We start from the raw sequence: 56,244 nt of genomic DNA on the forward strand, positions 1-56,244 counted from the left end.
CGTCGAGACTCGCGACTTCGTCGCATGCGCTTCGACGACTCGGACGCGAGACGGGCCGCGAACGGTCGCTCGTAAGACTCGCTCCGTTGTGGTCGCGGATGGCGGGTTGTTCGGCACCTGATGTACGCGTGTCGGCACTCGAGTCTTGTCAGTCGCGTGCGCTTCGATGACTTGGCCATGAGACGGGCCGCGAATGGTCGCTCGTAAGACTCGTTCTGTGGTGGTCGCTGGTGGCGGGTTGTTCGGCACGTGAGGTATGGGTGTCGGCACTCGAGTCTTGTCGCGTGCGCTTCGACGGCACGGACGCGAGACGGGCCGCGAACTCCTCGTTCGTGAGACTCGCTCCGTGGTGGTTGCGGGGGTGGTGAGGTCCTACATCAACCAGGCGACCGCGCCCGCGGCGGCGAGTACGGCGAGCACGACGAGGGCGATGGCGAGTGGGCGGGCGGTCTTCCAGGTGGAGTAGGCACCGCCCAGGAGGAATCCGGCCAGCGCGAACAGGATGACGGACGACATTCAGTCATTCTGCTGTATCTGATTTGCCGCGCCTGCGGCGCGGCGGGTTCGCGGCCCCCTGTTGTTTCGCGGCTGACCCTTTCGCGCGACCTGCAAGCAGTCGCCTGCAAGCAGTCGCTGGCGGCGCCGTCGAGACTTGCGACTTCGTCGCATGCGGTTAGACGACTCGGACGCGAGACGGGCCGCGAACGTCGCTCGTGAGACTCGCTCAGTGGTTGTTGCCTGGTAATGGCGGTGTCTGTGCAATTAACAATCACGCGTGCTTGCTTTTTTCTGGATCGGGTGTGATGCTGGACCTCGGAACGCGGACTCCACCGATGGCGCATGCGGCGGCATCGGGACGGTTCGCCGCACAGGAGGGCCTTCCAGCTGATGAGTTTGCTGGCCGCCGATCCGGAGCTGATCCGGATCGGCAACTGTTCCGGGTTCTACGGTGATCGGCTCAGCGCCATGCGGGAGATGCTCGAGGGTGGGCAGCTCGATGTGCTCACCGGGGACTATCTTGCCGAGTTGACCATGCTGATCCTCGGTCGCGACCGGATGAAGGACCCCAGCCTCGGCTATGCCAAGACTTTCGTCCGGCAGATCGAGGACTGCCTCGGGCTGGCGCTGGAACGCAATGTGCAGATCGTCACCAATGCGGGCGGACTCAACCCGGCCGGGCTCGCGGAGAAGCTGCGCAAGGTTGCGGCGGATCTCGGGCTCGATGCCAAGGTCGCGCATGTCGAGGGTGACGACTTGCTGAGCCGGGCCGGCGAACTCGGCCTCGGGGCGCCGCTGACCGCCAATGCTTATCTCGGTGCCTGGGGCATCGTCGAATGTTTGAATGCCGGCGCGGATATCGTGGTCACGGGTCGGGTCACCGACGCTTCGGTGATCGTCGGCCCGGCCGCCGCCCATTTCGGTTGGGGGCGAACCGATTACGATCAGCTGGCCGGTGCGGTCGTGGCCGGACATGTGATCGAGTGCAGTACGCAGGCCACCGGCGGTAATTTCGCGTTCTTCACTGAGCTGGCCGATCTGGGACGGCCCGGCTTTCCCATCGCCGAAGTGCGCAGAGACGGCAGCAGTGTCATTACGAAGCATTCGGGCACCGGCGGTGCGGTCACGGTGGATACCGTTGCGGCACAGCTGATGTACGAAATCCAGGGGGCGCGCTACGCGGGGCCGGATGTCACCACGCGGCTGGACAGCATCGAGCTGAGTCCGGAAGGTCCCGATCGGGTGCTGATCAGCGGTGTGACCGGCGAAGCACCGCCGCCGCAGCTCAAGGTGTCGCTCAATACCCTCGGCGGTTTCCGCAATGAGATGGAGTTCGTGCTCACCGGACTCGATATCGAGGCGAAAGCCGCACTGGCACAACGACAGCTGGAGTCCTGGCTGCCCGTGCGACCCGCGGAGCTGACCTGGACCCTGGCACGACTCGACCGGCCGGATGCCGAAACCGAGGAGCAGGCAAGCGCTTTGCTGCGCTGCGTGGTGCGCGATCCGGATCCGAACAAGGTCGGCCGCGCCTTCGCCAATGTCGCGGTCGAGCTGGCCTTGGCCAGTTACCCGGGTACCAACTTCACCGGCCTGCCCGGCAATGGTTCGCCGTACGGCGTGTATACACCCGGATTCGTCGATGCCGCCGAGGTGCCGCATGCTGCGGTGCTGCCGCAGGGCACGCGCGTCGATATCGCACCCGCGTCGGACACGCTGGAATTGGCGGAGGTGGCCGAACCGGAACTGCCGGAGCCACTGCCTGCCGACGAAACTCGCCGAGCACCACTGGGCACGATCGCGCTGGCCCGCAGCGGCGACAAGGGGGGCAATGCCAATATCGGGGTGTGGGTGCGCACCGACGAGCAATGGCGCTGGCTAGTGCATACGCTGACGGTGCAGCGCCTCGAGGAACTGCTGCCCGAGGTCGCGGCGCTGACAGTCACCCGGCATGTGCTACCGAATCTGCGTGCCGTGAACTTCATTATCGAGGGGCTGCTCGGACAGGGAGTGGCTTATCAGGCCCGCTTCGATCCGCAGGCCAAGGGGCTCGGCGAATGGCTGCGCTCGCGTCATGTTGATATCCCATTGGAGTTGCTATGAGTCCGTGGAATACGCCGGAAAGGCGCGAATTGCGCGCCACCGTAAGGCGTTTCGCCGAGCGCGACGTGCTCCCGTACCTCGATGACTGGGAGCGTGACGGCGAGATCCCGCGTGAACTGCACAAGAAGGCCGGAGCGCTCGGCCTGCTCGGCATCCAATTCCCGGAATCCGCGGGCGGTTCCGGCGGTGACGGTATCGACGCCATGATCGTCTGCGAGGAGATGCATCAGGCCGGTTGCTCCGGCGGCCTGTTCGCCTCGCTGTTCACCTGCGGTATCGCGCTGCCGCACATTATCGCCTCGAACAATGAAGATCTGATCGAGCGCTTCGCACGCCCGACCCTGGCCGGGGAGAAGATCGGCTCACTCGCCATTACCGAACCAGGTGGCGGCTCTGATGTCGGCCACCTCACCACCACCGCGCGCCGTGATGGCGACCATTACATCGTCAATGGCGCCAAGACCTACATCACCTCGGGTGTGCGCGCCGATTTCGTGGTGACCGCCGTGCGCACCGGTAGTCCGGGCTCCGGCGGGATTTCGCTGCTGGTGGTGGAGAAGGGCACGCCGGGCTTCACGGTCAGCCGCAAGCTCGACAAGATGGGTTGGTTGGCCTCCGATACCGCCGAACTGTCCTATGTGGATGTGCGGGTGCCGGTAGAGAATTTGGTCGGCCCGGAGAATTCCGGTTTCTCTCAGATCGCCGGTGCGTTCGTCAGCGAGCGGGTCGCCCTTGCGGCGCAGGCGTATTCACAGGCTCAGCGCTGTCTGGACCTGACCCTGGACTGGGTGCGCAACCGAGAGACCTTCGGCCGCCCGCTGATCAGCAGGCAGGCCGTGCAGAACACGGTGACCGAAATGGCCCGCCGCATCGATGTGGCCCGCGTTTATACCCGAAATGTGGCGCAGCGCAGCGCCGAAGGCGAAACCGATTTGATCGCCGAGGTGTGCTTCGCCAAGAACACCGCCGTGGAGGCGGGCGAATGGGTGGCAAATCAGGCCGTGCAGCTGTTCGGCGGGCTCGGTTATATGCGCGAATCCGAGGTCGAGCGGCAGTATCGCGATATCCGCATTCTCGGCATCGGCGGTGGCACTACGGAAATTCTGACCGGACTGGCGGCGAAACGATTGGGGTACCAGTCTTGACGACACTACGCACTACACTCGACACCGCGTCGCCGGAGTACACGGCCGCGGTCGAGGCCATGACCAGCAAACTCGCCGAGGTGGAGGCCGAATTCGCCAAGGCCATCGCGGGTGGAGGCCCGGATAAGCTGGCCCGGCATCGCAAGCGTGGCAAGTTGACCGCGCGCGAGCGCATCGAACTGCTCATCGACGAGGATTCGCCATTCCTGGAGCTGTGCCCACTTGCCGCGTGGGGCAGCGACTTCCACGTCGGTGCGAGCGTGGTGTGCGGTATCGGCATCGTCGAAGGCGTCGAATGCATGATCGTCGCACCGGATCCCACGGTGCGCGGCGGCACCTCGAATCCGTGGACGTTGCGCAAGAACCTGCGCATGAACGACATCGTCATGCAGAACCGGCTGCCGGTAATCGGACTCGTCGAATCCGGCGGCGCCGATCTGCCGACGCAGAAGGAAGTCTTCGTCCCCGGCGGACGAATGTTCCGCGATCTCACCAGGGCATCGGCAGCTGGAATCCCAACCATCGCGTTGGTTTTCGGCAATTCCACTGCGGGTGGCGCCTATGTCCCCGGCATGTCCGATTACACGGTGATGATCAAGGAGCGCTCCAAGGTATTCCTCGGCGGACCGCCGCTGGTCAAGATGGCGACGGGTGAGGAATCCGATGACGAATCGCTCGGTGGCGCGGATATGCACGCGCGCGTCTCGGGTCTGGCCGATTACCTGGCGGTCGATGAGCAGGACGCGATCCGCATCGGTCGCTCCATTATCAAGCGGCTGAACTGGAAGAAGCAGGGGCCGGCACCGCGCGCCGAGGTCATCGAACCGCGCTACGACCAGGAAGATCTGCTCGGCATCGTCCCGTCGGATCTGAAGATCCCGTTCGATCCGCGCGAGGTGATCGCGCGCGTGGTCGACGGTTCCGATTTCGACGAATTCAAACCGCTCTACGGCAGCAGTCTGGTGACCGGCTGGGCGGAATTGCACGGTTATCCGGTCGGGATTCTCGCCAATGCGCGGGGCGTGCTGTTCTCGGAGGAATCGCAGAAGGCGACCCAGTTCATCCAGCTGGCGAACCAGTCGAATACGCCACTGCTGTTCCTGCACAACACCACCGGCTACATGGTCGGCAAGGAGTTCGAACAGAAGGGCATCATCAAGCACGGCGCGATGATGATCAACGCGGTATCCAACTCGAAGGTGCCACATATTTCGCTGCTGATGGGCGCGTCCTACGGTGCGGGCCATTACGGCATGTGCGGTCGCGCCTACGACCCGCGCTTCGTCTTCGCTTGGCCCAGTGCGAAATCCGCTGTCATGGGCGGTGCCCAGCTGGCCGGGGTGATCTCGATCGTGGGCCGGGCGGCCGCGGAGGCCAGGGGCCTGCCCTTCGACGAGGAGGCCGACGCCGGAATGCGCGCCATGGTGGAGGCGCAGATCGAGGCCGAATCGCTGCCCATGTTCATGTCGGGGCGGTTGTACGACGACGGCGTGATCGATCCCCGTGATACCCGCACGGTATTGGGAATGGCGTTGTCGGCCATTCACAATGCCCCAGTCAAGGGCGCCGATGGCTTCGGCGTCTTCCGGATGTGAGGCTTTCATGACCTTCGCTACTGTTCTGGTTGCCAATCGGGGTGAGATCGCTCGTCGGGTATTCGCCACCTGCCGTCGCATGGGGATCGGCACGGTCGCGGTCTACTCCGATGCGGATGCCGCGGCACCGCATGTCGCCGAAGCCGATGCAGCGGTACGTCTTCCGGGCAATACTCCGGCAGAGACCTATCTGCGCGGCGAGCTGATCATCGAGGCGGCCCTGGCCACCGGTGCTGACGCCATTCATCCCGGTTACGGATTCCTTTCCGAGAATGCGGAATTCGCGCGCGCCGTGCTGGCGGCCGGACTGGTGTGGGTCGGCCCGCCGGTCGAGGCCATCGAGCAGATGGGTTCGAAGGTCGCGTCCAAGAAGATGATGGATGCGGCCGGAGTCCCGGTGCTCGCCGAACTCGATCCCGCCGAGGTCACCGCGGCACAGCTGCCGGTGCTGATCAAAGCCTCCGCCGGTGGTGGTGGGCGTGGTATGCGTGTGGTGCGCGAACTCGCCGACCTGGAACCGCAGATCGCCGCCGCGCGCCGGGAGGCCGAATCGGCATTCGGCGATCCGACGGTGTTCTGCGAGCGGTACCTGGAGACCGGCAGACATATCGAGGTCCAGGTCATGGCCGATGCCCACGGCACCATCTGGGCGGTCGGCGAGCGGGAATGCTCCATTCAGCGCCGCCACCAGAAGGTGATCGAGGAGGCGCCGTCACCGCTGGTCGAACGGGTCGACGCCATGCGCGCGCACGCGGGCATGGCCGATGGACCGAGCATGCGCGAGCGGCTGTTCGAGGCGGCCAGGCTGGCGGCCGGTGCGATCGGCTACACCGGTGCCGGGACCGTGGAATTCCTGGCCGACGAGGCGGGCGAGTTCTTCTTCCTGGAGATGAATACCCGGCTACAGGTGGAACATCCGGTCACCGAATGCACCACCGGACTGGATCTGGTGCGGACTCAGCTGGAGGTCGCGGCCGGCGGCGAATTGGCCGCCGCACCGCCGCCGCTGCGTGGGCATTCGATCGAGGTGCGGCTGTATGCCGAGGACCCGGCACACGATTGGCAGCCGCAGAGCGGGACGGTCCATCGGCTCGATATCCCTTCGGCGGTGACCGAATTCGACGTTCTCGACCGGCCGGGCATACGCCTGGATACCGGTGTGGTGAACGGTTCGGTTGTCGGTGTGCACTACGACCCGATGCTCGCGAAGGTCATCTCTTATGCCGCGACCCGTGGCGAAGCGGCGCGGCTATTGGCAACGGCATTGCAGCGGACCAAGATTCACGGCCTGGTGACCAACCGCGATCTACTGGTGCGGGTGCTGCGCCACCCGGCGTTCTTGGCCGGAGACACCGATACCGCATTCTTCGAAACGCACGGATTGGACTCGCTCTCCGCACCTTTGGTGTCCGAAAGCGATGAGGCACTGTCCATCGTCGCCGCCGCGCTCGCGGACGCCGCGGCGAATCGGAAGGCGGCCAGGGTCGGCGGCGGGCTGCCCGCGGGCTGGCGGAATCTGCCGTCGCAATCGCAGCGCAAGTCGTACGAAAGTCGCATCAGCGGAACACATGACATCGGTTACCGCTTCACCCGCACCGGCGTCGCGGTGGATGGCCACAATGGCCTGGAATTGGTGCAAGCGGGTCCCGAACGCGTGGTCCTCGCGGTTCCTGGTGAACGCGGACCGGTGCGTAGGCAATTCGATATCGCCCGCTACGGCGAGCTGGTCTGCGTGGACTCCCCGCTCGGACCGGTATCGGTGCGCAGACTGCCGCGCTTCAGCGATCCGGCCGATCAGGTCGCACACGGTTCCCTACTCGCGCCCATGCCGGGCAGCGTGATTCGCATCGGCGCCGAGGTCGGCAGCGCCGTCGAACAGGGTCAGCCGATTCTGTGGCTGGAGGCCATGAAGATGGAGCACACCATCTCCGCGCCCGCCGCGGGCGTGCTCAGCGCCCTCAATGTCACCGTCGGCCAACAGGTCGATGTCGGCACCGTGCTCGCCGTCGTCGATCCCACCGAATCCCAGGAGAACTGATGAGTTTCATCGAAACCGAAGAGCAGAAGGCACTACGGGCGGCGGTCGCCGCGCTCGCCGCCAAGTACAGCTTCCGCGATTACGTGCTGCCGAAGGCGCGCAAGAACGAACCGCTCACCGAATTATGGGATGAGGCAGGCAAACTCGGCTTTCTCGGCGTGAATCTGCCGGAGGAGTACGGCGGCGGTGGCGCGGGCATGTACGAGCTCGCGCTGGTCATGGAGGAGCTGTCCGCGCAGGGCGCGGGACTGCTGCTGATGGTGGTCTCACCGGCCATCTGCGGCACCATCATCACCAAATACGGCACCGATGAGCAGAAGCAGCAGTGGCTGCCCAAACTCTCCGACGGCACCGCCAAGATGGTATTCGGCATTACCGAACCCGACGCCGGTTCGAACTCGCACCAGATCACCACGACTGCGCGGCGCGACGGTGACGACTGGATCCTCAACGGCCGCAAGATCTTCATCTCCGGCGTGGACCAGGCCGAGGCCGTGCTCATCGTCTCGCGTACCGAGGACCACAAGACCGGCAAGCTCAAGCCCGCGCTGTTCATCGTGCCCACCGATGCCCCCGGCTTCATCAAGACGCCGCAGGAGATGGACATTATCGAGCCGGACCACCAGTTCACGCTGTTCCTCGATGACGTGCGCCTGCCGTCGGATGCCTTGGTCGGCAAGGAAGACGCCGCGCTGATGCAGCTGTTCGCCGGCCTCAACCCGGAGCGCATCATGGGCGCGGCCATGGCCGTCGGCATGGGACGCTACGCCATCGACCGTGCCGTCGAATACGCCAAGCAACGCACGGTGTGGAAGACGCCGATCGGTGCGCACCAGGGCATTTCGCATCCGCTCGCCGCGGTGAAGGTCGAGGTCGAGCTGGCCAAGTTGATGATGCAGAAGGCCGCGACCTGCTACGACGCTGGCGATGAGATGGCTGCCGCCGAGGCCGCGAATATGGCGAAATACGCTGCGGCGGAAGCCAGTATCAAGGCACTCGATCAGGCCATCCAGACCCACGGCGGCGCGGGACTCACCAAGGAGTACGGCCTGGCCGCGATGCTCGCCGCGGCCCGCATCGGCCGCATCGCGCCGGTCAGCCGGGAGATGATCCTGAATTTCGTCGCCCAGTACTCGCTGGGCTTGCCGAAGTCCTACTGACACCCGGATGCCGCTATAGGAGGGTCGATGACCGAGATACCCACCGCACCATATGTGCGTTACGAGGTCAGCAATGGATTCGCGACGCTCACGCTCGACTCGCCACACAACCGCAACGCACTGTCGTCGCGGTTGGTCGCCGAGTTGCTCGAGGGCCTCGACAATGCCGCGGCCGATCCCGCCGTCCGCGGTATTGTGCTCGCGCACACCGGCAATACCTTCTGTGCGGGCGCGGACCTGTCCGAGGCCAGCACTACCGACCCGGCGGCGGCCGCCGACGAGCGCACCCGCGTGATGATCGGCGTACTGCGCCGGCTCATCGCAACACCCAAGCCGATCATTGCCCGGATCGATGGCAATGTGCGCGCCGGCGGTATGGGCATCGTCGCGGCCTGCGACATCGTGGTGGCCGGTCCCGGCAGCAGTTTCGCACTCACCGAGGTGCGAATCGGCTTGGCGCCCTTCATGATTTCGCTGACCCTGCTGCCGCGGCTCAGCTCGCGCGCGGCCAGCCGCTACTACCTCACCGGCGAGAAATTCGGTGCGGATATCGCCGAGCAGATCGGCTTGGTCACCATCACCGCCGCCGACCCGGTGGCCGAGGTGGCTCGGCTGTGCGCCGAACTGCGCAAGGGTTCCCCGCAGGGCCTGGCCGAGGCCAAGCGACTGGTCAATGCGGGCATCCTAGCGGAATTCGACAGCTCCGCCGAGGAACTGGCGAAGCGTTCCGCGAGCTTCTTCGGCACCCCGGAGGTACAGGAGGGCATGTTGGCCTTCTTGCAGCGCCGTCCACCGACCTGGGCAGAATAGCGCCGTGACAACGCCGACGACCGAAGCCGCCATGGCCGCGAGCCTGTTCGGAGTGAACCGATGGTGACTCCCCACGAACCCAAGCAGGACCGCAGCCGGGCCACCCGGCAGCGTCTGCTCGAGGCGACCATCGACTGCCTGGCCGAAACGGGCTGGGCAGCCGCCACGGTCTCGGTTGTCGCGGAACGGGCCGGGGTATCGCGGGGTGCGGCCCAGCATCACTTCCCGACCAGGGAAGACCTGATCACCGCCGCACTCGAGTACATGTTCGACAGCCGCACACAGCAGGCCAAGGGTGAGGCGAAGGCGGTGTCCGCGCTGGCCGAGGGGGTCGAGCGGACCGAGGCGGTGGTGGCCGGGCTGGTCGAGTCCTACACCAGCCCGCTGTTCAAGGCGGCGCTGCAGGTGTGGACGCATGCGGCGGCCGATCCGGCGCTCCGGGAGCGAATTGTGCCGCTGGAGGCCAAATTCGGGCGCATATCGCATCGGCGGGCGGTGGAGGCGCTGGGGGTGGACGACGGTGATCCGGTCGCCCATCACCTCGTTCAGGCCACACTCGATATGGCGCGCGGGCTCGGGCTGGCCGATGTCCTGACCGATGACTCCGCGCGCCGCAAACAGATCGTCTCGCAATGGGCGGCAACACTGCACACCGCATTGCACAGCCCACGGTCCTGACGCCGCTGGGGCGCATCCCGCCGGGTCGAGCCGCTACTCCTCGGTCGGCCCCTTGGCCGGTGACACATGCTGGAACCAGGCGGCCGTTTCCGCTGCGGTGAGCACCCGCTCCAGCGTCAGGTCGCCGACCATATTCGGGACGAAGCGTCCCGCTGGCCAGGTGCGTGGGTACGGCGGCGGATCCAGCACCAGCAGGCGGGTGCCGTCGACGACCGGAATATCGGAAGGCGTGCCCTCGTTCCAGATCCAGCTGCCGTCCGGCGCGACCAGATTGAACGATCCGGTGGTGTGCGCCATGCCGGGCATATCGCGGCACATGGCGACCGCCTCCGCCGCCGGTGCCGCACCTGGAATGTGTCCGCCGCCGATGAGGGCATCGGCGAGCAGGGTGTGCAATTGGAAGTTGTCGCCGATGCCGGTCATGCGCATGGCATAGCCGGTGCCGGTCTCACGGTGCAGCACGATGACCGGATCGTCGTCCAGCACGCTAACACGTTGCCGGGCACTGGCTTTCGTGACTAGCACAAGCCTTGCTGCTGGAGGTGTCCTTCATCGACCGCGTAGGAGGTGGAACCGACGAGGACGCCGAGGAGTCCGCCGATGACCAATCCCGGAATCGCGCCGGCCAAGAAAATGGGCAGGCCCGCAATGCCACCGATGGCCGCGCCGAGCAGTCCGCCGACCAGCGTCCTGACCTCGATGGTGTCGCCGGGCGGCAGCGGGCATCCGCTGATGGGGGTGGCCTGCGGGGTCGGTTCGGCTGCGGCTGCGATCGGCTCGGTCGCGACCGGCGCGGTCGGGTCCGGCGATCCGCCCGGCGTCGCCGATGCGGTCGAGGCGAAGCCGACGGTGAGCGCGATCGCGACGAGCGCGCCGATGACGGTTAGGACGAATCTCGAAATGCTTCTCACGGTTTTCCTGATGGTTCGACAGTTGGCACTTGACCTGATGGTCGACCCCGGCCGGAGTCGTCCCGCGCTGGACCATCATTCCCGGAGTTCGCGGTGCGCGAAAGGGTTTCGAATGAATGCCACATCAAGAGGATTTCGAGGAAGCAGGTAAGGGATCTCGAGGAACGGTTCCGAACGGCGTGTGGGCTGCTCCCGGATGGCACGCCGAGCTGGCCGGGGCCGGCGTTCGCCGCGTTGGTCGCAGCCACGTACGCCTGAACCACAACGCGATTCGCCCGGTACGTGCGCACCGGGCGAATCGCAGGTGGATCAGTGGGCGGCAGTCAGGTCGTAGAGGGTGATGCCGTCTACTTCGGTTGCCCTGAAGTGCTCTTGCACCCACTTGCTGATCTCGCTGCTGGTGCCGGAGCGGCCGAAACCGCTACCGCCATCCGCACCGCCGCGGTTGCCATTGCCGATGAAGTAGTGGATCTTTCCATCGGCGACATACTGTTCGAACTGATCCAACGTCGGCGAGGGATCGCTGCCGTTGAAGCCGCCGATCGGCATGACCGGCAGTTCGGTGGCCAGCTGGAATCCGGCGGCACTGTTGGAGCCGATGGCCGCGGCGGCCCAGGTGTATTCGGCCCCATTGCTTTCCAACATCGCGATAACCTTCGCGCTCGGCCTGCTCGCGCCGAGCAGACCACCGGCGGGCCCGCCCATCATCGGACTGTCTCCGGCCTCGATGGTGGCTTGCCTATCGGTTTCGCCGGGTTGTCTACCCCCCATGCCATCGGATCCGGCGCCATTGCGACCGTCGGCATTTCGCGCACCGGATATACCGCCGCCGGGAACGCCGAAGCCGCCCTCGCCCCCAGGGGGAGGTCCGAACATCCCGAATTTCCCGACATTAGGTCCGGCCGACACGATCCCGCCCTCATGACCGGTCGAAATGGTTTGCGCGGAATACGCGACGGGCCCGGCCAATCCGGTGAATGCGGCCGCGAATGCCGCGACCAGCGCCAGCTTGCGCGGTGCGGGGAGCAGCACCGCGATGGTCGCGAGCACTCCGACCACCAATACCGACCAGCGCAACCACGGCACGAAGCTCGAGCTGCGCGACAACAGCATCCACGCCGTCGCGGTGGTCAGGCCGACGGCCAGCCCGGTGCACAACCGGACCCACAGCCGATGCCGATCCCGCCACAGCGCAACCGCGCCGATCCCGACCAACGCGGCGACCGCGGGAGCCAGCGCCACCGTGTAGTACTGGTGGAAGATGCCTGCCATGAAGCTGAAAGTCAGCCCGGTCACCAGCAGCCAGCCACCCCACAGGATCAGCGCCGCGCGCCGCCGATCGGTGCGAGCAGCCTTGCCGCGCAACAGAATTCCGACGACCAAGGCGACCAAAGCGGCGGGGATCAGCCAAGCGATCTGACCGCCCTGTGCCGGTTCGAACATCCGGGTGATCCCGGTACTGCCCCACATGTCGCCGCGACCGCCGGGCGGCATATCGCCGCCGGGGGTGACGCTGCCGTGTTCGTTGCCGTTCAATCGGCCGAGCCCGTTGTAGCCCAATGTGAGTTCGACGATCGAATTATGTTGCGACCCACCGATCCACGGCCGCGACGAGGCAGGCCACAGTTCCACCGTGACCAGCCACCAGCCAGCCGTGGCGATCATCGACAAGCCCGCGGCGAGCAACTGCGGGATCCGCTTGCCGAGTGCGGGCGGCCCGGCGAACAGATAGGTCAGTGCCAGTGCGGGCACCACCAGCAGTACCTGCAATTGCTTGGTGAGGAAGCCGAATCCGATGCAGACACCGGTGAGCACCAGCCAGCGGGTGCGCCCATCCTCGACCGCCCTGGTCATCGCCCAGGTCGCCGCGATCATGAGGAAGACCAGCAGCGCATCCGGGTTGTTGAACCGGAACATCAGCGCGGCAACAGGAGTCACCGCGAGTACCAGTCCGGCGATGAGTCCGGCCGCCGGGCCGAAGGGCCTGCGCACCGTCGCCCACATCAGTGCCACGGACGCGACGCCGAGCAGCACCTCCGGAACGAGAATGCTCCAGGAATTCAGTCCGAACATCCGCACCGACAATTCCATCAACCACAGCGAGGCCGGTGGCTTGTCGACGGTGATCGAGTTGCCCGCATCCGAGGAACCGAAGAAGAAGGCCGCCCAGGATTTCGAACCCGCCTGTACCGCCGCGGAATAGAAGGAATTCGCCCACCCGCTGGCACTGAGGTTGCACAGGTAGGCAATTCCGGTGCCGAGCAGTAGGACGGCCAAGGCCGGGTATTCCCAACGGATCTCGCGCGCGGGGCGTGGTTGTGGTCGTACCGCTGTTGACGGTGGTGTGAGTGTGACCGTCACTGCTGTCCGCCCTCGCAGACCAGCGGGGTGTGGGTGGCCCTCGGATTCCGGAAGACCCAGCGCAGGCCGACGAATCGGATCAGCGTGGCAATGAGATTGGCAACCACGAGTACGAACAATTCCAGATGAACCGCGGCGTCGGGAGCCCATCGGTGCAAGGCGAACAACGAGCCGCTGGTGACCGATAAGCCGAAGCCGAATATCAGCAGACCTTGGAATTGGTGTGACACAACGCCATTCGATCCGCGCACCCCGAAGGTGAAGGCACGGTTGGCGGCGGTATTGCCGATCGCGGTGATCAGCAGCGCGGCGAAGTTCGCGACCTGCGAACCGGTCATGGGCTGCAACACCAGATACAACAGCATGTAGGCGAGTGTGGAGAAAACGCCGACTATCGCGAACCGCACCACCTGTCCGACCATCCCCAGTGGCACACCGGGCACCAGTGGTTCACGTCCGACCGAGCGGCGCAGCTCATCCAAAGCCAGCGCACCGGTCGTCAGTCCGCGCAGCAGTCGCCATACGCCCAGCAGGTCCTTGCGCGCGGTATCGATAATGTCGACCCGGCTGTCCGGATCGTCGATCCAGTCGACCGGCACCTCGTGGATGCGCAGCCCGGCGTGCTCGGCGAGCACCAGGAGTTCGGTATCGAAGAACCATTCACCGTCCTCGACCAGCGGCAGCAGCCGCTGCGCCACCTCGGTGCGCATTGCCTTGAAACCGCACTGCGCATCCGAAAAATGGGCCTGCAGTGAGGCTTTCAGGATCAGGTTGTAGCAGCGCGAGATGAGTTCGCGCTTGGGTCCGCGCACCACCCTCGATGCCGCGTCGAGTCGGGTGCCGATGGCCAGATCCGAGTGGCCGGAGATCAGCGGCGCTACCAAGGGCAGCAACGCATTCAGGTCGGTGGACAGATCCACATCCATGTAGGCGACGACCTGGGCGTCGGAGCGCTCCCACGCCGCACGCAGTGCGCGGCCGCGGCCTTTGGCGTCGAGATGCACCACCCGCACGTCATCGAGTTCGTTCGCGAGCAGCTGCGCGACCTGCATGGTGTCATCGGTGCTCGCATTGTCGGCAACGGTGATCCGCGCCGGGAACGGGAACCCGTCGCGCAGGTACGCACGCAGCCGCCGCACGCAGACGCCCAGGTCGGCCTCTTCGTTGTAGACGGGGATCACGACGTCCAGCACGGGCGTGATCGCCGTTTCGGTCATTTCCGCCCGGTGCGCGGCGGTCGTCGATTCGGTCATGGTGACCACCCTCGCCAACCGCGCTGGACCCTGGCTGGGCCCTAGCTGTGAGGTTCCTGGGGGCCGCGCCTATCGCACGCGACGAATCCGCAATACGGTATCGGTACGCAGCCCCACCTGTCCCTCCGGCCACGTGACTTCCCGCTCGACCGCATCCCTGGTCTCGACGCTCCAGTCCGCCCCGAGAGCCAGGTCCGCCAGCACTTCATCCATTGTCGGAAAGTGCACGTCATGGCGATGTTCGACAAATGACGGCCACCCCGCATGCCCCGCAATCAACAAAACCCCGCCGCTCTGCACCGCCTCCGCGGCCCGCCGCAGCACCTTCGCCCGCTCCTGCTCCTGCGCCACCGGCGAATGAAAGAACTGCGCCGAAACCAGATCGAACATCCCCTCCGGAAACGATTGCGCCAGATCATGTTCGGCAAACGTGATGTGCTCCCCGAGGCCCGCCTCGTCGGCATGCGCCGCCGCGCGCCGCAGCGCTGTCACGGATACATCGACCGCGGTGACCCGCCAGCCGCGCCCGGCAAGCCACACAGCATCCGCACCCTCACCACACCCGAGGTCCAATGCGGTCCCCGGCTCGAGCCCCGCGGCCTCACGCACGAGCAATGGATTGGGATTCCCGGTCCATACCTGATCCCGATCCTGATAAAACCCCTCCCAGAACTCCTGGGTGTTGCCGGTGGCGGTGCCCTCACTCATGCGTCGCTCTCCCATCGAAATCGCGTATCTCGGTCCATCGACCCTGTTCGCATGATGTGCGCGGGTCCACGACAACGCCAATTTTCTTGCCGGTTCAGCAAAAGCCCGCGTGCCTCGGTTTCGGTTCCGACCGAGGTCGGTGCCGGGGTTGGTACGGTCGGATTCGTGATGCGGAGCGGGCGGGGAGTCGATGCGGGGGCGCCCAAGCGGGTCGATGCTCGGACAGAGCGGTGGCGGGAGCATCGGGTGAAGGTGCGGGGGCAGTTCGTGGATGCGGCGTTTCGGGCGCTGGACAAGTTCGGGCCCGAGGTGAGTATGGGGGATATCGCGAAGGAAGCCGGGGCGGCCAAGCCGAAACTTTACCGGCACTTCGAGGACAAGACGGATCTGTACAACGCGATTGTCGACCGGGTTGGCGACATGCTGTGGGAGCGGATCGTTTCCAGTGCCGATATGACGAATGATTCGGCGCGGGAATTGATTCGGCGGGGTGCGGCCGCGTATGTGCTCGTGGTGTCCGAGCATCCCAATGTTTTCCGGTTCATGCTGCACAGCCACTTCACCCGGCGGACCGATGAATCCGAGCGGGCGCTGCAATCGGCTCGGCAATCGGCCAAGCGGGCCGCGGATCTGTTCACCGGACTGCTCGCCGACGAGTCCGTCGAGGTAGCCAGCGTTGAACTCGTCAACTATTCGGTATTCGGCGCGGTGGCCTCGGCCACCGACTGGTGGCTCGGCGCGAACCGGTTACAGGTACCCGCCATGCCGATCGAGAAGTTCGTCGCCTACCTGGCCGAGATCATCTCCGCACTGGCCGATGCCAATGCGCGGCTGAACGGCATCCGCTTCCACGCGGAGCTACCGCTGCACCGCGCGTTCTCCAACGACTGATGTGCACCACCGGTGGTGCCGACCGCGGGCGCGCCCTGGGCGGTCGGCTTCCGCAGCCACTTCGAACCACTATGTTCTCGTCAACCGCATCATCGAGGCCGACGGTGTCTGCGATGCCCTAAGTATGTACCCACCCACCGACAAGTTTCGGCACCCGAACCCGATGGCCCCGGCGATCAAGAACGGGAGAGCCGCCAGAGCGGAGAAACAGGCCCGTGACCTGCGCCGAGATCATATGACGCGACCAAACTGCGGTAGGTCCAATCCTTGGCGAACTCGACCGCATCCGGCACCGAGTACCCGTTGGCGAGCGCGCACGCGATAGCCGCGGCGAATGTGTCACCACCGCCGTGGTCATTGCCGGTGGTGATCCGCGGCGCGGTGAACTCCAGGAATCGATCGCCATCGAAGAGCAGATCGGTACTGACCGCCGAGGAGCGCAGGTGCCCGCCCTTGACGATCGCCCATTGCGCCCCGAACTTGTGCAGCGCCTCCGCCGCCCGCCGCGCCGAGGCATCATCGATGACCTCGATCCCGGTGATCAGCCGCACCTCGTCCAGATTCGGTGTCACCACTGTGGCCAGCGGAATCAGCGTATGCCGCACCGCATCCAGTGCCTCCTCGTGCAGCAGCGGATCGCCGTGCATGGATGCCGCCACCGGATCGACCACCAATGGCGTCCGATCCCGCCCGATCCCCACCTCCTGGCACACCGCCGCGACCGACTCGATGATCGCCGTCGAGGCCAACATTCCGGTCTTGGCCGCCCCGACCCCGATATCCCCGACCACCGCGCGCACCTGATCGGCCACGACCTGTGGCGGAATCTCATGGAACCCGCTCACCCCGACCGAATTCTGTACCGTCACCGCGGCCACCGCCACACACGCGTGCACCCCGCACAGCGCCATGGTCCGCGAATCGGCCTGAATGCCCGCGCCGCCGCCGGAGTCGGTCCCGGCGATAGTGAGGACGCGAACCGGGGTCTGCCCATCGGGCACAAGCGGCAGGAATTTCACAAAACAGACCCTACCCAGCATGGACCCGACCGAAGAGGGCCGGATTCCGATCTGCCCGATTGCTTAGTTCTAAATGAAAACCATTATCATTAAAGCGTGACCACTTCATCGACCTCTGACCTGCTGCCCGTCACCGTGCTCTCCGGCTTCCTCGGCGCGGGCAAGACGACCCTGCTCAACCACATCCTGGCCAATCGGGACGGTCGCCGCGTCGCGGTGATCGTCAATGACATGAGCGAGGTCAATATCGATGCCGCGCTCGTCGCCGGGCAGGGGCACCTCGACCGCACCGAGGAGAAGCTGGTCGAACTGACCAATGGCTGCATCTGCTGCACGCTGCGCGAGGATTTGATCGAGGCGGTCGGCAAACTCGCGCGGGCGGGCCGCTTCGATCAGTTGGTCATCGAATCCACCGGAATCTCCGAACCGATGCCGGTCGCCGCGACCTTCGACTGGGAATTCGACGACGGCTTCAAACTCGGCGATATCGCTCGCCTGGACACCATGGTCACCGTGGTGGACGCCTCCACCTTCCTCGCCGAGATCGCTCGCGGGCAAGCGCTCGCCGAGCGGAATCTCGAGGCGGGCGAAGGTGATACGCGTACCATCGCCGACTTGCTTGTCGATCAGGTCGAATTCGCCGATGTCGTGCTGATAAACAAGACCGACTTGGTCAGCGCCAATGCCGTCGGAACCGTGGAAGCCACTGTGCGACGGCTCAATCCACGCGCCCATGTGTTGCGCACCGAGAAAGGAGCGGTAGATCTCGCGGAAGTCCTCGCGACCGGTCGTTACAACCCCGTCGTCGCCGCCGAATCCGAGGGCTGGGACGAGGAACTCGCGGGCGGCCACACTCCGGAAACCGAGGAATACGGCATCCGCAGCCTCACCTACACCGCCGATCGTCCCTTCCATCCCGAACGCCTCGCCGAAGCCCTGGCCCAACTTCGAGGCATGTTGCGCAGCAAAGGCTTCTGCTGGCTCGCCACCCGCCCCGACCTCGCCGCAATCTGGTCGCAAGCCGGTCCGAACCTCACCTTCGAACCCGCCGCCTGGTGGGCCGCCCTGGAAGTTCCCGCGGGCCAAGAAATCGTCTTCATCGGCATCGAACTCGATACCGCCCACATCCGCGCACTCCTCGACGCCGCCCTGCTCACCGAGGACGAATTCAACGCGGGCCGCAGCGCCTGGGCCACCTATCCGGACCCATTCCCCACCTGGGGCGCTCTCCATCAGCACTGAACTGAAACCATGCGGGCCAATCGCCGCGAGGACCCGCCGCCAATACATGCTCGATCACTAGTTGGAGATGCCGGGGGCCAGGTGGGTGTAGGTGGGGTCGGTGAGTTGCGTGAGCATGAAGGCGGCGATATCGGCGCGCGCGATTTTGAGGGATAGGCCCTTGGTGTCGGCCCGAAAGCCGTGGCGGTAGGCGTCGGTGCGTGGGCCGTCGGTGAAGGCGCTCGGGCGGACGATGGTCCAGTCGAGGTTGCTGCCGCGTACGTATTCTTCCTGCTTTTCGTGGTCGGCGTAGGCCTCGCGCAGCAGCATTTCGAACATGACGTACTTCCACAGGAAGTTCAGATTGCCGCGGCTGTCGCCGACGCCGAGAGTGGTCTGGCAGATCAGGCGCTTGACGCCGGTCCGGTCCATCGCCTCGAGCACCGCGCGGGTGCCTTCGGCCCGGACGACGCCCTTGCGGCCCGCACCCAGCGAGATCAGCACCGCGTCCTGCCCGGCCACGGCCCGCTCCACCGAATGCGTATCGAGCACATTGCCCTCGACGACGTGCAGCCGCTCGTGTCGCTGCTGCACACTCGCCGCATTGCGCGTGAAGGCGGTGACCTCGTGCCCCTGCTCGAGTGCCTGCTCGACGACCAGCCGACCGACGGTGCTGGTGGCTCCGAAGACTGCGATGCGCATGATGTTCTCCTTGTGTTGAATGTGCGGTGCTCCCGAGCCCTACGTGGTTACGCAGGCTGCCGTCTCCGGGCCTGACGCTCGCACCGCGGGGTGTTGAAAGCTGTTGAGCTGTTGGTGAATCCAGTACATCAACAGAGAACGAGACGAACCATGGCCATGCGTCTCGAAACCATACGAGGGGGTCTACGCCGGAAAGCGCAAGGGCCCGCGTCCGGAGAAAGGATGCGAGCCCTTGCGCAGCGTGCAACTCAGCCGAGCTTGGCGAAGAACTGCCGGATATCGGCGACGATCAGCTGCGGTGCCTCATGTGCGGCGTAGTGTCCGGCCGCATCGTTCGGGCCGCCTTCTGCGGAGCCGGCGTCGTAGGAATTCCAGCTGACGATATTGCTGTGATCGCGCTCGGCGAACCGGCGGATCGACTGGAAATCACCCTTGAACATCGCCAATCCGGTCGGCACCGTGGTCGGTCCGCTCGGCTGCTGCGCGGTGTGCGCATTCTCGTAGTAGAACCGCAGCGACGACCCGGCAGTACCGGTCAGCCAGTAGATGGCCACATTGCCGATCACGAACTCCTCGTCGAGGCTCTCGCCGAACAACTGCGCATTCCAGCCGAGCAATCCGATCGGCGAATCGGCCAGCGCGAACGCCAGCGTCTGCGGCTGCTGGCTAGCCAAGGTGTTGAAGGCCATCTTGTTCTCGTGGAACCACTGCAGATGCCGCAGCGCCGCCATATCGTCCTCGGACAGCCCCTCGAACTCCGATGGATCACCGGATGGGAACGAAAACAGCTGCGTCACATGCACTCCGACGACGTGATCGGAATCCAGCCGCCCGATCTCCGGTGAGACCATCGAGCCACCGTCGTTGCCGATGGCGCCATAGCGCTCGTAGCCGAGTCGGCTCATCAGCTCCGCCCAGGCCGCGGCGGTGCGGACGGTGCCCCATCCGGTGCTGTGGGTCGGCCCGGAGAACCCGAATCCCGGCAGCGACGGGATGACCAGATGGAAGGCGGGCTCATCGGCCGATTCCGGCTCGGTCAGCGGCGCGATGACATCGAGGTATTCGAGCACCGAACCCGGCCAGCCGTGGGTGAGGACCACCGGCAGCGCATCCGGCCGAGCGGACCTGATGTGCAGGAAATGAATATTCTCGCCGTCGATCTCGGTGGTGAACTGCGGGTAGGAGTTCAGCTTCGCCTCCAGCGCGCGCCAGTCGAAGCGTTCCAGCCAGTACGTGGCCAGACCCCGCACCCGCTGGTTCGGCACCCCGTAGCCGTCGCCGACGCCGGGCAACTCATTCGGGTAGATGGCCCGGGACAGCCGGTCGGCCAGATCGTCGAGCTGAGCCTGCGGGATGTCGATGCGGAAGGGGGTGATGGCGGTCATCTCTACTCCTTTTGAAACGGAATGCTTCGTTCTGTTTGAACCGTATCAGAACGGATCATTCCGTTTCAAGTGCTAATCTGAATCCATGCCGAAGACATCCAACGCCCCAGTTGAGAAGGGGTTGCCCGGTCGCAAGGCCCAGGCCGCACGCAATGACGGGCTCATCCTCGAAGCTGCCCGCGCGGTCTTCCTGGCCGATGCCAACGCGCCGATCGCCGCCGTCGCCGAACGGGCCGGAGTGGGGATCAGTGCCCTCTACCGCCGCTATCCGAGCAAGGAGGTGCTGTTGCGCACCCTCTGTTACGAGGGCCTACGCCGCTATAACGCCGAAGCCGATGCCGCGCTGGCGGATTCGGATGGCTGGCGCGGTCTGGTGGGATTCCTGGAACGGGTGGTCGACGCCGATGTGCATTCGCTGTCCGTACATCTGGCGGGCACCTTCACCCCGGATGAGTCGATACTCCCGGATATCACGCATTCGGGTGCGGTCACCGAGGAACTGGTGCGGCGGGCGCACGCTTCCGGTCGGCTACGTGCGGATGTCAATGCCAACGACCTCGGTCTCGTCCTGGAATCATGCGCGGCCATCGCCATGCCAGACCAGGCGCGAACCGCCGAACTGCGCCAGCGCGTGCTGGCCATCCTGATCGCGGGGCTCTCTGGTGAAGGTGAATTGCCCGGTCCACCACCGGAAGTGGGCGAATTCGCGTGGCGCTGGCAACCGCGTAACCAGCGACAATGAGTTCGGCGCAGCGCGCGGAATTGCTGGGCCGTCCAACAAATTTCTCCGCGCCCTAGGTGTGGTGTCTCAGGACGTTGGTACCGCGGTCGCGAGGTCGAAGGGCGAGTTGCTCAGGTCCGGTGCACAGTCTGGCGGGGACGGCGCTGCCGGTGTCCGTGCGGACATAATGACGCCTGCCCGGAGTAAGGTCGAGTTCATGAGCAGTGGCGCCGTGCCGACCGCAGCGGTGGCGGGCTCGGACCTGTGGGCCCGCACGTTTGCGGCGCTCTATGACCCGCTGCTGTGGGTGGGCGAGCGGGCGGGAATGGGCGCTCGTCGGCGTGATTTGCTCGGCCGTGCAAGGGGACGGACTGTCGAGCTCGGCAGCGGCACCGGTCTTAACCTCGGGTACTACCCGCACGGCCTCGACGAGCTGATCTTGACCGAACCGGAGGCCGCGATGCGTACGCGGTTGACGCGAAGGCTGCGTCGCGGTCGACACCGGGCGCGTGTGCTCGACGCATCAGCGGAACGACTGCCGTTCACGGATGAAACCGTGGATACGGTCGTCTCAACGCTCGTGTTGTGCACCGTCGACGACCCTGATCCGGTGTTGCGGGAGATCGAGCGCGTGTTGCGTCCCCGCGGCCAGTTGCTGTTTATCGAGCACGTACGTTCCCAGTCGCCGCGACTTGCCTTATGGCAAGACCGCCTCGCCGAGCCGTGGCGCCGGTTCGCGGAGGGCTGCCACTGCAACCGTGCCACCCTCGAGCTGATCCGGGCGTGTGGGCTGGAACTCGACGACGTACAGGAAACGTCGTGGCGGAGAATGCCCCCGATTGTTCGACCGCTGATCATGGGTGCGGCCACCAAAAGCGATACCTGACTGAAACTGCACTCGTCCGCGCACCGACGAGCTTGGTGCCGCACGAGACAGCACACCCCTCCGCGTCGGCGATCACTTCGGCGAACCGGCTCGTGATCGGGACGTCAGATGCGGCCGTTGTCGGTGGATGTTCAGGGTGCGTCGGGCAGTGTGAGTGGTTGGATCGCACGGCCGTCCACCCATGCGGTCCAGCCGTTGTCGCAGGCGATATGCGCCCAATCGCCGGCGCGGCCGAGGATCTGGAGTTCGACGCCGGCAGCGATGCTGGTGATCGGGTCGAGGCTCGGATCGGGCGCGGCCCATGCGTCCAGTCCGCCCTCGGGGACCAGGTGGGTCGGGTACCACGCGCCAGCGAGGGGTTCGATGGCGCGCCCATCGATCCATGCGGTCCAGCCGTTGTTGCAGGCGATATGCGCCCAGTCCCCGGACCACTCGAGGATCTGGAGTTCGACGCGCGGGTCGATGCGGGCGATGGGCGGCCGGGTCGGGTCGGGAGTGGCCCAAGCGAGCATGCCGTTGCCGGGCACCTGGTGGGTCGGATGCCATGCCGGTGCGCTGCCGCGCTCGACCAGCTCCGGCACGACCTCCGTGGGTACGGCAGACGCGTCGAATGCCGGTATGGTGTCGGCGAACGGCTTGACCACGACAGGGTCCAGCACATCACGCACCAGACGGAGCGCGACTTGCGCTGTGGTCTCGAACAATTCCGCACGCGGGTTGCGTGCCGCCAGCTCGCGCCAGAATGCGAACCGGGTCGTGAACGTCGAACGGAATACCGTGAAATGGGCGAGTGCGTCCTGTTTCGTTGCCGCACTGGTCAATACGGCAATGCTCCCGGTCGTCACCAGCTGACTGAACGACCGCGCCACCGCGGTCCCGGCATCGGTGAATCGGTAGCTACCGAGCGCCTCCAGTCGGACCAGGTCCAGCAACGCCAGCCGGGCCAGTCCCTCCGTCATCCGACCGGCCGCCGCGGCGAGCGATACCGGTACGGCGCCCTTGGCGGCGGATAGGGCCCAACGGGTGTCGCCGCTGGCCAGCCCCTTGGCGAGTTGCTCCTCCAGCTCGAGCGCCCGCAGTTCGAGCGGTTCGGGCGCGACGTTTCGACGTAGGACCGCGGCCAGACGGGCCTCTTGTGCCGTGTCGGCGGCGGCGAGCAGCGCGGCGAACGCGATGAGATCGAGGTCGATCGGTGGTGACGCGGATCCGGGGCCGCAGGAGGTGAGATCGAGCAGTTCGTCCACGAGCACGGTGGCCTCGCCGAGTGTGGGCACGACGGCGAAGTCGAAGCCGTTGTCGCCGGTTCCGGCCTGCATGACATAGGTGTCGTCTTCGTCCCCGCGCAGTAGCAGCGCCGCCATCCAGGTGTCCTGCCCCGCGCGGTTGGCGGTGATCGCGGTGGTGTGGGCGGGATCGGCGGCGATCCGTAGTGCGTTCGTCGCCGGTCTGGAGAGTCGGTCGTCAGCTTCGAGCAGTCCGGTGTCTCGCAGCGCCGCCGCCGGGTCGTGCGGCGGGGTCCGCGGCGGCAGCGCGGACCGCGGCCCCGGCGCCAGCCCGGCGATGGCCAAGGCCGCGGCGAGTTGGTCCGGGGTCAGCCGGAAGCGAATCGGATTCGACATCGTCGACTCCTTCCCGCGTCGGCCAGCAGTGGCGCGACCGGAAGCAGCCCGAGCAGGGCACATAATCCAGCAAGACCCGGACCGGAAACCATTGCGCGAGTGGTATCGGTCGCCGGGCCCGGTGTCCGCGATGCGCGGTTTGCTGCCGGGTATCCAGTCATCAGAGTTCTCGGGTCGACCGAATCACATTTATGGTTTCACATGCGGCGATTGCTCAGCAACCGGCCGACCGGCGGTCCCAACCTGCGAAGTCCGGATCGCTCACCGCTTTGATCCGGTCGGCCGGTCAACCCGATCCGACGGCGCACACCAAGTGTCCGCGCGGGGCCGCACTCTTCGACCGCGCAGGATGCACCCGAGCTAGCGCGGTCCCAGGAACAACGTTTGAGTGCTGCGGCCGAGCGGGCCCTTTTCGTCGAAGAGCGCCGACTCCGCCAGGCCGACGCCGTACGGTTGCGGGTAGGTCGCGGCATCCAGGCAGACCCATTCGCCGGCCGGCTGTCGGTGCAGGGTGACCGTGAGATCGGTATTGATGAACAGGTAGCGGGACCAATCCAGTACCGAGCTGACGCCATTGCCTGAATCCGCCGCCGCGAGTGTGCGTTCCAGTGGGCTCGGGGTGGTACCCGCGACGATCGGATACTTCAGCCGGATCCAGCAGATCGCCGGGCCGGGTTCGCCGAAGGATCCGGTGACGAAGCGGTAGTCGATGCCGGTGTGAAAACCGATCGACTGGTCCGACGGGAACGGCGACGACACCCCCTGGTCCGGACCGGGCCGGGCGCCGGACGGCAGGAACTGCTCGGGCAGTTCGAGTTCCGGCTCAGCGAGTTTGAAGCGCCAGGCATTCGCCCGCAGCACCGGTCCGCGATCGGTGGACAGGGTCGCCTCGATCAGCTCCACACTGCGGCCGGGGCGGGCCACCCGCGTCGCCACCGTCAGCGGCTCCAGCGGAACCGGGCCGAGAATCTCCACCGCGACCCGCCCGACCTGGAATCCGGCCCGCGGCTCACAACGCTCGATCGCGTACCCGAGCAGCGCGGAGGGCGGTCCGGCGTGCTGGGCGTCCGGTGACCACGGACCGCGGGTCAGTTCGGTCGAGACGAACCGATTCGGGTTCGCCGGATCTGGGGTGTAGAAGGCTTCCGCCACGTCGTTGTCCCGTTCCGCTGGATTGTTCGTACGGTTAACGATTCTGCTATGACGCTACTCCGCGGCGATAGGCCGCCAGCGCTACGCCCGCCCGAACGCCAGGGCGACATTGTGGCCGCCGAAACCGAAGGAGTTATTGAGCGCGAAATCAATGCGCTGCTCACGGGGTGCGCCCGCCACGATATCGAGGTCGATCTCCAGGTCCTGATTGTCGAGATTCAAGGTGGGCGGGACGATTTGGTCGCGCAGTGTCAGTATGGTGAGGATGGATTCGAGCGCACCGACCGCGCCGATCGAATGGCCCAGAGCGGATTTGGGCGCGTACACCGATGCCTCCGGCGTGACCGCGGTAATGGCATTGGCTTCCGACGCGTCGCCGATCGAGGTGGACGTGGCGTGCGCATTGACGTGCTGAATATCCGAAACCTGTAATCCGGCAGTGCATATCGCTTTGCGCATGGCGCGCGCGGCGCCGATGCCCTCCGGTTCCGATGCGACGATGTGATAGGCGTCGGAGGTGATCCCCGCGCCGAGTACGCGTCCGTGCATCTGCGCGCCGCGCGCCCGCGCGTGCCGCTCGGATTCCAACACCAGGAGTGCGCCCGCCTCGCCGAAGACGAATCCGTCGCGGTCCCGGTCGAAAGGTCGCGATGCCCGCTCCGGTTCGTCATTGCGGGTGCTCATCGCCCGCATCATGGCGAAACTCGCGATCGGCACCGCATCGATATGCCCCTCGACGCCACCGGCCACCACCACATCCGCCTCGCCGGTGGTGATCAGCCGCCAGGCGTGCGCGATCGCCTCCGAACCGGAGGAGCAGGCCGAGACCGGCGCGAAAACCCCTGCCTTGGCGCCGATTTCGAGTCCGACCGTCGCGGCCGGACCGTTCGGCATGACCATCGGCACCGACATCGGCGACACCTTCCGGTAGCCACCGTCGCGCATCGAATCGACCGCATTGATCAGCGCATCGCCGCCGCCGAGTCCGGTGCCGATGACGACCGCGAGCCGCTCACCCTCGACCTCGGGTGCGCCCGCATTGCGCCAGACCTGGCGGCCCAGCACCAGGGCCAGCTGCTCGACATAGGAGTGACGGCGCTGTTCGATGCGGGTGAGCTGATCACCCGGCCGTGTCTTCAACTTGCCGCCGATGCGGACCGGCAGTTCGTATTCGGCCACGAAATCGTCGTCGAGCATGCCGATGCCGCTGCGCCCGGCGAGCAGTCCGGACCAGGTCGCATCAATGTCATCGGCGAGCGCTGTGGTCGCGGCGACCGCGGTGACCACGACGGCCGGGCGAGTTTCTGAAGCGATTGTTACAGTCACGGTGTCATGAATACCTGTATCAATCGCTACAGTCAACTCATGGCCCGCCCCATCGACCATGCGAAACGCGCCGACCTGCTGGCCGGTGTCGTCGAATACATTGCCGCCCACGGTCTCGGCGACCTGTCGCTACGCCCGCTCGCCGCCGAACTCGGCACCAGTTCGCGCATGCTGATCCACTACTTCAACACCAAGGAAGAACTGCTGGTCCAGGCGCTTACTACGCAGCGTCCGGATATCCCCGCGGTCTTCGCGGGGGTCTCCGACGCGGCTTCGCTGCGCGCGCGGCTCGGCGAATTCTGTGCGGTGAATATCGCGGGGGAGGCCACGACGAGTGTGCGGGTGCTGCTGCAGGTGCTGGGGGCGGCGTGTGCGCCGGGCAGTCCCTATGGCGAATACGCGAATGCCGCGATCACGACCTTCATCGGGACGCTCACCGATGCGCTGCGTCGAATCGAATCCATCGATGACCCGGAAGCTGTTGCCACGCTATTGGTTTCGGGATTGCGCGGCATCATTCAGGATCGGTTGATCACCGGCGATGTGGAGCGCACCGATCGGGCCGCGCGCCGGTTGATCGATCAGATCATCCGTTAGATACGAAAGACTCTGTGTCGGCTGCCTAAGCCGACACGGTGTCGGATGTGGTGCCTCAGCGAGGGCGATGGTGGCGCAGAGTGCGGCGACGGCGATGAATCGCAGGGCCGCTCGGCCGGACCGCGATCAAGATCAGGTGGAACCTATCGCGGCATCGCCCGAGAAACGACTGCCCGCATTGCCACCTGATCTTGATCCACGCCCAATGGCCATGTGGAGCTGAAATGGGGCGAGCGCCAATCACTCCGGCACGGTGCCGGGGTGGGTGTGTTGGAAGAGGCGAAGCATCATGTTCGATAGGGCAATTCGTTCTTGCTGGCTGAGGGGGGCCAGAATCTCGTCGCGTACCTGCCGTGCCTCCTTGTCGAGGGCGCGCAGTGCGGTCCGGCCGGTCCTGGTGATCCGCACCGACATGCGACGACGATCGGCGGGATCGCGAGTGCGTTCGACCTGACCGGCGTCGGCCAATTCGTCGACGATCTTCGCCACATCGCTCGGATGGATATCGAGCCGAATGCCCAGATCGCGCTGCGCGTGCGGTCCGAAATCGGCGAGCGCGGTGAGTATGGCCATGTGCCACAGCCGAAGTCCATGCGCCGCAAGGCGATCGGCGAACCGGCCGCGCGCGGTCTTGCCCACCCGTGACAACAGGTAGGTCTCGAGCCCGAGCAGGCTCGGCGGCAGGGTACGCGCGGAATCCATGCGACAAATTATAGGGCTGAGCCTACGATAGGTTCACACCTACTAATAAGGAGACGCGCCATGGACGCCCTGCACACGAGACTGCTAGTCACCGACTTCGCCGCATGCTTCGACTTCTATGCCGCCGTCCTACCGGAGCTCATCGGCGCGAAGCTGATCAAAGGCACCGCCGCGGGTCCCTATGCGAACTGGGATGTCGACGACCAAGCGGTGCTGGCGCTCTTCGACCGCAACGCGATGTCCGAGGTCGTCGGCAGCACCGACCTGCCCGTCACCGCCGCACCCGCGCAGGATGCCGTGATGTTCGTCTGCCGAGTACCCGACGTCGACGCGGGCCTCGACTTGTGCCTGCGTCATGGCGCGACCCTGGCCGCCGCCGCGGCCGATCGTCCGCACTGGGGCCCGAATCTGCGCACAGCGCACCTGCGCGACCCGGCGGGCACCCTGATCGAACTCCAGTCCTACTGACCGGGCGATGAATTCCGCCCGCTCGCGCCGTCGGCACTGATACAAGCACACCGATCGGGAGGACCACCATGCAGAAAATCGTCACGAACCTCTGGTACGACACTCAGGCCGAGGAGGCCGCCGAGTTCTACTGTTCGCTGTTCGACGATTCGAAGATCACCAATGTCGTGCCCTACTCCGAGGCGGGTCCGCGGGAAGCCGGGCTCACCATGCTCGTCGATTTCGAACTCAACGGCCAGAAGTTCTCCGCCATCAACGGCGGCGGCGACTACCACTACACCCATGCCATGTCACTGCTGGTCAATTGCGACAGCCAGGACGAGGTCGACCGACTCTGGACGGCGTTGCTCGCCGACGGCGGTCAGCCGATCGAATGCGGTTGGCTCAACGACAAATACGGTGTGCCCTGGCAGATCTGGCCCGTCGAAGCCGACACCCTGCTGGCCAGTGCCGATCGCGCGGCCGCGAACCGCGCCATGCAGGCGATGCTCGGGATGCAGAAGATCGACCTGCAGGGCATGCGAGACGCCTACGCGGGCAAGATCAGCTGATCTGCGGAATCTACCGGCGCCCGGTCGGGCCTCGGGCGCTTCGCTGGATTTTCCTCCGATCGCCCGGCGGGGCACGGACATGGAAAGGTATGGTCGAGCGGGAAAATTTCACACACCAACGGGGGCTCGCACCAGCGGGCTGAGAGGACGGCTAGCCCAATTCGGGCGTTCAGGGCCGTCGACCGTATGAACCTGACCGGGTAATGCCGGCGTAGGGAGGATATTCATGAGCACACCTGTCGACTCCGTGACCACCGGTCCGATCGAGGGCAGCGTCAAGCACTATCAAGAGGTCGATGACCTGCGTATTCCGGTGCGTCGGATCAATCTGACCAATGGCGAGCACTTCGACGTCTACGACACCTCGGGCCCGTACACCGACGATACGGCGTCCATCGATCTGGAGGCCGGTCTGCCGAAGTTGCGCGACGGCTGGGCCAAGCCCGAGGTCGACGGTCCGCCGACCCAGCTGGCCTGGGCCCGGCAGGGCATCATCACCCCCGAGATGCGCTTCATCGCCGCGCGCGAGGGCGTTACGCCGGAGCTGGTCCGCGACGAGGTCGCCGCGGGTCGCGCGGTCATCCCGGCCAACCACAAGCATCCAGAGCTGGAGCCGACCATTATCGGCAAGAAGTTCCTGGTGAAGATCAATGCCAATATCGGCAATTCGGCCGTGTCCTCCTCGATCGCGGAGGAGGTGGAGAAGATGGTGTGGGCCACCCGCTGGGGCGCCGACACCATCATGGATCTGTCCACCGGCAAGAACATTCACGAGACACGCGAATGGATCCTGCGCAATTCGCCGGTCCCGGTCGGCACCGTGCCGATCTATCAGGCGCTGGAGCGGGTGAACGGCGATCCCACCGCGCTCACCTGGGAGATCTACCGCGACACCGTCATCGAGCAGTGCGAGCAGGGCGTCGACTATATGACCGTGCACGCCGGTGTGCTGCTGCGCTACGTCCCGCTGACAGCCAAGCGGGTCACCGGCATCGTCTCGCGCGGCGGATCCATCATGGCGGCATGGTGTCTGGCGCATCATCAGGAGTCGTTCCTGTACACCAACTTCGCCGAACTCTGCGAGATCCTGGCGAAATACGACGTAACGTTCTCCCTCGGTGACGGACTGCGTCCCGGCTCCATCGCCGATGCCAATGACGAGGCCCAGTTCGCCGAGCTGCGCACCCTCGGCGAACTGACCAAGATCGCGAAATCACATGGCGTGCAGGTCATGATCGAGGGTCCGGGGCACGTGCCGATGCACAAGATCGTGGAGAACGTGCGGCTGGAGGAGGAACTGTGCGAGGAGGCGCCGTTCTACACCCTCGGCCCGCTCGCCACCGATATCGCACCCGCCTACGACCACATCACCTCGGCCATCGGCGCGGCAATCATCGCGCAGGCGGGCACCGCGATGCTGTGCTACGTCACCCCCAAGGAGCACCTGGGTCTGCCCAATCGTGACGATGTCAAGGTCGGCGTGATCACCTACAAGATCGCTGCGCACGCCGCCGACCTGGCCAAGGGCCATCCGCACGCTCAGGACCGCGATAACGAATTGTCCAAGGCGCGGTTCGAATTCCGCTGGCGCGACCAGTTCGCCCTCGCCCTCGATCCGGACACCGCCCGCGAATACCACGACGAAACCCTCCCCGCCGAACCCGCCAAGACCGCCCACTTCTGCTCCATGTGCGGTCCGAAGTTCTGCTCGATGCGCATCTCCGCCGACGTGCGGGAATACGCCGCGCGCCAGGGGCTTTCGGAGATCGAGGCGATCGAAGCCGGGATGGCGGAGAAGTCCGCGGAATTCGCCGACCATGGCGCACAGGTATATCTGCCGGTGGTGTCGTAGGTAGGCCCCGGCGGCCACTGAATGGCGATAGCCCCGGACCAAGTGAGGTCCGGGGCTTCTCTCAGCAAGCTACACGAACAATCCGCCGCTCAGGAGTGGATTCGGGAAAATTGCTGCCGAGCGGTTTGCGCGGTCAACCGTACGTTGAGCGCATCTCTCGATCACGCGCATGCCAGATATGTCCGCGGACCTCGCCGAGGCCGATGCGCGGCGCATGCGAACCCGGGGCCGATTGCGCACTGCATGCCACCGACGTGGCCCCGCCGCCATGAACGGATTGAGACTCGGCGCGGCGAATACGGATCCTCCAGTGCCGCAGCGAGATCGATGACCTGCTCGCCGATTCGCGTGCCGACCCGGAAGTCCTGGCCTTCCGGTGCGAAGACGCCATAGGGGAGATTGTCCGGACCGAGGAGGGTGCTGTCCGGAACTCTTCATGCGGGCCCACGGCGCTGGTTCGCGTGCGGGCGTTGATTCGGTTGCCGATGCGCGTCGGATTGCGGTCCGCGCCCGGACCAGGTCCACGCGTATCCGGGATCCTCGCAGGCCAATGCGCCTTCGCCGAGTTCGAGGGGGCGGAAGGTATCGACCATGACCGCGAGTTCGTCGAAGAAATCGATGCCGATACTGCGCTCATATGCGCCCGGCTGCGGACCGTGCGCATAACCGCCGGGATGTACCGATACCGAACCCGGCCCGATACCGGAACCCCTACGCGCCTCGTAATTTCCACCGCAGTAGAACATGATCTCGTCGCTGTCGACATTGGAGTGGTAGTACGGCACCGGAATCGACAGCGGGTGGTAGTCGACCTTGCGCGGAACGAAATTGCACACCACGAAATTGATCCCCTCGAATGCTTGATGGGCGGGCGGCGGCTGATGCACCCGGCCGGTGAGCGGTTCGAAATCGGCGATATTGAAGGTGAGCGGATACAGGCAGCCGTCCCAGCCGACCACATCGAATGGATGCGTCGCGTAGATCATCCGCGTGCCGACCACCTGACCGCCTGGACGGTGCTTCACCAGCACCTCGATATCGGTTCCGGTGGCGATCAACGGTTCTGCTGGCCCGTGCAGATCCCGCTCGCAGTACGGCGAATGTTCCAGCAGCTGACCGAATTTCGAGAGATAGCGCTTCGGCAGGGTGAGGTGGCTCGAGGCTTCGATCACATAGGCGCGCAGCGGTTCCGGGCCGCTCGGTAGCCAACGGTGCGTGGTCGCGCGCGGGATCAGCACCTGGTCGCCCTGCCGGGCGGGGATGGTGCCGAAGACCGTTTCGGCAACGGCCGCACCGGATTCCACGTACACCAGCTCATCGCCGATCGCATTGCGGTACAGCGGTGACGCGCCCTTGGCCACCACATATGAGATCCGCACATCCGCATTGCCGAGCAGCAGCCGACGGCCGGTGACCGGATCGGCGCCCGCCGGGGTGTCGCCGGGAAAGAGTTCGTGCAGGCGCAGATGTCGATGGCGCAGTGGATGATTCGGGGTGAGTGTCTGGTCCGGCAGCTCCCATACCGTCGAATCGACAATGGCGGGTGGCAGGCCGCGGTGATACAGCAGCGAGGAATCGCCGGAGAAGCCCTCCTCGCCCATCAGCTCTTCGTAATAGAGCCGTCCCCGGTCGTCTCGATGCTGGGTGTGCCGCTTCGGCGGCACCGCACCCACCTGCCGATAGAACGCCATGACCGTACCTCCGGCTGGACCGCTGGATTTGCTATCCATCCTAGTGCCGCACGCGTTGGTAGGATGGACATTTTGTCGGTCCACTGCGGACTTCTGCGGCATTTCGCCTAGCGATGGGGTGAAGCGCTGAACATTTGTCAGGTGTGACCGGGTTCGCCCTGGTACCGGGCCTGTAGATCGAATTCCTACGTTGACGCATGATCAGCGAAAACGATTACATGACAACGAAATACACCTGTCGTGTTAAGGCATCGCTTCGATGAAGCGCGTGAGTAGTCGCGCGAACTCGGCACGCTCGGATTCGGTCCACCCGGACATGGCGCGATCGAACGTCTCACGCCGTCGCTGGTGCGCTGCGGCGACAACGGCCTGTCCACGGCTGGTCAGCATCAATACCGAACGTCGACCGTCGGCCTGATCGGCGGTCCGCCGCACCAAATTGGTGCCGACTGCCGTCGCTATCAGCTTGCTCGCCCGCGACTGGTCTACCGCTAGGGCCGCCGCCACCGTGGACACCGTGGGCTGATGGGAGGACTCGATGACATCCAGGACGTCGAATGCCTGCCCAGCGGCTTCCTTCCCGCCCGCCAGGGTGCGCCTCGACTGACGGCGGCGAATCGCGATCATTGCCTGCTCTACACGATCGACATCATCCATATCGGCATGTTATCGTTCGATGTACATGTACTAGTACAAGTAATGGTAATTATCTATCTACATGTAGGATGTCAAATGCGAATTCGGTCTCTGTTGCTCGGTGTCTTGGCGGCCACGACGCTGCCGATGGTGGCGTGCTCCAGTGAGGGGCAGGACGTGCCGGCCTCGACAGTGGCCACTGATCCGCCCAATGGCAGATTGATCGGGTATCAGTTGAAGCGACTCGACCAGCTCATCGAGTCGACATTCGACAAGCTTCTGAACGAGGCCGGTCTTACTCGACGACAGTGGCAGACCCTGAACACCATTAGCCGGGGTCCGGCCGATATGACACAACTCATGGATGCGCTTCGTCCATTCTGGGAGGTGAATCAGGAGAACGTCGCCGAAGTGGTGGCCGAACTCACCGCGCGCGGCTGGGTCGAGCAGGGCTCGGACTCTCGCTATCTCCTGACGCCGGCCGGGCGAGAGGCACACGGTGACGCTGCCAACACCGTGGACCGGATACGAGACCTGTCCGCAACCGGAGTCGCACCCGAGGAGTTCGACACAATGATGGACGTGATGGGGCGATTGATTGCGAATTTGGAACGCGTTGGCTGAGGATTGGTGCAGAGACCGCACACAATTCCCCGCTAGACCCGCCCCGCGTAGCGCTCTGTACACAAGTGTGGCCACTCGCTACACATGTGTGCATGAAGACCATCGATCAGCGTGATCTCCGTAACGACAGTGGCAAAATTCTCGACGCCGTTGAAGCTGGGGAAATCTACACCATCAGTCGTAACGGTAGGCCTGTCGGTGAACTCCGACCGGTGGGTCGCCGCGCGTTCGTGCCTGTCGCAGAACTGCTCCGGACGGCCGCGCACTTGCCGCCGGTCGACTACGATCAATTCCGCGCCGATCTAGATGCCGTGATCGGCCAGGATCCGTTCCATGACTGAGCCCGGCGGTGCCAGCACATCCTTCTCGACACTTCCGTTGTCATCGACTTCGAGGCAGTCGGTAAGAAGGCTCCCGGCGAAGCGGCTATCAGTGTGATCACTCTCGCTGAACTCGGAGCCGGGGTGCACGCGACCAAAGATCCCGTCGAGCAAGCGCGACATCAGTTCCGGCTGCGCTGGGTGGAAGCTGCCATGGCGCCATTACCGCTGGATGCCGATGCCGCTCGCGCATACGGCTCGCTCGCGCTGCTGGTCGAGGCGACGGGCCACAAGCCTCGCGAGTTCTTCGAGTCGGACAGATCAGTCCAGATCTGCGTCCAGTTCGGCCCAGGTGATGCTGACGTCCAGTGGATCGCTGATCGCGACGGCTATCGCGCTGTGCGAGCGGAATCGGGTCTCCGTTACTACGTACTCGCCCGCGCTGTTGAGCCGCAGTACTTCGATGGACTTGACGGGACCGTTGTTGTTGTCCAACTTCACGATCCAGTATTGCTCGATACCCAGGTTGGCGTACTCGGCGCGCTTGTCGATGCAGTCGGCGGTGACGGTGCCCGGTGAGACGACCTCGACAACCAGCAGTGTGTCCGCGAACGTCGGCTTGGTCCTCCATCTGCCGCGCGGCTCCTCGATGCAGCGATAGACGATGCCATCCGGCCGCCGGAAGTTGAGCGGAACATCCGAGACCAACATGTCCAGATCGCCACTGGCCCTTAGACAGGGCTGGTCAGCACCGCGCTTGCGGACCCCCTCGCGTAGTGCATTCTTGATCGCATCTGCCACAGCCACGTGGTTCGGTGAGGGGGACTCGCAGTGCACGACGAGACCGTCTTTGACCTCGATTGCCCGGGACAGATCCTCGGGCATCGCCAGGTAGGCGTCCAGGTCCATCGCCGGATCACCTGTGCGCAGCCACGACCAGTCATATGCTTCGCTCACCCGGATCAGCCTACTCACGGCAGGCATGCAGCGGCTGCATTCCTCGCCTCCATGATCGGGCCTGGTCGCTGCACCTCAGTCCATGATGTCTGCGAAGACCGGGGCGTGGTCGGATGCGCCTTTGCCCTTGCGCTCTTCACGGTCGACGCCCGCGTCGGTCACCCGAGCGGCCAGTGCCGGGGAGGCCAGGATGAAATCGATGCGCATGCCTTCTTTTCGGGGGAAGCGCAGTTGGGTGTAGTCCCAGTAGGTGTAGACGCCGGGGCCGGGGGCGAACGGGCGCATGACGTCGGCGAAGCCGGTTTCGACAATGGCGTTGAAGGCGTCGCGTTCGGGTTGGGAAGTGTGGGTTTTGTCGGCGAAGAATTCGGCCGACCAGACATCGTCGTCGGTCGGGGCGATATTCCAGTCGCCGACCAGCGCGATCTGCGCCTCCGGATGCTCGGCGAGCCACTGGGCGCCGTTGGCGCGCAGGGCGGCAAGCCATTCCAGTTTGTAGGTGTAGTGCGGGTCATCCAAGGTGCGGCCATTGGGGACGTACAGGCTCCACACCCGGACGCCCCCGCAGGTCGCACCGAGTGCGCGCGATTCCACGATCGGGGTGCTGATCAGCGATTCGCCCGCGTCCTTGTCGAAGCCGGGCTGATCCGGGAACGCGTCTGCCACGTCGTCCAGGCCGATGCGTGAGGCGATCGCGACACCGTTCCACTGGTTCAACCCGATATGGGCGACCTCATAGCCGAGTTCGTCGAAGCGCTCGAACGGGAACTGGTCGTCGCGGCATTTGGTTTCCTGCATCGCGAGCACATCGATGTCCTGGCGGTCGAGGAAGTCCGCGACCCGGTCGATGCGGGAGCGGATCGAATTGACGTTCCAGGTCGCGAGACGCACGGATGCCTTCCTTCACAATGGGCTATAGGTCTGTTGTACCCCGGGTTGTCGGTTCAGCGGGAGCCGTCCGGTGTGGCGTAGCGGTAGGTGTGGTGGTCGAGGAAGCCCAACTCGTGATACATCGCGATGGCCCCGGTATTTTCGGCCTCGACCTGGAGATATGCGTGGGTGGCGCCACGGTCGGCGCCCCAGCGGATCAGCTCCGCGCAGATCAGCGAACCCAGTCCGTGCCTGCGGTGTTCGGCCGCCACCGCGACACAGGTCAGGCCGATCCAGCGGCGGCCGTCCGGTGCGGTGGTGAGTGCGCCGCGGCCGATCGCGATGGGCTGCGGCAGGCCGAGCGAGGCGAAGCCCACTTCGCCGTCGTGTACGGCCGTCAGCACCTCCACCACCGGCGGCGGTGAAACAGCCTGTGTCGCAGGATCTTCGCCGCTATAACGGTGCATAGACAACCAGGCGTCATCAGGTGCGGACACGATACGAACCATTCGCGGCCCTTGCGGCAGTACGAAATTCTCGATATCGATCGCCAATAACTGGGTTTCCCGCCGACTCTGCCAACCCGGCGGCAGCGATGCGAGCCGATCCGGCAGCGCGAGCTGCACCGGCAGGCCATGTGCGGTGTACCACTCGCCGATGCGCTGTAGCGTATCGGCGCCCAATGTCGCCGGACCATCCGAGCTGCCAAGCGGCACAGCGGAATTGGCGCGGTTGGTGTAGCCGTTTCCGGCCCGCAACAGCCACCCGTCGATCCAGCCTTGTTCGATACCGGGCCAGCCGTACGCCGCCGCGGCCTCCAGCGCCCGGATCTCCTTGGTGCGAATCGGTCTCGGTCCCAACGCTTTCATAGCGACCACGCGATCCACCGCGACCGCGACGACCTGCCCGTCCGCGGCCCGCACGGTAGGCGGGTCCAGTGAAACCAGTTCGCCGATCACATCTGTGAGTGGTTGTGGATAACCCGCCGGCAATCGGTACCGCAGCACTACGCGCCGCCCCAACGGGATATCGGGCAATGTCGAATCGCCCGGTGGAGCCGCAGGATCAGTCATCGTGTCCGAAGGGATCGGGTACGGTACCCGGAATCCAGCTGAGTCCCGGTGTGCCCCAACCATTTCGCTTGATCGCCTTCTTGGCCGCGCGGGCATTGCGACCGATCAGCACATCCACGTAGAGAAAACCGTCGAGATGTCCGACCTCGTGCTGGAGCATGCGGGCGAAGAAGCCCTTGCCCTCGATCTCGACCGGCTCGCCGTGCTCATCGATTCCGGTGACGCGGGCCCATTCGGCGCGGCCGGTGGGGAATTGCTCACCGGGCACCGAGAGGCAGCCCTCGTCATTGTCATCGGGATCCGGCATGGTCTCCGGAATCTCCGAGGTCTCCAGCACCGGGTTGATCACCGCGCCCTTGCGCCGCACGGTCGACCCATTGGCATCGACATCCGGGCAGTCGTAGATGAACAGCCGCAACGGCACGCCGACCTGGTTCGCGGCCAGTCCGACGCCATTGGCGGCATCGAGCGTCTCGTACATATCCGCGATCAGCTCGGCCAGTTCCTCCGGCGTCTGGGTGACCTGCTCGGTCGGATTGTGCAGAACCGGGTCACCGACGATCACGATGGGGAGGATTGCCATAGGGGCAATTATTGCCGATGGGCTCGCAGCCGCCGCAATTGCTCTTATCGCGGATGGTTGCGACCCACTACCGACCGGTAGCGAACACGCCGTGACGGTGCTGGGGCAATCCCGCGGCCCGTGGTTGAATGATCCGCGGCATACAAGCATCATTTTCGTCTGGTGGCTACTCGACGAGGGAGCAAGATGGACGGCGCAGCGGCTCCGGATCTTTCCGCGATCCAAGACGGCCCTTCTGCGAGCGAAGATGTCATGGCAGCCCAGCAGGTCGATGGTGACGGTGACGGTCTCAGCCGTCGCGAACACGACATCCTGGCCTTCGAACGGCAGTGGTGGAAATACGCCGGGGCTAAAGAAGGGGCCATTCGTGAACTGTTCGGTATGTCACCGACCAGGTACTACCAGGTACTGAACACGGTGGTGGATCGGCCGGAGGCACTGGCCGCCGATCCCATGCTGGTGAAACGGTTGCGCCGACTGCGGGCGAGCAGGCAGAAGGCGCGAGCCGCGCGCAGGCTCGGCTTCCAGGTATGACCCGCCGCCGCAAGTACGGAGCCTGCGCAACGACCACGGCACCGGGTTTGCGGCTAGGGTTCTCAACGTGAGCGAGCGTCAGCGAGTGAACCAAAAGCACAGCGCGCCGTCGTGCACGGTCGAGCCGAGCGCCAGCGAGGCGCAGCCGTGAGCGAGCGAGGCGCAGCCGTGAGCGAGCGTCAGCGAGTGAACCAAAGGCACAGCGCGCGGTCGCGCACGGTGGAGCCGAGCGCCAGCGAGGCGCAGCCGTGAGCGACTCGAATCCCACCCCCGGCGGGCCGCCATTGCGCGCGCTGGCGATGGTGTTGATCGCGCTGGCCATCGTTTTCGCCGGGCTCGGCGCGATGTCGTTATCGAGTTCGGACTCCGATACCTCGGGGGCGGGTGATTCCTCGAGCACAACCAGTCGGGCCGCCGCCACCACGGCGGTCGCGACGACCAACTCGCCGGTGCAGAACATGAATCCGGCACCGACCAGTTCGGCATCGGCCACAACGAAGTCGTCGACCACCTCGACGACTCCGGCCACCACCACGGCGAATCATGCTGTGCCGGTACATGTTCTGAACAACAGCACTGTTCCCGGACTGGCCGCGCGCACCGCGAGCGAGCTCACCGCCAACGGCTGGACGGTTGCCGAGGTCGGCAACTATCCCGGCCCCAATATCACGAATACGACTGTGTACTACGGCAATAACCCCGGCGAGAAAGAAGCCGCACTGGCCATAGCCGATGAACTGGGCGTGAGCGCCGAGCCGCGCTCGGGTGGGTCGGGCTCGGGCGTGACGGTGGTTGTCACCGGCAACTAATCAGTGCGGGGGCTCGCGACACGGCCCGGTCACGGGTGCGACACGGCGGGCGTGGCATCATCTTGTCCGGTAACGAACGTGTCCACCCAGCTTTACTCGTAAACTCGGTACTCGTAAAGGAGTTCCCCGATGGCCCCGTACACAACTCGTCGCCCGTCCTGGCGGACTGTGACCCCGGTGCTCGCTGTCGCGGTCTTCGGACTGGCCGCGTGCTCGAACAGTCAGGAGTCGAGCGACGTCCAGGGAACTACACCGCCCGTGTGGACCGGTGCGTCCGCACCGCCGGCCGGCGCATTCGGCACCGAGACGGGCGCCCCGAATGCCAATACCGGGGTGAAGGTCGACCTCAAAGATCCGGCCGGTGCCTCGGTCGCCGTCGCGAACATCACCAAGGACGGCAACCACCTGCAGATCAGCATCGAGGCGCACGGCCTGCGTCCCGGCTTCCACGGCGTGCACATCCATCAGTTCGGCAAGTGCGAGCCCAACTCGGTCGCGCCCACCGGCGGACCCGCGGGTGACTTCCTGTCGGCCGGTGGCCACCTGCACGTCGGCAGCGCCAACGCCCACCCGGCCAGCGGCGACCTGACCTCGCTCGAGGTCCGTGCCGACGGTGCGGGCAAGCTGGTCACCACCACCGATGCGGTGACGTTGGATGACATCAAGGGCAAGGCCCTGATGATCCACGCCGGCGCCGACAACTTCGGCAATATCCCCAACCGTTATGTCCGCGCCGACGGCGTTGCCGGCCCGGACGACACCACTTTGGCGACCGGCGATGCGGGCGGCCGTGTTGCCTGCGGCGTAATCCAGTAGCAAGGTTCACCGATATGGCCGGGACAGCAATCGCGCGGGTTCCTTTCCCCGGTTCGCCCCGGCCCACTATCGGTATCGAATGGGAGATCGCGCTCGTCGACAAGGTCACCCGCGATTTGTCGAATACCGCTGCGGCCGTATTCGATTCGCTCGGTGACCTACACGCCTACGACGGAACCCCGCAGGTCACCAAGGAATTACTGCGCAATACCGTCGAACTCGTCACCGGTGTGCACAACAATGTCGGTGAGGCCGTCGACGATCTGCGCGGCACCATGGATACCGTGCGCCGGGCCGCCGATCCGCTCGGCGTCGATCTGTTCTGCGCGGGCACCCATCCGTTCGCCCAGTGGTCGGCCCAACAGCTCACGCGCTCAGCGCACTACGACGAACTGATCGATCGCACCCAGTGGTGGGGCCGCCAGATGATGATCTGGGGCGTCCATGTGCATGTCGGAGTTTCGCACGCCGAGAAGGTTTTTCCGATCCTGAACTCGCTGCTGCTGTCGTATCCGCATCTGCTGTCGCTGTCGGCGTCCTCGCCGATGTGGGCGGGCGCGGATACCGGCTATGCGAGCAACCGGACGTTGATGTTCCAGCAGCTGCCCACCGCCGGTCTGCCGTTCCAATTCGAAAACTGGTCCCAGTTCGAGCATTTCGTGCACGATCAGATGAAAACCGGTGTTTTCGAACAGCTCGGCGGGATGCACTGGGATATCCGGCCCGCGCCGAAGTGGGGCACCATCGAGGTGCGGGTCTGCGATGGGATCTCGACCCGCGCCGAGCTGTCGGCCATGGCCGCGCTCATCCACTGCCTGATCGTCGACCTCGATCAGCGTCTCGAGGATGGCGAGGCACTGCCGACCATCCCGCCGTGGCATGTGCAGGAGAACAAGTGGCGCGCGGCCCGTTACGGTCTCGATGCGATCGTCATCGTGGACGACGACAGCAATGAGCGGTTGGTCACCGATGATCTGATCGATCTACTGCAGCGGTTGGAGCCGACCGCCAAGCGGCTCGGCTGTGTGGACGAACTCGCCTTGGTGGCGGAGATCCCACAGCGCGGCGCGTCCTATCAGCGGCAGCGCAAAGTGGCCGCGAGCACCCAGGGGGATCTGGTCGCGGTGGTCGATGCCCTGGTCAAGGAGTTGAACCAGTAGATCCGCCTGACCGGACGGACCGCTGACGTTCAGCTGGTCACGGGATGGCGTTAATCCGCCGTTTACTATGGTCGACGTGCTTGTCGAAGATCCGGGTGATCCCGTAGCGACTGCTCGCAGGTCGCTCGAAAAGGTCAGCGGTGGCAGTCTCGCCGAGCGGGTGCGCGTGCCGCGTTCGCGGATCTGGACGGCGGCCGCGATCGCGGCGGTGCCGGTACTGCTCATCGCGCTACAGGTGGGTTCGATCGGGCACGATTTCGAGGGGCCGCTCGCCAGTCTGTGGTACGACTACGTCGGCACACCCAAGTCCATGTCGTTGCCGTGGGCCGGACTCATCCTCGCCCTGGTCGGAATTTCCAAGCGCCGCAGGATAATCGCCGTCGGCATAGCGGCGGGTATCGACGTGGTGTGGGCGAGTATTCGACTGTTGAGCAACGAATCGTTCGCCATCGGCAATGGGCCGACGCTCGTGCTCACCGGTCTTGCGCTGGTCGCCGGATTCCGCTGGAGCGGTGCGGAGCGCCGTAATGCGCTGCGCGCCGCCGCATTGGGCGCCCTGCTGGTGCTTGCCACCAAGGTCGGTGATGTGTGGCTGCACATTACGGTCGTCAGCCGACCACAGGTCTACGACGTCTATGTCGCCCTGGCCGATCACGCGCTCGGCGATCCGTCCTGGGTGATGGGCCGCGTGGTGGATGCGCTCGGCCCGGCCGTCTACGCGGTGCTGCACTGGGTCTATATCGAACTGCCGGTGGCGGCGATCGTCGTCGCGGTGTGGCAGCTGCGCCGGGTGGTATCGACCGGGGTGTGGCCGACGCACTATCTGGTGCGCACCTTCCTGGTGCTCGGACTGATCGGTCCGGTCAGCTATGTGATATTCCCGGTGGTGGGCCCAATGTTCGCCTTCGGTGCGGACGGCCACGGCATGCAGGTGGGCAACTTCTGGCCAGGTGTCGTCCCGCCGATCGATCGCAATCCGGCAGCAATGGCGTTCGACTCCTTCACGCCGCGCAACTGCATGCCCTCCATGCATACGGCTTGGGCACTGTCGGTCTTTGTGCACACCCGCCGGGATGCCGATGGCTCGCGTGCTCCGCTGTGGCTGCGCTGCCTCGGCGCGTTCTGGTTGGTCGCCACGCTGATGGCGACGCTGGGCTTCGGCTACCACTACGGTGTCGATCTGGTCGCCGGTGCGGTGCTGTGCTTGACCGTCGAGTCCACACTGCGCGATCCCGAGCGCGGCTGGGGCTGGTTCCGGGTGCGCCTGGTGCTGTTCGGTGCGGCGATCCTCGGCACGCTATTGCTTTCGTTCCGCTATCTCGCGGTTTCGATGGCCGAGTATCCGGTGCTGGCCGGGACGGTCGTGCTCGCGCTGCTGGCCGCAATGGCCGCGGCATTCCATGCGACGTGGTTTGCCGCGACACCGATGGCCGTGGTGGAGCAGACGCGCCCTATTGGCGCGGCTCGATAGTCCAGAGCGCCCATTCCAGTCGTGATCTCGGCAGACTCAGCGCGCGAATGGGTGCTCAGGCCAAGCCCTTTGGCCCGTCGTCGACCGATTGCGTGGGCTTGGGTCGGCGGCGCGGTCGGAAGCGGTGCAGCGCCACCAGCCCCAGAGCCGAACCGAGCGCGAGCGCGAGCGCGGCCCGGCCGGCCAGCGTTTGATGGTTGGCGCCCCCGTTCAGCGGCCATTCGGCGGAGTCGTGCGGCAATGCGGTAATGATCGTCGGCAGATACAATGCGGAAAGGGCCAGTACCCCGCTCGGTACGTAGCGGGGACGCGCGGTGCCACAGCAGTAGCCGACCGTCAGTGCCAGGGCCGTGCTGCCCGCCGCGGTCACGTAGCGATGGTCGTTCGGGGATTTCACCAGGGCGAATACCGCGAGCCCCACGATCAGCACGATGGCGATGAACGTCGAGGGCAGACGGATCCCGATCAGCAGCCCGACCGTGGTGAGCGCGATCAGCACCGCGATGCTCCACCCGGGCCGCGGATCGTCCGTGACGGCCTCGGCGACGGCGACCAGACTCACCGCAAGATACACCCCGATACCGTCGCGCCCGGGTAGCAGCATGGCCGCGGCGGTGGCGGCGATGAGCGTCGCGGCGACCGCCATCCCGATTTCGATCGCATGGCTGACGTCCGGCGCATGGTGATACTGCCGCGCCAGCCATTCGGTAATGGCCAGGATCACCAGTGCCAGCACCATCGAGGCCAGGATCGGCGTGACCGGAAGTTCGACGGCGATCCGCGGCGGCTTCGTTTCCTTGGACTGGGACCGATTGCGCAGCGTACTGACGATCAGCAAAATCACCGCAACACTGATCAGCCAGCGCGGCGGTGCCTCGAGTACCGCGTACGGATCCTCGGCGATTTGCAGTACCGCCGCGAGATCACCGAAAACGAAGAAGCTCGCGGCGCCGACGGCGAAGCCGATCGCCGGCACCGGTCGGCGCACCACCGCCGCGCCCAGCGCGCCCAGCAGCACACCGGCCAGAATCGCATCCAGATAGTTCTGGGTGGTCAGGAGGTCGGCCGAGGTAACATGCCGTCCGGCAAAGTGATTGATGTCCATGGCGACCGCGCCGAACAGGGCCGCAGTCCATGCCAGTAGCGGCTCGCGGAAGGTGATCACCATTACCGCGGCGGTTACCGCCACGATCACCCCGATCGCCGCACCGCGCGGGACGCTGTTGTTCAGGCTGGCCAACCGATACGCCGAGCTGGCGGCGGTCCATCTGAAGGTGATCGGCAGGAACAATGCGACGCCCGCGACCGCGGCCCCGAAGAAGGCCGTGATCGTATCGATCGCATCGCCGCTCTTGCGCACCTCGTCGAACTTACTCGCGTCGGCGCGCGAATCGGTGATTGCGCCCATATCGCCCGAACATGTCGGATCTGCGGAAAACCCCAGGAAGGCAGTGATCACCGGGGTGTTTGCTCGGCAACGGCTATCGGCGGCTATCCGCGTACCGGCGCAGCGACTCGACCTGCTCGGCGTCGAGCGATGGACGCACCACCGCCCTGGCCGCCGCGACATCCCGGGCGGTGACATCGGCGGCGTCCACATCGCGGCGCATCGCGGCCAGTGCGGCTTCACGTAGCAGGGCACTGCAATCTGCCGCAGAGTAGCCGTCCAGGTCGGCGGCTAGTGCGGCCAGGTCGACATCGGCGGCGAGCGGCACCGATTTCCCGGCGGCCCGCAGGATTTCCAGTCGGGCGTCGCCATCGGGCGGTGGTACGAAGATCAGCCGTTCCAATCGGCCGGGCCGCAGCAGTGCGGGATCGATCAGTTCCGGACGATTCGTCGCACCGAGCACCACCACATCGCGCAGCGGTTCCACGCCGTCGAGTTCGGTGAGCAGCGCCGCCACCACGCGGTCACCGACACCGGAGTCGCTGTTCTGACCGCGGCGCGGCGCGAGCGCGTCCACCTCGTCCAGGAAGATCAGCGAGGGCGCGGAATCGCGGGCGCGCTGGAACAATTCGCGCACCGCGCGCTCGGAGGCCCCGACCCATTTGTCCATCAATTCGGCGCCCTTGACCGCGTGCACGCTGAGCTGACCGGTCCCGGCCAGCGCGCGCACCAGGAAGGTCTTGCCGCAACCCGGTGGACCGTAGAGCAGTACGCCGCGCGGCGGATGAATACCGAGACGGGCGAACGAATCCGGGTGACGCAGCGGCCAGAGCACGGTTTCGGTGAGCGCCTCTTTGGTTTCGATCATGTCCCCGACGTCATCGAGACTGAGGCTGCCGATCGCGAGTTCCTCGGTCCCGGAGCGCGATAGCGGCCGGATCACCTCGGTCGCGCCGAGCAGGTCCGATTGGGTCAGCTCCGGTTCCGAGTTTTGCTTACTGGCCCGCGAAGCCGCGCGCAGCGCTGCCTCCCGGCACAGCGCGGCCAGATCCGAGATCACGAAACCTGGTGTGCGCGAGGCGATTTCCTCTAGTTTCAAATCTTTGGTCGGCACCTTGCGCAATAGCTGCTCCAGCAGCGCTTTGCGGATGGCGGCGGTCGGCAGCGTGAGTGCGAGCTCGCGATCGCAGAGATCCGGTGCCCGCAGCCGCGGATCGATACCGGCCGGATGCGCCGTGGTCGCCAGGAATGCCACGCAGGGCTCGGCCATCGCCGCGCGCAGCTGATCCAGGATCAACGTGGCGACCGGTTCGGCCGGTGCGGGCAGCAGTGCATCGATATCGGTGATAAGCAGGATTCCGCCTCGCCCGGAACCGATTTCGGCCACCGCGGCGGCGACCTCGCGCAACCGCGCACCGCTTTCGGCCGCACCGACCGTCGGACCATCGAGTTCGACGATGCGCCGCGGCGCGGCCACCGCGCGCGCCAGCGTGGCCTTGCCGACCCCGGCCGGCCCGGTGATCAAGACCCCGAGATGTGGTGTGGCGCCGAGGGCCTTCAGCAGCTCCGGTTCGTCGAGTGCGAGGCTGAGCCACTCTTGGAGTTTCGCCGCCTGCCCGTGCGCACCCGTCAGATCCTCGACCGCAATGGCCGACTCGCCGACGGTCTCGGTCCAACCCGCGCCCGCCCCGTTGGTCGCGGCGAGCGCCGCGGCCTCGGCGGCCGCGCGCGCGGCCTCACCCGCCGGTGCCGGCAGCCCGGCCGCCGCCCGATCGGCCGAATCCCGGGCCGCCACCGCACTCGCGCCCCAGACCACCGCGGTATTCGGCTGCACACTCACCGGAGCGCCGCCGGGATCGGTCGCGGTGACGGTCAGCAACTCGGTGGTCCACGCGATGCCGAAGGTGCGCGAAAGTGCCTGGGTGGCAGCCGAAGAGCTGATATCCGGGCCGAGATCGCGGGGCAGTAGCGAGACTGCGTCGCCCACCGTGACCACCTTGCCGAGCAGCGCCTGCCGCAGCGTCGCCGCCGGAATGGTTCTGGTGGCATGCACCGAACCGCTCACCGAAATCTGCTTGGCGCCGTACACCGTCGCGGGGGAGACCACCACATTCGCGTCCTCGCGCAGTCCCGCATTGGACAATGTGACATCGTCGAGCAGTGCCACCCCGGCCGGTGTGCCCGCCGGGGCCACCCCGACCACCGCGGCGGTGCGGCGCGCCCCGAGCAGCGCGATACCGTCCCATTCCCGCAGGCCGAGCGCGGTCAGCGCCTCCGGATGCAACCGGACCACCCCGCGCCTGGCATCCGCGGCGGAGGGATTCAGTCGAGCGGTGAGCGCCAGTTCTGTCACTGTGCCATTCTGCCCGCGTCCGGCCCCCGTTGGTCGGCGGACCGTCGGATAGATCGCGGATACGCGGAAAATCCTCGATGGCGAGGGCTCCATCCGATATTTCCGGCCTGCAATCCAAATTGTGAATGTACTCACGGAACCGAAAACGGTCTCGGATCGTCGTTCGATTTCGCCGATCAGACGTGCAATCGCGGCTGTGTGCTCTGACCAGTAATTCCGTCCCGGAAATTGGTACGCCTGTCCGAGTCGATATCACTGGCCTCGGTCAATCACGCCGCCCCATTGCGGATCGACCGGGACCTGCGGCGCACTTGCGATATGGCGGGCGACTGTTGCGGAGTTAGAAGCGCGGCTCGAGCAAATGTGGGGCATCTCTCATGTGGCCCGACTGCATCGCACATCGATCCGCGAAACCGTGGATGGCTAAACCTCGGCAATTAACGAACCCCGATGTGCGACAACGAATTCCGCACGCTAACGTTCTGGTCCTGCCCCCTGTCGGGCGGGACAACAAAGTGGAGGGAATTCAAGAAATGAAGTTCGGAAAGATCACTACTGCTGTCTTCATGGCTGTCACCGCGGTGGGGATTACCGCGGCTACCGCCAATGGGCAGCCCGCCGTGGCGACCGACCAGCCGGCGGCAGTGACCCAGGGGGACGTGACTTCTGGTGTTGCACACGGAATCAACTACCACACAACGGTTTCCCCAACTGATAAGACCATCACCTGGGCGGTTGACAGCGGCCGGTTCGAGCTCGCCTCGGATGGTGCCGCAGTGCTGCTGAAGTCCGACGACGGCGTGACGGTGGACCAGGTGCCGCTGCACTCCGAGGTCGCAGGACTCCCGATCGCGGTGAGCCAGCAGATCAGCGCGGACGGCCGCACCGTCGCACTGGCTTCGACGATGACCCCGGCGGACACCGCGAAGCTGAAGGACATCGCGGGGCTGAAGGACATCAGCTCCTACGACCGGCTCATGGAGCAGGTCAACAAGAACCTGCCGGGCATCGTCATCGGTGCCGTCATCGGGGCTTTCATCCCCTTCCTGTGGATCATCAGCATCCCGGCCGGTGCGCTGATCGGCGGATACGTCATGGGCGGTCAGGAGTTCCTCGACGCCGTGATCGCGTTCGCCACCGGTCAGCCCTGATCGTCGCGCCATAAGTAGAACGCGCGTACACAGCGGCCGCCCGCTGTGTACGCGCGTTCTGTGTATGTGCCGTTGATGCTGTGACCGAGCAGCGCGGGCCCTTACTTGTCTTCTTCGACGATCCCGGCGGCCACCGCGACCGAGGTATCTGCGTAAGTGGGGGCCAGGCAGACGAGTTTGGCGGTGCCGAGGGCGACATTCGGGCTGCCCTCGAACGCACTGCCCGGATTCTCCGCGAGGACCTTCTCGATCAGCTCCTTCTCCTGGGTGCTGTCCAACTTCTTGAACTCACCGCAGGTGGTGCTCGACGCCGGGCCGAGCGAGGAATTGCGCGCCGTGGTCTTGGTGGTGGTCGGTGTGTCGGCGGCCGTGGTCGGCGCGGCACCGCTCGGGCGTGCGGAAGTCGTGCTCGCGGATGTGCTGGTGCCCGTCGTGCCTTTGCGCAGACTGTTCGCATCGGTGTCGGAATCGTCCGAACTGCCACATCCGGCCAGCGCGACGGCCACCGCCCCGGTGGCCAGGGCGATGGCGGTAACTCGCTTGATCACGTGCGTTCCCCGGTAACTCGCGGCGCCGGAGTCTCCGGCGCGTCCGGAGCAGGGTACCGGGTGCGATCGTTCGGTTGTCATGGAGCCCACGGTGCGGTGCGGCCCCTCTGTCTTTCCCAACGATCCCTGTGATGGTCAGTGGATGTGGCTCTGCCAATCGGCTGGCACCCGGCCGCGCGGTCCGGGAACCGGCTGGTCCAGCGGGTGATGGGTCGGTGCTGCGAGTTCCGGTCCACCGCTGTACATCTCGTCGGAGCGGAAATCGAAGAACCAATCCTCGCCCGGCTCATAGCTCTGGATGAACGGATGTCCGGTGTCCTTGGCGTGTTTGGAGGCGTGCTGCTCCGGCGAGGTGTCGCAGCAGCCGATATGGCCGCACTGCGCACAGCGCCGCAGATGTACCCACCAGCCCTGGGCGGCTTCACATTCCATACAGCCCGGACCGCTCGGCGCGACCGTGGGATCGATACCGTCCAACTCCTGCGTCATCACTGACCTCCTGCATCGGCTTCGGATCGGTCGCTGGACTCCGGTATCTCCTCCGGACGGCGCAGCGGGAGCCAGACCGTGAATCGGGTATTGCCCGGCTCGGAATCCAGCCGGATCTCGCCGTGGTGCTTGTTCACCACGATCCGGAACGAAATATCGAGACCGAGACCGGTTCCCTCACCCACCGGCTTGGTGGTGAAGAACGGTTCGAAGATACGGCTGCGCACCGCGGCGGGCACGCCAGGGCCGGTATCGCCGATTTCGACGACGGCGCAATCATTTTCGTACCTGGTGCCGATGGTGAGCGTGCCCTGGCCGTTCATCGCGTATACCGCGTTATCGATCAGGTTGGTCCACACCTGATTCAATTCCGCGGCATAGCAGGGCACTTCGGGCAGCGTCCGGTCGTACTCCTTGACCACCTTGACGCCGTCACCGATCTTGCGGCTCAGCATCACCAGCGTGCTGTCCAGCAATTCGTGGATGTCGACCACTTGGAACGGCGCCCGGTCCATCTGCGAATACTGTCTGGCAGCACCGATCAGGGTGGAGATGCGCGTCGTCGAATCGGCGATCTCGTTCATCAGCAACTCGGTCTCGATGGTGTAGTTCAGCCATCGGATCGCACCCTGGAACACCTGGTCGGGACAGTCATCCAGGGTGGCAGAGACCCGTTCCATCCAGTCCACATCGAAACCGGCTTGGACGAAATTCGGGGCCAGATTCCAGCCGTCGCCGATGCCGTGGTCCTCCAGCCATTCGCTGAGGATGTCTTCGCGCTCCGATGCCTCCAGGGTCGTCAGCTCCGGCGCCTTGGCGACCTGGGCCGCGGCCTCCTCCTGCAAGCGCACCAGCGCCTCCAGGGAAGCGGTATCGAATTTGCCCTGCGCCATCATGGCCAACTTGTGCCGCATGCCCGCGACCCGCTCGCGCAATCCGGCGGTGGCGCGCACGGCCGCGGCGGCCGGATTGTTCAGCTCATGGGTCAGTCCCGCCGACAGCGAGCCCAATGCGAGCAGGCGCTCACGCTCGGCGATCCGCTCGGCGGAATTGCGGTTACCGAAGAAGGCGCCCTCGAGCAGGTGCACGGCCATCGGGAACCAGTCGTGCATCATCAGCGCGAAGGTGCCCGCATCCAACACGAAGAACCGCGACCGACGGGTCACATACATCGAACCGGTGTAGGTCTGGTCGACCTTGTCGCCGAGATAGGCCGTCCACGCACCCGCGTACGAGCCGCGATAGTCGGTGCGTACCATCTCGATCTCGGCGCCGCCGGAGAGCTTGGTGAGCTGCACCTCGCCCTCGATCATCACGTAGAAGCAGGTGGCCGGATCGCCCTCGCGGTAAACCAGTCCCGGTTCGATGATCTCGATGCGGCCATCGGCGCAGAGCAGCTCCAGCTGTTCGTCGGTGAGCTTTTCGAAGAGAAAGAGGCTGCGCAGCTCCACCGGATCGCAGACCTGATGACTGCGGCGATCCGCTGTCTCTTTCGAATTCATGGTCCAGCCTCCTATCACGCCAGATACCGATGCACGAGCATGACCGCCATCGCACCCTCGCCGACCGCCGAGGCCACCCGCTTCGCCGAGTCTGCGTGCACATCACCCGCGACAAAGACGCCCGGGACACTGGTCTCCAGGTGATGCGGCGGTCTGGGCAGTTCCCAGCCCGCGGGTCTGGCTCCGTCGACGAGCAGATCGGGGCCGGCGAGCACATAGCCCGCCGCGTCCCGCTTCACCACGCCATCGAGCCAGTCGGTCTGTGGTGCGGCACCGATGAACAGGAACAACCGTTCGGCATCGGCTTTTTCTTCCGCGCCGGTCCGGTTGTTGCGCAGCACGATCTGCTGCAAATGGTCGTCGCCGTCGGCGGCGATCACTTCGGTATCGGTGTGGATGCGGATATTCGGTATCTGCCCGATCTGCTGGATCAGATAGTGCGACATGGACTTTTCCAGCGTATCCGCGCGGACCACCAGATGCACCGTGCGCGCGTTGCGGGACAGGAATACCGCCGCCTGCCCCGCCGAATTCGCCCCACCGACAATGTAGACATCGTGGTCGACGCATTCGGAGGCCTCGGTCATGGCCGAGCCGTAATAGACCCCGCGCCCGGTGAAATCGTCGACGCCGGGTGCGGGATGACGCCGGTAGTCCACCCCGGTCGCGATGATCACCGTGTGCGCGCAGAGCCGTCCGCCGTCGGCGAACCGCACGGTCCGCGCGGACCCGTTCACCTCGAGTCCGACCACCTCGCGCGTGGTGATCACCTCGGCGCCGAACTTCGCGGCCTGCCGCCGCGCTCGGTCGGCCAGTTGCGCGCCGGACAGTCCGTCCGGGAAGCCCAGATAGTTCTCGATGCGCGAACTCTGCCCGGCCTGGCCACCGGTCGCGGTGCGCTCGACGAGCACCGTGCGCAACCCCTCGGAGGCGCCGTATACCGCCGCGCCGAGTCCGGCGGGTCCGCCGCCGACCACGATCAGGTCGTAGAAGTCACCGGTCGGATTGGTATTCAGCCCGACACTTTCGGCGAGTTCGCCATCGCTCGGCTGCACCAGTGCCTGACCACCCGGGGTGATCACCACCGGACAGGTATTGGGATCGACGCCCGCCGCCTCCAGCAGCCGTGCACCTTCCGGTTCCTCGGCCAGGTACCAGCGGTAGGGCAGCTGATTGCGAGCCAGGAATTCGCGCACCTCCGTCGACCGCGGCGACCAGCGGTTGCCGACCACCTTGGTCTCGGTGACGGGTTTGTGGTCGTTGCTGCGCCAGACCTCGAGCAGTCCGTCGAGGACGGGATAGAGCTTCTCCTCCGGTGGATCCCACGGCTTGAGCAGATAGTGGTCCAGATCGACGACATTGATGGCATCGATCGCGGCGCTGGTATCGGCGTAGGCGGTCAGCAGCACGCGACGTGCGTACGGGTGCAGGTCCATGGCCCGCTCGAGGAATTCGATGCCGTCCATGCCCGGCATCCGATAATCGGCGATCAATACCGCGACTGGGTGGCCGCGCAGTTTCATCTCACGTAGTGCGTCGAGCGCGTCCGGGCCCGACTCCGCGCGCAGAATCCGGTAATCGGCCCCATAACGGCGGCGCAGGTCGCGCACGACCGCGCGGGAAACGCCCGGATCGTCGTCGACGCTGAGGATGGCCGGCTTCGTAGCAGCGGGTGCAGTCACCTTTCGAGTATGGAACGCTCGTCAAACGCGATGCTCGCGCACCAAGTCGAACTCGGTGGGTGTGAGCAGGCGCTCCAGTTGTTCGTCCGGAACTAACGGGTGGGCGGTGCGCGGCGCGGAGGTGCCACGGGTAGCGGAGATCGCGAGTGCGGTGGCCGGCAGCAGCGGAAGCTGATCCGCGTGCCGACGATGTAAGAGCGAGCGCAGTTTCACGGCCGATCACCTCACGCTGGACGGAAACGCTTGTGGCAGTGTCTGATGCTTCCTCTATCTGCCATTGTGCGCGCGCCATTACAAGGCCGGGCAAACAAATCGCGAAAAGTGACACATTTGTCTTCCAACAGTCGCCGACTAGCCTATTGCCAAATCGTCAAGTCGTGCTAGACGGACGTCCGTCGCACAGTTCTTCGGAGGCAGGGTTGCCGAAAAATATCGAAGCCACGATCGAGATCGCGGCACCGCCGGAACAGGTCTGGGCCGTCGTCGCCGATCTCGAGCGAATGCCCGAGTTCAGCCCGCAGTGCGTGCGGATGCTCGCGCTCGGTACCCCGAAGGCCGGCACCTGGACGATCAATCTCAATACCGACGGCAAGAAGTACTGGCCGACCACCGCGCGCATTGTGCGCTATGAGCCCAACCAGGCCTTCGCCTTTCGGATCAACGAGAACCGCAGCATCTGGAGCTACACACTGGAACCGACCGCCACCGGCACCCGGCTGATCGAACGCCGCGATGTGCCCAACGGCACCAGCTGGTTCTCCCGCAAGGCGATCGATGCCGCGCTCGGCGGCGAGGCGCCGTTCGAGGAACGGCTCGAGCGCGGGATGAAGGAAACGCTCGAGAAGATCAAGTCCGCGGTCGAGGCCGCCGCCGAGGCCGCCGCCTGAGCCGCTGCCGGCGGCCACATACCCAACCGAACACGAGTCAGGCCCGATCCGACCATGCGGACCGGGCCTGATTCCGATTCGGAGAACGCTACCTGCGGTCGACTTCGCTGCGCCCGCAGATACGAAGTAGGTGCAACGGATCCCGGGTGCCGATCCGGATGGTCCCCTCGGGCCACAAGAATGTCGACTCGATGGAACCGTTTCGAAAGACGGTGCGTCCATTACTGATACAAGTGCCTTGATCCGACCGGACTCCACCCCACCCTGAACGGTCCACACGGACCGGACAGGGTTCTCGGCGGTCGGCATGTACATGACGTCGCATGAAGGAGAGTGCTGAGTTGGCCGGGTTTCTAGACGTAGACATCGATGTGTTGAGCAAAACGGTTCAGTCTCTGCGCGGCGCCGAGCAGGTGCTCAACGATGCGATGAACGCGATGAAGGACGGTGGCCACGGCGACATCGGGACCAAGACTCTCAACGACGCCGCCGACAGCTTCCAACGACGGTGGAAATTCGGCATCGAACGGATCGGCGAGTCCGCGAAGGCAACCGCGGACGGTGTCGCACAGTGCCTCGATGCCTATCAACAGACCGATGAAGCCTTCGCCAAGGTGGTCGAGCAGGCCAAGAATGCCGTTGACGGACAGTCGGCCGCGGTATGAGCCAGAACCCGTACCCCTACCTCGGATTCAACCCCGTCCCCGGCGCTCCTGACGATGTGGCGGGGCTGCGCGGGCAGATCGACACCGCCGCCGAGGCGGTCAAGGAAACCAACCAGCTGTTGAACAGCCTCCGCAACAGCAACGACAACGTCTGGCAGGGCGAGGGTGGCGATGCTTTCCGTGCCCATTTCGACGCCACCCTCGCCCAGGACCTCGGCTACGCCCAGAACTCGCTCGAAAAGGCCGTCGGACTCCTCGCCGAATGGCATACGAACCTTGTGAGCTTCCAGGACACCGCCAACGGCCTGGAAACCGAAGCCGCCGAGGCCAAAGGGCAGTACAACAGCGCACTGCAAACATTGCAGCAAGCTCGATCGAACACAGACCTGGGTCTGGGCAGCATGACCTTCACCGATCCAGTCGAGTTGCAAGCCGCACAGACCCGCCTCAACGCCGCCACCGCCCAGGTCAATGCTGCCGTCGCAGCAGTCAACACGTGGGAAGGGAACGTCGATTCGATCATCCGCCGCGCACGCGAACTCGAAAGCACACATGACGGCTTGGCCCGGCGGATCGCCAGCGAACTGGATGCGGCCGCAAAGGATTTCGCGCCCAGCGCGCCGGACAAGAGCATCTGGGACAGGATCACCGACGCCGTAAAGTCTCTGGGCGAATGGATCGATAAGCACCGCGAGGTAATCCATCAAGGACTCTCAATTATCGCTGCGGTCGGCAGCGTTATCGCCGTCTGCACACCCCCGCCTTTTGACATCATCGGGTTCGCGGTCGCGGCAGCCGCAACCGGCGGCCTGTTAGCACTCGATCTATCTGATCCGGAAATACGACAAGGCCTCGCGAACGGTGAACTCGACGCATGGAAAAGGGTTGGGCTGGACTCCCTGGGGATTGCGCCCGTCGGAGGTGCCGGTATTTCCTCATTGAAGGTCGGGTGGAATCTATTCAAGGGCGGTGAGGCTGTTGCGGCGGGTACGCATGCCGCGCAGGCAGTTCGCGTTGGTGAACGGTTCGGTGCTGCAGCATATAATGCTTTGACGCACGAGCCCCTTATGTCGTCGAAGATCGTCGGTGGTCTCGGGGTATCAAAGGCTGCCGAGTTACTGCATCTCAATGGTGCCGCGACCAAAGTGTTGCAATTCACCGGCGTTGCTGGGCCGTATGCGTCCGTTTCCGGTGTTGAGACGGTAGATATTTTTGCTCGCTCGGGTAAGGCGGTGTCCGCTATTCTGAACCCTGTGCTCGGAGGCGACTGATGGTAGAAACTGAAATTTCTGTAGATTTCTCAATTAATATCGACATCCCGCAGGGCTTTATGGAGCTTCCCCTCGGCACCATCAATGAATCCATTGCTCAAGCGGATTCGCTGTTCGGTTCGCTAGGCGCTGGCACAATGACTTCTGCGGCTCCCGCAGTGCTCCAGGCCTTGAGGGTCCTTCTTTCCCGCCTCGCGCAGGTCAACACCGTATACTGCGCCCTCGGCAGGCACGTATCTGCTGGTGGGCAGCAAATCTCGTCGACACTGACTATTTCGTTGACTGAGTACGGCGAGCAGAGAAATCCAAGGCTGACACTCGGTGACGTGCTCACCGGCAGACGGGCTGCCGGTGAGAAATTCAAGAATGTCGAGTTCGTCGAATTACCGGCGCGACCCATCCTGTTGGTAGACCGAGTGAAACTCGCGCCAACTCCTGAGCTGCCCGCGTACGACACCTCCAAGGCTCAACAGGAGGTATACCAACTCGAGGCGGTTATTCCCTCGCCGGATGGTTCGGCTATCGCGGTTATCGACCTGTCTACGCCGTTTGTAGATAGCGGCGAAGAATATCTTTCGATGGTTGCCGCAATGGCGGCGTCGATAGAGTTTCGGATATTACCCAGGCGGTCTATTGGTCCGTCATCATTGGATCTGTAAGGGTTGGCGATGTCCCGCGATGGAGATTCTGGGATTCCCCCTGCGATGTCTTGTCCTGCGACCAGGGCAGCGGCGCGGAACGGGGTGTTCGTTCGTTGGTCGTTGCTTCTGTTCGGCTTGGCGTGCCTGGCATTGACTGCCCTGCTGATCGATCGTGGAGAGGGGATCGAGTCCGCGACTCTGTCGGCGCTTGTCGGTGTTACCCGGAACCTTGCCGCTGCCGGAATGACGGTAGGTCTCATCTTCGGTGGAGTTCTGCTCTGGATAAACCGCAGAAGACGACGAGCGCTCAAAAGGAACCCGTGGGTTGTCTGGCGAATGAACTACGTCACTACTGGGCGTTACGAATGGGTGGAATTGCTCGACCCGAACGGCCAACCGGTCTCCGCCCTGATCTTGAGCACGTGGCCCAAAGACATAGGCAAGGTCTTCAATCACAACACATCCGAGGTGTGGTTCGCGGGGGACCCTACGAAGTACGGAGTGATTTCCCGACCTGGCGGCGGTGACCTTCGATACGCATACCTCTCGAAAACCCGACCAGTACCGCGGTGGACTTTCCGGACGAACAATCCAGAAGGTGAAGTCGGCCGAGATACGCCGTCACCGACTTCTCTGGCGCGTGAGCTGACACGAGAACGCGGTCGCGTGATGATGAAGCCGGTTGGCGAATCGGCGGGGGTGCGGCACGGTGGCTCACAAGACACTCGTTATCCGTCACCCCGCCTGCTCCGGCGAGCCTTGGCCTTCGCCATTGATTGGGCACTACACCTCGGCATCGGGCTCGGCTCGGCGATCGCCGTCAGTCCCGAGTTTTCGGTCGAGGCCGCTACCCGGTTTGATTGGAAGCATCTCGGTGTGAGTCCGATCGTCGCGCTGGGGTTCTGGATGCTCTCGTCGGCAGCCGACCGCGTCGGTATGCAGGCGATCTTCCACACGACCGTCGGCAAGGCCGTATTCGGATTGCGCGTCATCCGCCCCGACGACGGAACCTTCCCCTCGCTCGGACGACTGTTCGCCGTGTGGTTGGTGGATCTGTATCTACTGCTGGCGTTTCCGATCGCGCTCGTCGGCAACTCCGATTTACCGGGGCCGGACAGGGTCGAGGACTATTTCCTGCCGGCCGTACGAAGACGAGATATACGGGCACCTCGCTGATCGCGAGATCGCAAGGCATTGCGTGTGTTTCGCGATCGATCCGATTCGAAGCTGCTGGCAGGCGCCGCTCGCGTGCCATCCGATGCCAAAGCGCGGGCCGAGCAGTGCGCGGTGCTGGCTGGGTTGACGTTGACCGATGTCATCACCATCAGCGACGCCAGCAGCCGCGATGAAAACACCCCGAAGGCCGGTGCGGCGGATTCGTTCCAGCTGGGACCGGGGCACCAAGACGGTGACCTTCACGGTGAAGGTCACCTGGGGTCTCGGCTGAGTTACTGCCAGTTGGGCAGTGTGACGACCTGCGCGGCGTAGGAAAGACCCGCACCGAAGGCGATCAGCAGCGCGGTGTCGCCCGGCTTGGACTCACCGTTGCGCAGCAGTGCCTCCATGGCCAGCGGAACCGAGGCGGCCGAGGTATTTCCGGTCTCCTCGATATCGTTGGCCAGCGCGCAGTGCTCGGGCAGTTTCAACACCCGGGCCATGATCTCGATGATCCGGCCGTTGGCCTGGTGCGGGATCATCGCGTCCAGGTCATCGGTGGATAGGCCCGCGCGATCGATGGCATCGCGGCACACCTTCTCCAATGAGTGTGCGGC

At 65.0% G+C, this 56,244-nt stretch carries 55 protein-coding genes, 1 pseudogene and 1 riboswitch (1 of these 57 only partly in view); of the genes and pseudogenes, 28 read left to right on the forward strand and 28 right to left on the reverse strand.

The genetic code is table 11. The annotated features are described in order from the left end of the window. Nucleotides 1-372: 372 nt before the first annotated feature. Nucleotides 373-516: a hypothetical protein gene (locus AB0J29_RS26055; protein ID WP_169338115.1), complete on the reverse strand. Its 144-nt coding sequence runs from the start codon at nt 514-516 to the stop codon at nt 373-375. A 372-nt stretch (nt 517-888) separates the two neighbouring features. On the opposite strand from AB0J29_RS26055, the gene AB0J29_RS26060 reads away from it, so the two are divergent. Genes AB0J29_RS26060 through AB0J29_RS26090 form a run of 7 tightly spaced genes read left to right on the forward strand, consistent with a single transcriptional unit; the run spans nt 889 to nt 10,027 of the window. Further along, the gene (locus AB0J29_RS26060; protein WP_364791450.1) at nt 889-2,601 is read left to right on the forward strand and encodes an acyclic terpene utilization AtuA family protein; all 1,713 of its coding nucleotides are present in this window, start codon (nt 889-891) and stop codon (nt 2,599-2,601) included. Further along, the gene (locus AB0J29_RS26065; RefSeq protein WP_364791453.1) at nt 2,598-3,746 is read left to right on the forward strand and encodes an acyl-CoA dehydrogenase family protein; all 1,149 of its coding nucleotides are present in this window, start codon (nt 2,598-2,600) and stop codon (nt 3,744-3,746) included. Before AB0J29_RS26060 ends, AB0J29_RS26065 begins: the two co-directional genes overlap by 4 nt. Continuing rightward, entirely contained in the window at nt 3,743-5,341 is a 1,599-nt protein-coding gene (locus AB0J29_RS26070) for a carboxyl transferase domain-containing protein (RefSeq protein WP_364791456.1), read from the forward strand. The genes AB0J29_RS26065 and AB0J29_RS26070 overlap by 4 nt, the downstream gene beginning before the upstream one ends. A 7-nt stretch (nt 5,342-5,348) precedes the next feature. After that, the gene (locus AB0J29_RS26075; protein WP_364791459.1) at nt 5,349-7,379 is read left to right on the forward strand and encodes a biotin carboxylase N-terminal domain-containing protein; all 2,031 of its coding nucleotides are present in this window, start codon (nt 5,349-5,351) and stop codon (nt 7,377-7,379) included. Continuing rightward, complete coding sequence (locus AB0J29_RS26080) at nt 7,379-8,539, forward strand: acyl-CoA dehydrogenase family protein (RefSeq protein ID WP_364791462.1); 1,161 nt, start codon at nt 7,379-7,381, stop codon at nt 8,537-8,539. The genes AB0J29_RS26075 and AB0J29_RS26080 overlap by 1 nt, the downstream gene beginning before the upstream one ends. Before the next feature lie 27 nt (nt 8,540-8,566). Beyond that, complete coding sequence (locus tag AB0J29_RS26085; RefSeq protein WP_364791465.1) at nt 8,567-9,349, forward strand: enoyl-CoA hydratase family protein; 783 nt, start codon at nt 8,567-8,569, stop codon at nt 9,347-9,349. A 60-nt stretch (nt 9,350-9,409) separates the two neighbouring features. After that, entirely contained in the window at nt 9,410-10,027 is a 618-nt protein-coding gene (locus tag AB0J29_RS26090; protein WP_364791469.1) for a TetR/AcrR family transcriptional regulator, read from the forward strand. 33 nt (nt 10,028-10,060) lie between these two features. Here the strand turns inward: AB0J29_RS26090 and AB0J29_RS26095 are convergent, their stop codons facing one another. From AB0J29_RS26095 to AB0J29_RS26115, 5 genes are all read right to left on the reverse strand, one after another. Further along, complete coding sequence (locus AB0J29_RS26095) at nt 10,061-10,513, reverse strand: hypothetical protein (RefSeq protein ID WP_364791472.1); 453 nt, start codon at nt 10,511-10,513, stop codon at nt 10,061-10,063. Nucleotides 10,514-10,545: 32 nt separating this feature from the next. Continuing rightward, the gene (locus tag AB0J29_RS26100) at nt 10,546-10,938 is read right to left on the reverse strand and encodes a hypothetical protein (RefSeq protein ID WP_364791475.1); all 393 of its coding nucleotides are present in this window, start codon (nt 10,936-10,938) and stop codon (nt 10,546-10,548) included. 309 nt (nt 10,939-11,247) lie between these two features. Next, nucleotides 11,248-13,299, reverse strand: coding sequence for a glycosyltransferase family 39 protein (locus AB0J29_RS26105; protein WP_364791478.1), 2,052 nt, complete (start codon nt 13,297-13,299; stop codon nt 11,248-11,250). Beyond that, nucleotides 13,296-14,552, reverse strand: a complete 1,257-nt coding sequence (locus tag AB0J29_RS26110) for a bifunctional glycosyltransferase family 2/GtrA family protein (RefSeq protein WP_364791481.1) — start codon at nt 14,550-14,552, stop codon at nt 13,296-13,298. The genes AB0J29_RS26105 and AB0J29_RS26110 overlap by 4 nt, the downstream gene beginning before the upstream one ends. Before the next feature lie 69 nt (nt 14,553-14,621). Then, nucleotides 14,622-15,260: a class I SAM-dependent methyltransferase gene (locus AB0J29_RS26115; RefSeq protein WP_364791484.1), complete on the reverse strand. Its 639-nt coding sequence runs from the start codon at nt 15,258-15,260 to the stop codon at nt 14,622-14,624. Between the two features lie 168 nt (nt 15,261-15,428). Between AB0J29_RS26115 and AB0J29_RS26120 the strand changes: the two genes are divergently transcribed. Then, entirely contained in the window at nt 15,429-16,151 is a 723-nt protein-coding gene (locus tag AB0J29_RS26120) for a TetR/AcrR family transcriptional regulator (RefSeq protein WP_364791680.1), read from the forward strand. Nucleotides 16,152-16,327: 176 nt separating this feature from the next. Here AB0J29_RS26120 and thiD read toward each other — a convergent pair whose 3' ends face one another. Continuing rightward, on the reverse strand, nt 16,328-17,170 hold the full coding sequence (thiD, locus tag AB0J29_RS26125; RefSeq protein WP_364791487.1) for a bifunctional hydroxymethylpyrimidine kinase/phosphomethylpyrimidine kinase: 843 nt from the start codon (nt 17,168-17,170) through the stop codon (nt 16,328-16,330). Nucleotides 17,171-17,266: 96 nt separating this feature from the next. Here thiD and AB0J29_RS26130 point away from each other — a divergent pair, with 96 nt between their 5' ends. Then, nucleotides 17,267-18,412, forward strand: coding sequence for a GTP-binding protein (locus tag AB0J29_RS26130; protein WP_364791490.1), 1,146 nt, complete (start codon nt 17,267-17,269; stop codon nt 18,410-18,412). A gap of 57 nt (nt 18,413-18,469) precedes the next feature. Here AB0J29_RS26130 and AB0J29_RS26135 read toward each other — a convergent pair whose 3' ends face one another. Both AB0J29_RS26135 and AB0J29_RS26140 read right to left on the reverse strand, forming a co-directional pair. Beyond that, nucleotides 18,470-19,093, reverse strand: a complete 624-nt coding sequence (locus tag AB0J29_RS26135) for an SDR family oxidoreductase (RefSeq protein WP_364791493.1) — start codon at nt 19,091-19,093, stop codon at nt 18,470-18,472. A gap of 248 nt (nt 19,094-19,341) precedes the next feature. Continuing rightward, a complete protein-coding gene (locus AB0J29_RS26140; protein ID WP_364791496.1) occupies nt 19,342-20,478 on the reverse strand; it encodes an epoxide hydrolase family protein in 1,137 nt (378 codons plus the stop codon). 85 nt (nt 20,479-20,563) lie between these two features. Between AB0J29_RS26140 and AB0J29_RS26145 the strand changes: the two genes are divergently transcribed. Further along, nucleotides 20,564-21,220, forward strand: a complete 657-nt coding sequence (locus AB0J29_RS26145; RefSeq protein ID WP_364791499.1) for a TetR/AcrR family transcriptional regulator — start codon at nt 20,564-20,566, stop codon at nt 21,218-21,220. 196 nt (nt 21,221-21,416) lie between these two features. Beyond that, on the forward strand, nt 21,417-22,085 hold the full coding sequence (locus AB0J29_RS26150; RefSeq protein WP_364791502.1) for a class I SAM-dependent methyltransferase: 669 nt from the start codon (nt 21,417-21,419) through the stop codon (nt 22,083-22,085). Nucleotides 22,086-22,216: 131 nt separating this feature from the next. On the opposite strand, the gene AB0J29_RS26155 is transcribed toward AB0J29_RS26150, so the two are convergent. The 3 genes from AB0J29_RS26155 to AB0J29_RS26165 all read right to left on the reverse strand — a co-directional run bounded on the left by AB0J29_RS26155 (nt 22,217) and on the right by AB0J29_RS26165 (nt 26,182). Beyond that, nucleotides 22,217-23,704: an SH3 domain-containing protein gene (locus tag AB0J29_RS26155; protein ID WP_364791505.1), complete on the reverse strand. Its 1,488-nt coding sequence runs from the start codon at nt 23,702-23,704 to the stop codon at nt 22,217-22,219. Between the two features lie 360 nt (nt 23,705-24,064). Beyond that, nucleotides 24,065-24,856, reverse strand: a complete 792-nt coding sequence (locus AB0J29_RS26160) for a thioesterase family protein (protein WP_364791508.1) — start codon at nt 24,854-24,856, stop codon at nt 24,065-24,067. Nucleotides 24,857-24,937: 81 nt separating this feature from the next. Next, entirely contained in the window at nt 24,938-26,182 is a 1,245-nt protein-coding gene (locus AB0J29_RS26165) for a KasA/KasB family beta-ketoacyl-ACP synthase (RefSeq protein WP_364791511.1), read from the reverse strand. A 39-nt stretch (nt 26,183-26,221) separates the two neighbouring features. Here AB0J29_RS26165 and AB0J29_RS26170 point away from each other — a divergent pair, with 39 nt between their 5' ends. Further along, nucleotides 26,222-26,779 (forward strand): TetR/AcrR family transcriptional regulator, encoded by a 558-nt coding sequence (locus AB0J29_RS26170; protein ID WP_364791514.1) that lies wholly within the window; start codon nt 26,222-26,224, stop codon nt 26,777-26,779. A gap of 240 nt (nt 26,780-27,019) precedes the next feature. Here the strand turns inward: AB0J29_RS26170 and AB0J29_RS26175 are convergent, their stop codons facing one another. Next, nucleotides 27,020-27,481: a MarR family winged helix-turn-helix transcriptional regulator gene (locus AB0J29_RS26175; protein WP_364791517.1), complete on the reverse strand. Its 462-nt coding sequence runs from the start codon at nt 27,479-27,481 to the stop codon at nt 27,020-27,022. 60 nt (nt 27,482-27,541) lie between these two features. Between AB0J29_RS26175 and AB0J29_RS26180 the strand changes: the two genes are divergently transcribed. From AB0J29_RS26180 to thiC, 3 genes are all read left to right on the forward strand, one after another. Continuing rightward, nucleotides 27,542-27,949 carry a VOC family protein gene (locus AB0J29_RS26180; RefSeq protein WP_364791520.1) on the forward strand — a complete coding sequence of 136 codons (408 nt, stop codon included), beginning with the start codon at nt 27,542-27,544 and terminating at the stop codon, nt 27,947-27,949. A gap of 68 nt (nt 27,950-28,017) precedes the next feature. Further along, nucleotides 28,018-28,500 carry a VOC family protein gene (locus tag AB0J29_RS26185; RefSeq protein ID WP_364791523.1) on the forward strand — a complete coding sequence of 161 codons (483 nt, stop codon included), beginning with the start codon at nt 28,018-28,020 and terminating at the stop codon, nt 28,498-28,500. A 108-nt stretch (nt 28,501-28,608) separates the two neighbouring features. Further along, nucleotides 28,609-28,735, forward strand: a riboswitch (TPP riboswitch). Next, entirely contained in the window at nt 28,727-30,352 is a 1,626-nt protein-coding gene (gene thiC / locus AB0J29_RS26190) for a phosphomethylpyrimidine synthase ThiC (protein WP_364791526.1), read from the forward strand. Its footprint overlaps the riboswitch before it by 9 nt. A gap of 161 nt (nt 30,353-30,513) precedes the next feature. Here the strand turns inward: thiC and AB0J29_RS26195 are convergent. The 3 genes and pseudogenes from AB0J29_RS26195 to AB0J29_RS26205 form a co-directional block, all read right to left on the reverse strand. Then, nucleotides 30,514-30,708: pseudogene (locus tag AB0J29_RS26195) on the reverse strand (hypothetical protein); the annotation flags it as partial. A gap of 78 nt (nt 30,709-30,786) precedes the next feature. Beyond that, nucleotides 30,787-32,043 (reverse strand): homogentisate 1,2-dioxygenase domain-containing protein, encoded by a 1,257-nt coding sequence (locus tag AB0J29_RS26200; protein ID WP_364791529.1) that lies wholly within the window; start codon nt 32,041-32,043, stop codon nt 30,787-30,789. A gap of 243 nt (nt 32,044-32,286) precedes the next feature. Continuing rightward, nucleotides 32,287-32,700 carry a MarR family transcriptional regulator gene (locus AB0J29_RS26205; RefSeq protein WP_364791532.1) on the reverse strand — a complete coding sequence of 138 codons (414 nt, stop codon included), beginning with the start codon at nt 32,698-32,700 and terminating at the stop codon, nt 32,287-32,289. Between the two features lie 75 nt (nt 32,701-32,775). Between AB0J29_RS26205 and AB0J29_RS26210 the strand changes: the two genes are divergently transcribed. Together AB0J29_RS26210 and AB0J29_RS26215 are read left to right on the forward strand one after the other, a co-directional pair. Then, nucleotides 32,776-33,303, forward strand: a complete 528-nt coding sequence (locus AB0J29_RS26210; RefSeq protein ID WP_364791535.1) for a winged helix DNA-binding protein — start codon at nt 32,776-32,778, stop codon at nt 33,301-33,303. Between the two features lie 92 nt (nt 33,304-33,395). Continuing rightward, nucleotides 33,396-33,644 (forward strand): type II toxin-antitoxin system prevent-host-death family antitoxin, encoded by a 249-nt coding sequence (locus AB0J29_RS26215; RefSeq protein ID WP_364791538.1) that lies wholly within the window; start codon nt 33,396-33,398, stop codon nt 33,642-33,644. A 300-nt stretch (nt 33,645-33,944) separates the two neighbouring features. Here AB0J29_RS26215 and AB0J29_RS26220 read toward each other — a convergent pair whose 3' ends face one another. The 4 genes from AB0J29_RS26220 to AB0J29_RS26235 all read right to left on the reverse strand — a co-directional run bounded on the left by AB0J29_RS26220 (nt 33,945) and on the right by AB0J29_RS26235 (nt 37,106). Beyond that, nucleotides 33,945-34,580 (reverse strand): Uma2 family endonuclease, encoded by a 636-nt coding sequence (locus AB0J29_RS26220; RefSeq protein WP_364791541.1) that lies wholly within the window; start codon nt 34,578-34,580, stop codon nt 33,945-33,947. A gap of 75 nt (nt 34,581-34,655) precedes the next feature. After that, a complete protein-coding gene (locus AB0J29_RS26225) occupies nt 34,656-35,471 on the reverse strand; it encodes an exodeoxyribonuclease III (protein WP_364791544.1) in 816 nt (271 codons plus the stop codon). A 53-nt stretch (nt 35,472-35,524) separates the two neighbouring features. Continuing rightward, nucleotides 35,525-36,523 carry a GNAT family N-acetyltransferase gene (locus AB0J29_RS26230; RefSeq protein WP_364791547.1) on the reverse strand — a complete coding sequence of 333 codons (999 nt, stop codon included), beginning with the start codon at nt 36,521-36,523 and terminating at the stop codon, nt 35,525-35,527. Then, nucleotides 36,516-37,106: a peptide deformylase gene (locus AB0J29_RS26235; protein ID WP_364791550.1), complete on the reverse strand. Its 591-nt coding sequence runs from the start codon at nt 37,104-37,106 to the stop codon at nt 36,516-36,518. The genes AB0J29_RS26230 and AB0J29_RS26235 overlap by 8 nt, the downstream gene beginning before the upstream one ends. 252 nt (nt 37,107-37,358) lie before the next feature. Between AB0J29_RS26235 and AB0J29_RS26240 the strand changes: the two genes are divergently transcribed. From AB0J29_RS26240 to AB0J29_RS26260, 5 genes are all read left to right on the forward strand, one after another. After that, nucleotides 37,359-37,640 (forward strand): DUF3263 domain-containing protein, encoded by a 282-nt coding sequence (locus tag AB0J29_RS26240; protein WP_364791683.1) that lies wholly within the window; start codon nt 37,359-37,361, stop codon nt 37,638-37,640. 299 nt (nt 37,641-37,939) lie between these two features. Next, entirely contained in the window at nt 37,940-38,449 is a 510-nt protein-coding gene (locus AB0J29_RS26245) for a LytR C-terminal domain-containing protein (protein ID WP_364791686.1), read from the forward strand. Nucleotides 38,450-38,578: 129 nt separating this feature from the next. Continuing rightward, entirely contained in the window at nt 38,579-39,265 is a 687-nt protein-coding gene (locus AB0J29_RS26250) for a superoxide dismutase family protein (RefSeq protein ID WP_364791553.1), read from the forward strand. A 14-nt stretch (nt 39,266-39,279) separates the two neighbouring features. Next, on the forward strand, nt 39,280-40,425 hold the full coding sequence (locus AB0J29_RS26255) for a glutamate--cysteine ligase (protein ID WP_364791556.1): 1,146 nt from the start codon (nt 39,280-39,282) through the stop codon (nt 40,423-40,425). A 166-nt stretch (nt 40,426-40,591) separates the two neighbouring features. Then, the gene (locus AB0J29_RS26260; protein WP_364791689.1) at nt 40,592-41,896 is read left to right on the forward strand and encodes a DUF5933 domain-containing protein; all 1,305 of its coding nucleotides are present in this window, start codon (nt 40,592-40,594) and stop codon (nt 41,894-41,896) included. 55 nt (nt 41,897-41,951) lie between these two features. Here the strand turns inward: AB0J29_RS26260 and AB0J29_RS26265 are convergent, their stop codons facing one another. Both AB0J29_RS26265 and AB0J29_RS26270 read right to left on the reverse strand, forming a co-directional pair. Next, nucleotides 41,952-43,304 (reverse strand): hypothetical protein, encoded by a 1,353-nt coding sequence (locus AB0J29_RS26265; protein WP_364791558.1) that lies wholly within the window; start codon nt 43,302-43,304, stop codon nt 41,952-41,954. A gap of 73 nt (nt 43,305-43,377) precedes the next feature. Then, on the reverse strand, nt 43,378-45,636 hold the full coding sequence (locus tag AB0J29_RS26270; RefSeq protein WP_364791561.1) for an AAA family ATPase: 2,259 nt from the start codon (nt 45,634-45,636) through the stop codon (nt 43,378-43,380). Nucleotides 45,637-46,169: 533 nt separating this feature from the next. On the opposite strand from AB0J29_RS26270, the gene AB0J29_RS26275 reads away from it, so the two are divergent. Continuing rightward, nucleotides 46,170-46,787 (forward strand): hypothetical protein, encoded by a 618-nt coding sequence (locus AB0J29_RS26275; protein WP_364791564.1) that lies wholly within the window; start codon nt 46,170-46,172, stop codon nt 46,785-46,787. A 101-nt stretch (nt 46,788-46,888) separates the two neighbouring features. Here the strand turns inward: AB0J29_RS26275 and AB0J29_RS26280 are convergent, their stop codons facing one another. From AB0J29_RS26280 to AB0J29_RS26300, 5 genes are read right to left on the reverse strand one after another with little or no spacing between them, the layout of a single operon-like run. Next, the gene (locus AB0J29_RS26280) at nt 46,889-47,416 is read right to left on the reverse strand and encodes a hypothetical protein (RefSeq protein ID WP_364791567.1); all 528 of its coding nucleotides are present in this window, start codon (nt 47,414-47,416) and stop codon (nt 46,889-46,891) included. A gap of 54 nt (nt 47,417-47,470) precedes the next feature. Continuing rightward, nucleotides 47,471-47,824, reverse strand: coding sequence for a UBP-type zinc finger domain-containing protein (locus AB0J29_RS26285; protein WP_364791570.1), 354 nt, complete (start codon nt 47,822-47,824; stop codon nt 47,471-47,473). Continuing rightward, nucleotides 47,824-49,326, reverse strand: a complete 1,503-nt coding sequence (locus AB0J29_RS26290; protein ID WP_364791573.1) for an ATP-binding protein — start codon at nt 49,324-49,326, stop codon at nt 47,824-47,826. The genes AB0J29_RS26285 and AB0J29_RS26290 overlap by 1 nt, the downstream gene beginning before the upstream one ends. A 14-nt stretch (nt 49,327-49,340) precedes the next feature. After that, nucleotides 49,341-51,008, reverse strand: coding sequence for an FAD-dependent oxidoreductase (locus AB0J29_RS26295; protein WP_364791576.1), 1,668 nt, complete (start codon nt 51,006-51,008; stop codon nt 49,341-49,343). A 21-nt stretch (nt 51,009-51,029) separates the two neighbouring features. Beyond that, nucleotides 51,030-51,221, reverse strand: coding sequence for a hypothetical protein (locus tag AB0J29_RS26300; RefSeq protein WP_364791579.1), 192 nt, complete (start codon nt 51,219-51,221; stop codon nt 51,030-51,032). Between the two features lie 206 nt (nt 51,222-51,427). Between AB0J29_RS26300 and AB0J29_RS26305 the strand changes: the two genes are divergently transcribed. The 5 genes from AB0J29_RS26305 (at nt 51,428) to AB0J29_RS26325 (ending at nt 55,648) form a co-directional block, all read left to right on the forward strand. Next, nucleotides 51,428-51,895, forward strand: a complete 468-nt coding sequence (locus AB0J29_RS26305; RefSeq protein ID WP_364791692.1) for an SRPBCC family protein — start codon at nt 51,428-51,430, stop codon at nt 51,893-51,895. Between the two features lie 323 nt (nt 51,896-52,218). Further along, complete coding sequence (locus AB0J29_RS26310) at nt 52,219-52,560, forward strand: hypothetical protein (protein ID WP_364791582.1); 342 nt, start codon at nt 52,219-52,221, stop codon at nt 52,558-52,560. Beyond that, nucleotides 52,557-53,831, forward strand: a complete 1,275-nt coding sequence (locus AB0J29_RS26315) for a hypothetical protein (RefSeq protein ID WP_364791585.1) — start codon at nt 52,557-52,559, stop codon at nt 53,829-53,831. The genes AB0J29_RS26310 and AB0J29_RS26315 overlap by 4 nt, the downstream gene beginning before the upstream one ends. Further along, nucleotides 53,831-54,490, forward strand: coding sequence for a hypothetical protein (locus tag AB0J29_RS26320; RefSeq protein ID WP_364791588.1), 660 nt, complete (start codon nt 53,831-53,833; stop codon nt 54,488-54,490). The genes AB0J29_RS26315 and AB0J29_RS26320 overlap by 1 nt, the downstream gene beginning before the upstream one ends. Before the next feature lie 84 nt (nt 54,491-54,574). Then, complete coding sequence (locus AB0J29_RS26325; RefSeq protein WP_364791591.1) at nt 54,575-55,648, forward strand: RDD family protein; 1,074 nt, start codon at nt 54,575-54,577, stop codon at nt 55,646-55,648. 272 nt (nt 55,649-55,920) lie between these two features. Here the strand turns inward: AB0J29_RS26325 and AB0J29_RS26330 are convergent, their stop codons facing one another. After that, nucleotides 55,921-56,244: the 3' end of a beta-ketoacyl-ACP synthase III gene (locus AB0J29_RS26330; protein WP_364791594.1), read on the reverse strand. It continues 705 nt past the right edge of the window; only the last 324 of its 1,029 coding nucleotides appear in the window; its start codon lies beyond the right edge, outside the window — the gene reads right to left on this strand; it ends in the stop codon at nt 55,921-55,923.

Origin of the sequence: Nocardia sp. NPDC049707, from assembly GCF_040674855.1 — a bacterium.
Classification (GTDB): domain Bacteria; phylum Actinomycetota; class Actinomycetes; order Mycobacteriales; family Mycobacteriaceae; genus Nocardia.

What these genes read in the sequence shown, in the direction of transcription:
- AB0J29_RS26055 (WP_169338115.1), bottom strand. Translation starts at nt 516, where the DNA reads ATGTCGTCCGTCATCCTGTTCGCGCTGGCCGGATTCCTCCTGGGCGGT.
- AB0J29_RS26060 (WP_364791450.1), top strand. Translation starts at nt 889, where the DNA reads ATGAGTTTGCTGGCCGCCGATCCGGAGCTGATCCGGATCGGCAACTGT.
- AB0J29_RS26065 (WP_364791453.1), top strand. Translation starts at nt 2,598, where the DNA reads ATGAGTCCGTGGAATACGCCGGAAAGGCGCGAATTGCGCGCCACCGTA.
- AB0J29_RS26075 (WP_364791459.1), top strand. Translation starts at nt 5,349, where the DNA reads ATGACCTTCGCTACTGTTCTGGTTGCCAATCGGGGTGAGATCGCTCGT.
- AB0J29_RS26080 (WP_364791462.1), top strand. Translation starts at nt 7,379, where the DNA reads ATGAGTTTCATCGAAACCGAAGAGCAGAAGGCACTACGGGCGGCGGTC.
- AB0J29_RS26085 (WP_364791465.1), top strand. Translation starts at nt 8,567, where the DNA reads ATGACCGAGATACCCACCGCACCATATGTGCGTTACGAGGTCAGCAAT.
- AB0J29_RS26090 (WP_364791469.1), top strand. Translation starts at nt 9,410, where the DNA reads ATGGTGACTCCCCACGAACCCAAGCAGGACCGCAGCCGGGCCACCCGG.
- AB0J29_RS26110 (WP_364791481.1), bottom strand. Translation starts at nt 14,552, where the DNA reads ATGACCGAATCGACGACCGCCGCGCACCGGGCGGAAATGACCGAAACG.
- AB0J29_RS26115 (WP_364791484.1), bottom strand. Translation starts at nt 15,260, where the DNA reads ATGAGTGAGGGCACCGCCACCGGCAACACCCAGGAGTTCTGGGAGGGG.
- AB0J29_RS26120 (WP_364791680.1), top strand. Translation starts at nt 15,429, where the DNA reads ATGCGGAGCGGGCGGGGAGTCGATGCGGGGGCGCCCAAGCGGGTCGAT.
- AB0J29_RS26135 (WP_364791493.1), bottom strand. Translation starts at nt 19,093, where the DNA reads ATGCGCATCGCAGTCTTCGGAGCCACCAGCACCGTCGGTCGGCTGGTC.
- AB0J29_RS26140 (WP_364791496.1), bottom strand. Translation starts at nt 20,478, where the DNA reads ATGACCGCCATCACCCCCTTCCGCATCGACATCCCGCAGGCTCAGCTC.
- AB0J29_RS26145 (WP_364791499.1), top strand. Translation starts at nt 20,564, where the DNA reads ATGCCGAAGACATCCAACGCCCCAGTTGAGAAGGGGTTGCCCGGTCGC.
- AB0J29_RS26150 (WP_364791502.1), top strand. Translation starts at nt 21,417, where the DNA reads ATGAGCAGTGGCGCCGTGCCGACCGCAGCGGTGGCGGGCTCGGACCTG.
- AB0J29_RS26155 (WP_364791505.1), bottom strand. Translation starts at nt 23,704, where the DNA reads ATGTCGAATCCGATTCGCTTCCGGCTGACCCCGGACCAACTCGCCGCG.
- AB0J29_RS26170 (WP_364791514.1), top strand. Translation starts at nt 26,222, where the DNA reads ATGGCCCGCCCCATCGACCATGCGAAACGCGCCGACCTGCTGGCCGGT.
- AB0J29_RS26175 (WP_364791517.1), bottom strand. Translation starts at nt 27,481, where the DNA reads ATGGATTCCGCGCGTACCCTGCCGCCGAGCCTGCTCGGGCTCGAGACC.
- AB0J29_RS26180 (WP_364791520.1), top strand. Translation starts at nt 27,542, where the DNA reads ATGGACGCCCTGCACACGAGACTGCTAGTCACCGACTTCGCCGCATGC.
- AB0J29_RS26185 (WP_364791523.1), top strand. Translation starts at nt 28,018, where the DNA reads ATGCAGAAAATCGTCACGAACCTCTGGTACGACACTCAGGCCGAGGAG.
- thiC (WP_364791526.1), top strand. Translation starts at nt 28,727, where the DNA reads ATGAGCACACCTGTCGACTCCGTGACCACCGGTCCGATCGAGGGCAGC.
- AB0J29_RS26200 (WP_364791529.1), bottom strand. Translation starts at nt 32,043, where the DNA reads ATGGCGTTCTATCGGCAGGTGGGTGCGGTGCCGCCGAAGCGGCACACC.
- AB0J29_RS26205 (WP_364791532.1), bottom strand. Translation starts at nt 32,700, where the DNA reads ATGGATGATGTCGATCGTGTAGAGCAGGCAATGATCGCGATTCGCCGC.
- AB0J29_RS26210 (WP_364791535.1), top strand. Translation starts at nt 32,776, where the DNA reads ATGCGAATTCGGTCTCTGTTGCTCGGTGTCTTGGCGGCCACGACGCTG.
- AB0J29_RS26215 (WP_364791538.1), top strand. Translation starts at nt 33,396, where the DNA reads ATGAAGACCATCGATCAGCGTGATCTCCGTAACGACAGTGGCAAAATT.
- AB0J29_RS26230 (WP_364791547.1), bottom strand. Translation starts at nt 36,523, where the DNA reads ATGACTGATCCTGCGGCTCCACCGGGCGATTCGACATTGCCCGATATC.
- AB0J29_RS26235 (WP_364791550.1), bottom strand. Translation starts at nt 37,106, where the DNA reads ATGGCAATCCTCCCCATCGTGATCGTCGGTGACCCGGTTCTGCACAAT.
- AB0J29_RS26240 (WP_364791683.1), top strand. Translation starts at nt 37,359, where the DNA reads ATGGCAGCCCAGCAGGTCGATGGTGACGGTGACGGTCTCAGCCGTCGC.
- AB0J29_RS26245 (WP_364791686.1), top strand. Translation starts at nt 37,940, where the DNA reads ATGGTGTTGATCGCGCTGGCCATCGTTTTCGCCGGGCTCGGCGCGATG.
- AB0J29_RS26250 (WP_364791553.1), top strand. Translation starts at nt 38,579, where the DNA reads ATGGCCCCGTACACAACTCGTCGCCCGTCCTGGCGGACTGTGACCCCG.
- AB0J29_RS26255 (WP_364791556.1), top strand. Translation starts at nt 39,280, where the DNA reads ATGGCCGGGACAGCAATCGCGCGGGTTCCTTTCCCCGGTTCGCCCCGG.
- AB0J29_RS26265 (WP_364791558.1), bottom strand. Translation starts at nt 43,304, where the DNA reads ATGGGCGCAATCACCGATTCGCGCGCCGACGCGAGTAAGTTCGACGAG.
- AB0J29_RS26275 (WP_364791564.1), top strand. Translation starts at nt 46,170, where the DNA reads ATGAAGTTCGGAAAGATCACTACTGCTGTCTTCATGGCTGTCACCGCG.
- AB0J29_RS26280 (WP_364791567.1), bottom strand. Translation starts at nt 47,416, where the DNA reads ATGACAACCGAACGATCGCACCCGGTACCCTGCTCCGGACGCGCCGGA.
- AB0J29_RS26285 (WP_364791570.1), bottom strand. Translation starts at nt 47,824, where the DNA reads ATGACGCAGGAGTTGGACGGTATCGATCCCACGGTCGCGCCGAGCGGT.
- AB0J29_RS26290 (WP_364791573.1), bottom strand. Translation starts at nt 49,326, where the DNA reads ATGAATTCGAAAGAGACAGCGGATCGCCGCAGTCATCAGGTCTGCGAT.
- AB0J29_RS26310 (WP_364791582.1), top strand. Translation starts at nt 52,219, where the DNA reads ATGAAGGAGAGTGCTGAGTTGGCCGGGTTTCTAGACGTAGACATCGAT.
- AB0J29_RS26315 (WP_364791585.1), top strand. Translation starts at nt 52,557, where the DNA reads ATGAGCCAGAACCCGTACCCCTACCTCGGATTCAACCCCGTCCCCGGC.
- AB0J29_RS26320 (WP_364791588.1), top strand. Translation starts at nt 53,831, where the DNA reads ATGGTAGAAACTGAAATTTCTGTAGATTTCTCAATTAATATCGACATC.